We start from the raw sequence: 53,800 nt of genomic DNA on the forward strand, positions 1-53,800 counted from the left end.
CATGGCAAAAGGCAAGTTTGAACGTACCAAGCCGCACGTGAACGTGGGTACGATTGGTCACGTTGACCACGGCAAAACGACGTTGACGGCGGCGATCACGACCGTTCTGTCGACCAAGTTCGGCGGCGAAGCCAAGGGCTACGACCAGATCGATGCAGCTCCTGAAGAAAAGGCACGCGGCATTACCATCAACACGGCTCACGTCGAGTACGAAACGGAAWCGCGTCACTACGCGCACGTTGACTGCCCGGGCCACGCCGACTACGTCAAGAACATGATCACGGGCGCTGCCCAGATGGACGGCGCGATCCTGGTCGTGTCGGCCGCTGACGGYCCSATGCCGCAAACGCGYGARCAYATCCTGCTGAGCCGCCAGGTTGGCGTGCCGTACATCATCGTCTTCCTGAACAAGGCTGACATGGTTGACGACGCCGAGCTGCTCGAGCTGGTGGAAATGGAAGTTCGCGAACTGCTGTCCAAGTACGACTTCCCGGGCGACGACACCCCGATCGTCAAGGGTTCGGCCAAGCTGGCGCTGGAAGGCGACAAGGGCGAACTGGGCGAACAGGCCATCCTGGCCCTGGCTGCCGCGCTGGATTCGTACATCCCGACGCCTGAGCGTGCCATCGACGGCGCGTTCCTGATGCCGGTTGAAGACGTGTTCTCGATCTCGGGTCGCGGTACCGTGGTGACCGGCCGTATCGAACGCGGCATCATCAAGGTCGGCGAAGAAATCGAAATCGTCGGTATCGTTCCGACGGTCAAGACGACCTGCACGGGCGTGGAAATGTTCCGCAAGCTGCTGGACCAAGGTCAAGCTGGCGACAACGTGGGCATCCTGCTGCGCGGCACCAAGCGTGAAGACGTCCAGCGCGGCCAAGTGCTGGCCAAGCCGGGYTCGATCACCCCGCACACGGACTTCACGTCCGAGGTGTACATCCTGTCCAAGGAAGAAGGCGGCCGCCACACCCCGTTCTTCAACGGCTACCGTCCCCAGTTCTACTTCCGCACGACGGACGTGACGGGCACGATCGACCTGCCGGCCGACAAGGAAATGGTTCTGCCGGGCGACAACGTGACGATGACCGTCAAGCTGCTGGCCCCGATCGCCATGGAAGAAGGTCTGCGTTTCGCCATCCGTGAAGGCGGTCGTACCGTCGGCGCCGGCGTCGTCGCCAAGATCCTGAAGTAANCTGCGCCCCGCTGCCATTCAGATTGGTGACCTTGACGGCGGTATCTGCTGGCCCCGATCGCCATGGAAGAAGGTCTGCGTTTCGCCATCCGTGAAGGCGGTCGTACCGTCGGCGCCGGCGTCGTCGCCAAGATCCTGAAGTAATTCGGATCTACTAAGCAGCACCCAACCAGCGAGGGCGTGATCCCGCCCTCGCATCTCGTTCTTTAGGAAACGCCATGAAAAACCAAAAGATCCGCATCCGCTTGAAAGCCTTCGATTACAAGCTGATCGATCAATCGGCCGCCGAAATCGTCGACACCGCCAAGCGCACGGGCGCTGTCGTCCGCGGTCCGGTGCCGCTGCCCACGCGTATCCGTCGCTATGACGTCCTGCGTTCGCCGCACGTCAACAAGACGTCGCGTGACCAGTTCGAAATCCGTACCCATCAGCGCCTGATGGACATCGTTGATCCCACCGACAAGACCGTTGACGCCCTGATGCGTCTGGACCTGCCGGCCGGCGTCGACGTCGAAATCGCGTTGCAGTAAGACGCTCCGAGCCTGCTACCTTCGCCGGCAGGTTCGTCAAGAATGGCCGCACTCCCTCGGGATTGCGGCCATTTTGTTTTGCGGCTGCTGTGACAGAGGTGAGCAGGCGCTCACTCTCGTGCAATGTGCGCCATCAGGCCATGCGCGTATCTGGCCGCAGATCCGGGCACGCAAACCGTGGCGAAAATGCCCACCGCCGCATGCCTTGAATCCGCTAAGTGCTTGTGCCGCTTAGAAAAAACATGCTAATATGCGAAGCTTGCCATTTTGTGGCAAGTCTAACTATGGATAAAGCGAAAACCGCCCTGCAGTTCGAGGTCGGCGCGCCAAGTCCAGGTTGAACATAGTCGTAGGGCAAAGGCCGTTACCTTTTGCCTGATTAGCCCCGACCAATCGCAGTCGGGAATGGAGAAAACGATGTCGAATTCGACACCCACGCCCGCCGCTCACCGGCTGGGGCTGGTGGGTCGCAAGGTCGGCATGACCCGCATTTTTACCGAGGAAGGTGAATCCATCCCGGTGACCGTGCTGGACGTGTCCAACAACCGCGTGACCCAAGTTAAGTCGCTGGAAACCGACGGCTACGCCGCTATCCAGGTGGCTTATGGCACTCGTCGTGCCTCGCGTGTGGCTCAGCCGCAAACGGGCCACTACGCCAAAGCCGGCGCTGAAGCCGGTAGCATCCTCAAAGAATTCCGCCTTGATCCCGCTCGCGCCGCTGAATTTTCGGCCGGTTCCGTGATCGCCGTGGAATCCGTGTTCGAAGCCGGCCAACAGGTCGACGTCACGGGCACGACCATTGGTAAGGGCTTTGCCGGTACCATCAAGCGTCACAACTTCGGTTCGCAGCGCGCGTCGCACGGTAACTCCCGTTCGCACCGCGTTCCCGGCTCGATTGGTCAAGCTCAGGATCCGGGTCGTATTTTCCCGGGTAAGCGCATGGCTGGTCACCTGGGTGACGTCACCCGCACCGTTCAAAACCTCGACGTCGTTCGCGTTGACGTTGAGCGCGGCCTGCTGCTGGTCAAGGGCGCTGTCCCCGGCCACGCTGGCGCCGACATCGTTGTGCGCCCGGCCATCAAGGCCCCGGCCAAGAAGGGAGCGTAAGTAAATGGATCTCAAGCTCCTGAACGACCAAGGTCAGGCCGCTGCTACGTTCAGCGCGCCCGACACGATCTTCGGCCGTGACTTCAACGAAGCGCTGATTCACCAGATCGTCGTGGCTTTCCAAGCCAACGCGCGCTCCGGCAATCGTGCTCAGAAGGACCGTACGGAAGTCAAGCACTCCACCAAGAAGCCCTGGCGTCAAAAGGGTACCGGCCGCGCTCGCGCCGGTATGACTTCGTCGCCGCTGTGGCGTGGCGGTGGTCGGACTTTCCCGAACTCGCCCGAAGAGAACTTCAGCCAGAAGGTCAACAAGAAGATGTACCGCGCCGGGATCCGTTCGATCCTGTCGCAGCTCGCTCGCGAAGACCGCATCGCCGTCGTTGAATCGTTTGATCTGGAATCGCCCAAGACCAAGGCAGCCGCTGCAAAGCTGAAGAGCCTGGGTCTGGACTCGGTCCTGATCATCACCGACAGCGTCGATGAAAATGTTTACCTCGCCACCCGCAACCTGCCGCACGTTGCCGTTGTCGAGCCCCGTTATGCCGATCCGTTGTCGCTGGTCCACTACAAGAAAGTGCTGATCACCAAGCCGGCCATCGCTCAACTCGAGGAGATGCTGGGATGAACGCTGAACGCTTGATGCAAGTCATTCTGGCTCCGATCGTGACCGAAAAGGCCACGTTCGTCGCTGAGAAGAATCAGCAAGTCGCTTTCCGTGTCGTGGCTGACGCTACCAAGCCGGAAATCAAGGCTGCCGTCGAACTGCTCTTCAAGGTGCAGGTCGAGTCCGTGCAGGTCCTCAACCGTAAGGGCAAAGTCAAGCGCTTTGGCCGATTCGTTGGCCGCCGCCGCAATGAGCGCAAGGCCTACGTCTCGCTCAAGGACGGCCAGGAAATCGACTTTGCGGAGGTGAAGTAAATGGCCCTCGTAAAAGTTAAGCCGACTTCGGCTGGCCGCCGTGGCATGGTGAAGGTTGTCAGCCCGAACCTGCACAAGGGTGAGCCCTACGCGCCGCTGCTCGAAAAGAAGACCCGTGGTTCTGGCCGTAACAACAACGGTCACATCACGATCCGTCATCGTGGCGGTGGTCACAAGCAGCACTACCGTATCGTCGACTTCCGTCGCGATAAGGACGGCATCCCGGCAAAGGTCGAGCGTCTGGAATATGACCCCAACCGTACGGCGCACATCGCACTGCTGTGCTACGCCGACGGCGAACGTCGTTACATCATCGCTCCCCGTGGCCTGGAAGTCGGTGCAACCGTGCTGTCGGGCACCGATGCTCCGATCCGCGCTGGCAACACGCTGCCGATCCGCAATATCCCGGTCGGTACGACGATCCACTGCGTCGAAATGCTCCCCGGCAAGGGTGCCCAGATGGTCCGCTCGGCCGGCGCTTCCGCCGTCCTGCTGGCTCGCGAAGGCATCTACGCTCAGGTGCGTCTGCGCTCGGGTGAAGTCCGCCGTGTGCACATCGAATGCCGCGCCACCATCGGTGAAGTCGGTAACGAAGAACACAGCCTGCGCCAAATCGGCAAGGCCGGTGCAATGCGTTGGCGCGGTGTCCGCCCGACCGTTCGTGGCGTTGCCATGAACCCGGTGGATCACCCGCACGGTGGCGGTGAAGGCCGTACCGGTGAAGCACGCGAGCCGGTCAGCCCGTGGGGCACTCCGTCGAAGGGTTACAAGACCCGTCGCAACAAGCGGACGAACAATATGATCGTCCAACGGCGCAAGCGCAAGTAAGAGGCGAACACTATGTCACGTTCGATCAAGAAAGGCCCGTTTGTCGATGCTCACCTGATCAAAAAGGTGGACACGGCCGTCGCGGGCAAAGACAAGAAGCCGATCAAGACCTGGTCGCGTCGTTCCACGATCCTGCCCGAGTTCATCGGTCTGACGATCGCTGTGCACAACGGCAAGCAGCATGTTCCCGTGTACATCAACGAGAACATGGTCGGTCACAAGCTGGGCGAGTTCGCGCTGACCCGTACGTTCAAGGGTCACGCCGCGGACAAGAAGGCGAAGAGGTAAGCGATGGAAACTACTGCCATTATCCGTGGGGTTCACATCTCCGCACAGAAGACCCGTTTGGTTGCGGACCTGATCCGTGGCCAGAAGGTCGGCCGTGCCCTGGAAATCCTCACCTTCTCGCCGAAGAAGGCTGCCGTCATCCTGAAGAAGGCTGTCGAGTCCGCCATCGCCAACGCCGAGCACAACGACGGCGCCGACATCGACGAACTGAAAGTCACCACGATTTTTGTGGACAAGGCTCAGTCGATGAAGCGCTTCTCCGCTCGCGCCAAGGGCCGCGGCAACCGTATCGAGAAGCAGACCTGCCACATCACGGTCAAGGTCGGAGCTTAAGGAGTCACGATGGGTCAGAAAATTCACCCCACTGGGTTCCGTCTCGCGGTCACCCGTAATTGGTCCTCGCGTTGGTTCGCCGACGACAAGGCCTTCGGCTCGATGCTGGCCGAAGACATTCGCGTTCGCGAGTACCTGAAGAAGAAGCTCAAGAGCGCCTCCGTTGGTCGCGTGATCATCGAGCGTCCCGCCAAGAATGCCCGCATCACCGTCTACTCGGCTCGTCCGGGCGTGGTGATCGGCAAGCGCGGCGAAGACATCGAAAGCCTGAAGGCTGATCTGCAGCGTCTGATGGGCGTGCCCGTGCACGTCAACATCGAAGAAATCCGCAAGCCGGAAACCGATGCTCAACTGATCGCCGACTCGATCTCGCAACAGCTCGAGAAGCGCATCATGTTCCGCCGCGCCATGAAGCGCGCGATGCAGAACGCCATGCGTCTGGGTGCCCAAGGCATCAAGATCATGAGCTCGGGCCGTCTGAACGGTATCGAAATTGCTCGCACCGAGTGGTATCGCGAAGGCCGTGTGCCGCTGCACACCCTCAAGGCCAACATTGACTACGGCACCTCCGAAGCCCACACCACGTACGGCGTGATCGGCATCAAGGTCTGGGTCTACAAGGGCGACATGCTGGCTAACGGCGAATTGCCGCCGGAAACCGCAGCCCCGCGTGAAGAAGAACGTCGTCCGCGCCGCGCTCCGCGTGGCGATCGTCCGGACGGTGCTCGCACCGGTCGTCCGGGTGGTCGTGGCCGCGCTCCCCGCAAGGCGGATGCTGCTCCGGCGCCTGAAGGAGAATAACCATGCTGCAACCCTCCCGCAGAAAGTATCGCAAAGAGCAGAAGGGCCGCAACACCGGTCTGGCGACCCGTGGTACCCACGTGTCGTTCGGCGAGTTCGGCCTGAAGGCTACCGGCCGTGGCCGTCTGACCGCTCGTCAGATCGAAGCTGCTCGTCGCGCCATCAATCGTCACATCAAGCGTGGCGGCCGTATCTGGATTCGCATTTTCCCGGATAAGCCCATCTCGCAGAAGCCTGCCGAAGTCCGTATGGGTAACGGTAAGGGCAACCCGGAGTACTGGGTTGCTGAAATCCAGCCCGGCAAGGTGCTCTACGAAATGGAAGGGGTTAGCGAAGAGCTCGCGCGTGAAGCTTTCCGCCTGGCCGCTGCCAAGCTGCCGATTTCGACCACGTTCGTCGCGCGTCATATCGGTGCTTAAGGAGTACTAACATGAAAGCTAGCGAACTCCGTTCGAAAGACGCCGCCGAGCTCGGCAAAGAGCTCGAAAGCCTGCTGAAGGCACAATTCGGTCTGCGCATGCAGAAAGCCACGCAGCAACTGGCCAACACCAGCCAGCTGCGCAACGTGCGCCGCGACATCGCTCGCGTCCGCACCTTGCTGACCGAGAAGGCAGGGAAATAAAGATGAGCGAAACTCAAAACACCCAAGTGGCCAAGCGCCAGCGCACGCTGGTTGGCAAGGTCGTCAGCAACAAGATGGACAAGACTGTCGTCGTTCTGGTTGAGCGCCGCGTCAAGCACCCCATCTTCGGCAAGATCATCATGCGTTCCGCGAAGTACAAGGCGCACGATGAATCGAACCAGTACAACGAAGGCGATACGGTTGAAATCGCTGAAGGCCGTCCCATCTCGCGCTCGAAGTCGTGGCGTGTGGTGCGTCTGGTTGAAGCCGCACGTATCATCTAAGTGAAAGCTGCACTTCGGAACGGTTCGCCGTTCTGATATAAAACGGCAAGGGCCAAAACCCTTGCCGTTTTTTTATGTCTTGCACTTGGGAAACCTGAAAGTAAGCATGCTCAGCGTCAGCAAATCAGCCCGGCTTGCCGGTGTGGCCCTGTGCTGGATGGTCATGACCGCCGGCGCGGCGATGGCCCAGGAGCGCGCTGCGCCCGTGCAGCCGGACCTGCCGCGGCCGGCACCGTCTCCGAAGCCGTCGCCATCGCCGACGGACGCGACGACGCTCGGCCAGCAGCTGCTGAACGCCGGGCCGGATCCGCGGGTGGAGCTGGACGGCAGATCCCGCGACCATGCTGCCATCTTTGGCTCCGATGACCCTGGTGAGCGGGCCTTGCTGGATCAGGAACGCGCGCTGCAGGCGCAGCGCGACCAGCTCAAGGTTCTGGAACGCGTGCTGAACGCGCCGCCGCCAGGCGCCGATTCCCATCCGCCCGCGATGATTCCCCTGACTTCCGGGCGTCCCATGAATGTGCCGCAGTTGCTGCCCGCGCCTTCGGGTTCGCAACTGGATCAGCAGCGCAGCGAAACCCGGCGCAGCGTCGACGACATGCAGCGGCGCGTCGACGGACTGAGACGGGAGGCAGATGCGCTGAGGCAGGGCGGCAAATAGCCTGGGCCTGGATCAAGGACAAGCGCCTAGGTCAGGGACAAGCGCCCGGGTCGCGCAAGTAAGTCGTACCGCAAGCGCGCGATCACCTGCGCGCTACGTGCGTCTTGCAAGCTCCCTGAGCCTTCCGGCGACACCGGTCGGAAAGTAGTACACCGACAGCACGAACAGAATCCCAAGCCACAGCAGCCAGCGATCCGGCTCGAACAAGAGCGCCAGCGGCGGGATGCCGGAGACGACCTCGTGCACGGCGTGCAGGCCGTCCTGCAGGTAGCTCTGGGCGAACACGAACAGGGTGGCGCCGACCACCGCGCCGTACATCGTGCCCATCCCGCCAATCACCACCATCAGCAGGATGTTGAGCATGATCTCGAACGACAGCGTCGTATCAGGGCCGTTGTAGCGCAGCCAGAGCGCGTACAGCGCGCCGGCCAGCGTCGCGAACGCGGCCGCAAGCAGGTTCGAGAGGCTGCGGTAGAGCACGGTGCGATAGCCGATCGCCTCGGCGCGAAAGGGGTTTTCGCGGATGGCTTGCAGCACGCGGCCAAAGGGCGAGTTCACGATGCGCAGCAGCATCACGAACAGCACCACGCAGACCGCTGCAATCAGGTAGTAGGTGATGATCCGCCCGTCCACGGTGACGCCGAACAGGGGCTCGGACAACGGGCGAAACGCGGGCCGCAGCATCAGCGGGACCTTGAAGTTCAAGCCGTCCTCGCCGCCCGTCAGTTCAGATAGCTGCGATACCAGCGTTTGAAACGCCGCGGCAACAGCCAGTGTGATCATCGCGTAAAAGATGGCGCGCACGCGCAGGCTGGCCAGACCGATCACCAACGCGAAGGCGAGCGACACCGCCAGGCCGGCGGCGGTGCCGGCAAGCACCGCGGTCCATCCCGGTTCCATGCGGATGCTGGCAATCGCCACGCCGTAGGCGCCGATGCCGAAGAACATGGTGTGCGCGAAGCTGACGATGCCGGTGTAACCCAATAACAGGTCGTAGCTCGCAACCAGGACGATGAAGACCAGGACCTTTGCCGCGACCGCCAACGCCTTGGGGCCGGGGAACAGGAAGGGCGCTGCGGCCAGCGCGGCCACGATTGCAACAAGCAGCAGCGCCAGGATCGCGCTGCGCGGCGGATCGCCGGAAAGCAGACGAAACGACATGTCGGCGGCTCCTAGCGGTTGGTGACCGGATACACGCCTTGCGGTCGCCACAACAGAATGGCGACCATCAGCGCGATGTTCGAGAACAGGGCGGCCTTGGGCATCAGAAAGCCGGTGTAGTTGGCCATCAACCCGACCAGCAATGCGCCGATCAGGCAACCCACGGTGGAACCCAGGCCGCCGATCATGATGACGATGAAGATCAGCACGTTCACCTGTGCGCCCAGCTGCGGCACGATCGACTGCTGATACATCCCCCACAGCACGCCGCCCAGGCCGGCCAGCATCGACCCGGCGACGAACACGCCGACAAACAGATGCCGGATCCGGTAGCCCAGGCTTTCGACCATTTCGCGGTCCTCGACGCCGGCACGGATCAGCAGGCCAAGCTTGGTGCGGTTAAGCACCCACAGCATGCCGCCCAGCACGATGAGGCCCACCGCCAGCGCGACGACGCGGTATTTCTCGATGGCGGCGTCGCCCAGCAGAAATGCGCCACGCAACGACTCCGGCAAGGGCAGCGTGATCGCCTGCGGTCCCCACATCATCTTGATGATCTCTTCGCCGATGATCATGCCGCCCATGGTGATGAGGATCTGCTTGAGGTGCTGACCGTAAACCGGGCGCACGATTACGCGCTCGAAGGCAAGGCCGACCGCGCCCGCCACCAGCATGCCCATGATCATGGCCGGCAGCACCGCGGCCAGATTGGTCCAGAGGCTGCCCGACTGCGTCCAGTCCGCCATGGAGCCCAGCACGGTGGCCGCCATGTAGGCGCCGATCGCGATGAAAAGGCCATGCCCGAAGTTCAGCACGTCCATCAGCCCGAAGACGAGCGTCATGCCCGATGCCACGATGAAGATGATCATGCCCATCGCCAGGCCGGCGAAGGTGAGCGTGACCCAGGTGGAAAACGACCCGACCAGCGGCAGCGCGATCGCGGCCAGCGCCAGCACCAGCAGCACGGGCATGAGATCCGCGCGCGCGCGGGGCAGGGGAGCTTCGATGTCCAGCGTGCTCATTGATGGCTTCCCAATGACAGGCCCAAGAGGCGCGTCTGCAGCGCCTCGTCCTCGGCCAACTCGGCCATCGTGCCCGCATGCACGACCTGGCCGTTGTCCATGATCGCCGCGAAGTCACCAACGCGGCGGGCGAAGTTGAAGTTCTGTTCGACCAGCAGGATGGTGGTGCTGGACTGCTTGAGTTCGATGAACGCGTCGATCATGTTCTGGATGATGGCCGGCGCCAGGCCCTTGCTGGGTTCGTCGACCAGCAGCAGGCGCCGCGGTTCGATGATCGCGCGTGCCATTGCCAGCATCTGCTTTTGCCCGCCCGACAGCTTGCCGGCGGGATGCAGCCAGAACTTCTTGAGCGCGGGGAAGAACCCGAAGATCCATTCCAGCCGCGCGGTGTCCAGTTGCGCGGCATTCCTGGCCATGCGCGCGGCCAGAAGGATGTTCTCCTTCACGGACAGGTCGCCGAAAATGCCCATGTTCTCGGGCACGTACGCCATGCCCATGCGCGCCATGTCGGGCGGAGAGGTGCGCGTGCCAGCACCGCCGATTGGTGTGCCGTCCAGGCAGACCTGGCCCTGCGTCGCGCGCCACAGTCCCATGATGGTGCGCAGCGTCGTTGTCTTGCCAGCGCCATTGCGCCCGAGCAGCATCGTCACGGCAGACGCCGGCACCGACAGGTTTACGCCGTGCAGGATGTGATACGCGCCGATGTGCGTATGGACGTCCTTCAGTTCCAGAAGCGGCTGCACGGTCATGATGCCTCCGGCGCGCTGATGCCCAGGTAGGCCTGCTGCACGATCGGCGATGCGATCACGGTGGCCGGGTCGCCATCGGCCATCAGCCGGCCGTTGTGCAGCACGACGATCCGGTCGGCCAGTTCGCGCACGACGTCCATCTTGTGTTCGACGAGCAGGATCGTCTTGGACGCGTCAGCCTTCAGTTCGCGGATGAGGTCCAGCACGATGGGCACATCATCCACGCTCATGCCGGCGGTGGGTTCGTCGAACATGAACACCGCCGGTTCCAGTGCGATGAGCATGGCGATTTCAAGCTTGCGCTGATCGCCATGCGGCAGGTCGGCGGCGGGTTGGTCGCGGCGCGCCGCGAGCCGCGTTCGCTCGAGCAGCGCGTCGGCGCGATCCATGAGGCCGCGATCGTCGCGCCACGTGCGCCAGAACCGGATGTGGCGCCACCCCATGCCCTGCTGCCGCGACTGCAGCGCCAGCCGCACGTTCTCGTGAACGCTCAGCCGAGGAAAGAGCTGTGTGAGCTGAAACGCGCGTCCCAGCCCCGCGTGCATGCGCGCCGGAGCCGACAGCGTGGTCAGATCTCGTCCGTTCAATGCCACGGTTCCGGCGCTGGCGCGTAGCTGGCCCGAGATCAGGTTGAAGTACGTCGTCTTGCCAGCGCCGTTCGGGCCGACGATGGCGGTCAAGGTGCCGGGCGCGTAGGCGCAGCTGACATCGTTGACCGCCACGTGGCCGCCGAACCGCACCGTTAGCGATTGGGTCTCAAGCATGAGTGCGAGGCATCAGCGCTTGTTCTGGATGGGAACGGCCATCTGGTCCGGCGTGATTTCCTTGACCAGGTCCTGCACCGCCCACGGCACCGACGGGTCGTTCTTGATCCGGAAGTGGTACATCGATTGCATGGCCTGATGGTCCTCCGGCCGGAAGGTCATCTTGCCCTTGGGCGTGTCAAAGCTCATGCCCTCCATCGCCTTGATCAGCGTGTCGGTGTCCGATTTGCCGCCCGTCTTGTTCAAGGCGGCAACGATGGCGATGCCCGATGCCATGCCGCCGGCCGTGAAGAAGTCGGGCGGCTGGCCGAATCGTTTCTGGTGCTCGGCCACCAGCCAGTCGTTGACCGGGTTCTTGGGGATGCCGTAGTAGTAATAGGTGGCGCCTTCCATGCCCGCCAGCGACTTGAGCGGCGTCATGGCCGTCAGCGTGTTGCCGCCCGTCGCGATCTCGATGCCGTAACGCTTGGGATCCAGATCGGCGATCTTGAACGGGTTGCCGGCGCCGGCCCACAGGATGAAGATGATCTTGCGGCCGGGCTTGTCCTTGAGCGCATCGAACAGCCGCTGCGCGCCGGCGGTGAAGTCCGTCGCGTTGGCGGGCAGGTATTCCTCGTGCACGATCTTGGCATTCTTGAGCGCGCCCTTGAATGCCTTCACACCGTCGCGGCCAAAGGCGTAGTCCTGCGCCAGCATCGCGATCGACGTGCCTTCCTGGTCGAATGCCACGGCGTTCGCGATGGCGTCCTGCGAGGAATTGCGGCCGGTGCGGAAGATGTACTTGTTCCATTTTTCGCCGGTGATCGAGTCCGCCACCGCCGGCTCCACGAGCAGGATCTTTTCGTATTCCTCGGCGATGGGCAGCATGGCCAGCGCCACGCCTGACGACGTGGGACCCACGGCGATGTCGGCGTTGTCGTCGGCATAGGCGGACGCCAGCTGCGCGCGGGCGACGTCGGGCTTGCCCTGGTTGTCCTTCTCGATGACGCGGATCTTGCGCCCGGCCACAGTCATGGTGCCTTGCGTGGCGTACTCAAGTCCCAGCATCAGCCCGTTCTGCGTCTGCTTGGCGTAGGCCTCCAGCGGGCCGGTCTTGTCATAGACATGCGCGACAACGAAGTCCTTTGCCGCCAGCGCGGAACTCATGCACAGGCTGGCCATTGCGGCGAGCAAAATGCGTTTCATGGAAGTCTCCTGGTATCAGTGGGCGCGCGTGGCCGTGTCGTCCGGTGTCGCGAGGAATTGGCGGATGGGGTCTATCTGGGATGCCACATTCAGGGCGGGGGCGTGACCGCAGCCGGGAAAGTCGATGCGGTGCGCGCGGGGACCGCGCTGCGTCATGGCGTGTGCGACCTCCGGCAGCAGCAGGTCCGAATCGGCGCCGCGCAGCAGCAGGGTCGGCATGCGCAGCGTGTCGTATCCCGCCCACCGGTCGTAGTCATGGGGATGATGGCTGAATTGGCCGACGATGGCCGGGTCGTAGTGGGCGGTGACCTTGCCATCAGGCAAACGGCGCACGGAGGTCTCGGTCATGCGGCGCCATTGTTCGTCGCTTTGCCAGCCGTAGGGCTTGTAGGCGGCGCGCAGCCAGGCTTCCAGTTCCGTCACCGTGTCGAAGGCGGGCGGGTTGCCGGCATACGCCAGGATGCGCTCGATGGCTGGCTGTGGCAGTTCCGGTCCGATGTCGTTGACGACCAGGTGCGAAATGCGATCGCGCAACGTGGTTGCCGCAGCGTGCATGCCCGTGGCGCCGCCCATGGAGGTTCCCACCCAGCGCACATGCGTGAGCGACAGACCGTCCACCAATGCGCGTGCCAGCGTGGCGTAGAAGTCGAGCCGATATTCGGCCACCGGATCGGGACTCCATTGCGACAGGCCTCGGCCGATCGCATCGGGACAGATGACGCGGTAGTCGCCGGCAAGGGCCCGCGCCAGTTCGTCGAAGTCGCGGCCCGTGCGGGCCAGACCGTGCCACATGATGATGGGGGGCGCATCGGCATGGCCCCATTCGGTGTAGTGCAGCTCGCGTCCCGCGCAGCGCAGATAGCGCGACGCCGGCGTGGGGGGCGCGCCTGCCGTCCCTGCCTCGTCCATGGGTCTCCTCCCGGGTTGGCCAGGTTGTGTGCTTATCGGGCTGAATATAGACTTGCGACACGCGCGCCCACAATGCGCCGTCCACCCCACAGCAGGGTGAGTCAACAATATGTAGACGCAAGATCAATTTGCGCGCCCGTGCACCAGGAGACGTGCCATGCCAGATACGGAATTCGCCATTTCGGCCAGCGCCGGCGCCGACCGGCGCGATCAGTGGCGCGCCGCGCTGGCCGATGCCTTCGGGCCGTTCGAGGTGCACGGCGGCAAAGCCGGTCAGTTTGCGGGCCACGTCCGCTACGCGCGCCGCGCCAGCCTGCAATTCAACGACCTGCATTACCAGGGCCAGCGGTTGGAACGCACCGCGGGCAATGTGTCGCGGCTGGACCAGGAGTTCTACACGTTTGGCCTGCCGCTGGCCGGTCCGCTGGCGGTGCGTCAGCAGGGCCGGGAATTCCAGGTGGAACCGGGTTGCGTGTACCTGATGAACCAGAGCCTGCCCTACCAGGCCACCGCCAACGGCGCGACGGGCTATCGAAGCCTGAGCGTCTCGTTTCCCCGTAGCGCGTTGTCGCAGCGGGATTCGCGCATCGGCGCCTTCTACAAGCTGCGCACCGACGACGGATCGCCGCGCGGTGCGCTCCTGGCCGGCTACATGGATCACCTGTTCAAGGGCATGGAAGGCTGGTCCGATACCGAAGCGGCCGAACTGGGCGAGCGGTTGATCGATCTCATCGTGCTCTTTCTGGTGCAGCCCGGACACGGGCAGGTGTCGGAGGCGGACAGCAGCGTCACGGTGGCGCATCGCGCGCGCGTGCTGGCTTACATCCGCCAGCACCTCGCCGATCCTGATCTGTCGCCCTCGCGGGTGGCGCAGGGCTGCGGCGTTTCCGTCGCCTATCTGCACCGCATCCTGCGCGCGGGTGGACTGTCCGTGGAGTCATTCATCTTCGAGCAGCGGCTGGACCGGTGCCGCGAACTGCTCCTGGACGCGCGGCATCGTCATCGCGGCATCGCCGAGCTGGCGTATCAGGTGGGATTTTCCCACCCTTCGCATTTCAGCCGGCTGTTCAAGCAGCGCTTTGGCGTGACGCCCCGGGATCTGCGGGCAGGCGGCCGTGCCACCCAGGATTGAGCACGAATCGCCAATGCACAACGGCCCGCTGGATCAGCGGGCCGTTGGCCATTCAGGGCAGGTAAACCCGCTTAGAACGGCGAAGGCTGGTTGGACAGGTTGACGATGCTGTTGGTGGTCAGGTCCAGGCGGATGTGCTCGGACGGCGCGCCGTTTGCGAGCTTCAGCATGATCGCCATCAACGGCTTGAAGCGCGCCTTGAACAGATCGGCCGGCGTGTTGGCGTTGCTGACGTTGTTGCCGTTCATCTGCACGGCGGCGTTGGTCTGATTAAGCGCCTGGGCCAGCAGTTTGTACTGGCTGGCGCGCTGCGCCGGAATATCCGTGAACGCCAGGTCGCCCGCATTGGCAAGGCGCACGAAGTCGCCTGCCATTTCCAGCGCCGTCCACTGCGCGAAGTCCGACAGCTGCATGCCGTTGGCCTGGGCCAGGGCTTGTGCGCGCGTCTGGGCGTTGGCAGCATCCGCGGCATAGGCCGCATTGCTAGCGCCGCTGCCGCCGCCATCAGACAGGCACGCGAAGAACGCGGGCGTCAGATTGTTCTGGTTGCCGGTGTTTGCCAGCTCCTTTAGCGTCACCGTCGTCTGCAGCTGGGACAACGCCAGCAGGTCTGCGCCCGTCAACGGGCTCTTGACCAGTTCGCGCATTTCGCAGCGCCAGTCGTCGTTGAGCAGACGCAGGCGCACCAGCTCGCTCATGTAGCGATACGTGAAGTCGCCGTAGTCCTTGGCGTCCAGGATCGACACGTCCCAGCGCGGCGGCACGGTGTAGGCGTTCTCGGCGCGGTAGAGGTCGAACAGTTCATCAAAGCGCGGCACCTCGTCCAGACGGATGGTCTGCACTTCGATCTCGTCGGCGCTCTGCAGCGTCATGAGTTTGTACGCGGGCACGTAGGCCGCCATGGAGGGCGCCTGGATGTTGAAGAGCGCGTGTTCGCCGCCGTAGTTGCGCAAGGCCATGTCATTGAAGTGCATGTGGCCGCCCACGTGCACCTTCAAGCCGGTCTCGGCCAGCGCGCGGGTGGTGTTCTCCGCGGGTCGGCGGATCATCTGCATCTTGTTGGCGCCCAGCAGCGCCTCGATGTCGTCTGACGCGCCATTGAAGAACTCGGACATCGGGAAGTGGCTGAAGGCGATGACCTGCTTGCCCTGCGCCTTGCCGCGCGCGACCACGTCGGCCAGCCACTTGATGACGTGGGCCTTGTGGGTCAGCATCTTGTTGTAGCCCTGGTCGCCCGAACCGGTGAAGTCGTTTGCGCCCGGGCCCGTGGGCACATAGACGTTGGCGTCCAGGCCCACCAGCCACACGCCCTTGACGGGTTCGACCACGTAGGACGTGTCGGGCACCATCTTGCACAGCGTGTAGTTCTGCGGCTTGTTCGGGCCGCCCGTGCCTTCGGCGCAGATCTCATACTGGCGGTTGATCCAGTTGGCTTGCGCCGCCGCGGTCGCGTAGTCGTAGTCTTCGTACTTGTAGGTGCTGTAAGGCGTCTCGTAGTACACGTTCTGCGGCTGGGGCATGAAGCCGTGCTGCTCGAGCGCGGCCGTGATGCCCGAGTAGCCCATGTGCAGCACTTCCTCGGTGCAGTACGTATTGCCAATCCGCGTCCAGTCGCCGCTGTAGGCCGTGTTGCACACATTGGCGCCGCGGCTGTAGATCGGTTGCGAGAAACCGATCGCGCCCGTCACGGGATCCAGGCCAAGATAGTCGCTCTTGCCGGCCGGCTGGTTGAAGGGGCGGTTGGGATCGTGGTTGCCCGGTGCGGCGAAGAACTGGATGCCGTGCTTCTTCGAATAGTCATCCATGATCTTGACCAGGCCGCGCATGTGCACAGGCTGGCCGTCGTCCGAGAAGTCGCCCGGCAGCGCGATGTACTTCACGCCGCGCTTTGCGGCATCGTCCAGCGCGGCCAGGAACGCAAAGTAGTTCTCGTTGAACAGACGCGTGGACGTCAGTTGCGCGTACATCGTGCGGATGGTCGCGTTGTCGCCGGCCTTCGGGTTCGGAATGCCGGGGAACGAGCCATCCTTGAAGTCCGCGTAGACGTCATGGAAGTGGATGTCGGGCATGAATGCAACCTGCACGGGGGCGGGCGGCTGCGCGGGCGTTTCGGTCGGGGGCGGCGTCTCGGCAACGGGCGGCGTCGTGTTGTCGTCGTCCTTGTCGCCGCCGCATGCGGCGAGTAGGGCAACGAGCAGCAGCGAGGCTGCGGTGCGGACGGGGCGGTAAGGGCGAAGCGTCATCGGGCTTGGATATCCTGGATAGTTCGGTGCGGCGGCGTTCGGGCAGGGGTGTTGGCCATGCCGGGCCGGCAGCCGCTGGTCAGCTGCCTGGGACAGTTTTTTGGGTCAGCTACTTGTAAGCGGGCCCAATGCTCACTGACCCGCATGACAGCGTCATGAATGCCGAACCGGTCCGCGTCACGCGACAGGCAAAAAAAAGCCCCGCACCTGACGTGCGGGGCTTTGCGATGCGACGGTCGCAGGATCAGACGTGCGTGATGAACTTCGTGACCAGGTAGCCTTCGAAGGTTTCCGTGCCGCCTTCGCTGCCGATGCCGCTGTCCTTGATGCCGCCGAAGGGCGTCTCGGCCAGGGCGCTGCCGAAGTGGTTGATGTTGACCATGCCGGCTTCCAGGCCGTTGGAGACCTTGGTCGCGGTCTTCAGCGAGTTCGTGAACACGTACGAAGACAGGCCGAACGGCAGGCTGTTGGCGCGGCGCAGCACCTCATCGGTGTCGCTGAAACGAACCACGGGTGCGACCGGACCGAAGGGCTCCTCGGTCATCAGCATGGCGTTGTCGGGCAGGTCCGTGACCACGGTGGGCGCAAAGAAGAAACCCTTGCGATCCAGCGGACCGCCGCCGACCACCACCTTCGCGCCGTGCTTCTTGGCGTCGTCGATGAAGGCGCTCATGGCGGGCACGCGGCGCTCATGGGCGAGCGGCCCCATTTCGGTGCCGGCTTCCAGGCCGTCGCCCACCTTGATGTTCTTGAGCACTTCCGAGAACCGTGCAAGAAACTGCTCGTACGCGCCGTCCTGCACATAGAAGCGGGTGGGCGACACGCAGACCTGGCCGGCGTTGCGCACCTTGAACTTGGCCAGCATCTCGGCCGCGCGGTCGATGTCCGCGTCGTCGAATACCAGCACGGGCGAATGGCCGCCCAGTTCCATGGTGACGCGCTTCATGTGCGCGCCGGCCAGCGCCGCAAGCTGCTTGCCCACCGGCACGGAGCCAGTGAACGACACCTTGCGCACGATCGGCGAACGGATCAGGTAGTCCGAGATCATGGCGGGCTCGCCCCAGACGATGTTCAGGCAGCCCTTGGGCAGACCGGCGTCGTGGAACATGCGCGCAATGGCCATGACCGCGCTGGGCGAATCCTCGGGTCCCTTGAGCACGACCGTGCAGCCGGCGCCGATGGCGGCGGCGATCTTGCGGATGGCCTGGTTGTACGGGAAGTTCCAGGGCGTGAAGGCGGCGCAGACGCCGATGGGCTCGCGCACCACGATCTGGCGGACGTCGGGATTGCGCGGCTGGATAACGCGGCCGTAGATGCGCCGGCATTCCTCGGCGTGCCAATCGGCGTGTTCGGCGCAGGAGGTGACTTCGCCGACGGCTTCGGCCAGCGGCTTGCCCTGATCCAGCGTCATGTTGCGGCCGATCTCCTGGGCGCGCTCTCGCGACAGCGTGGCGACCTTGCGCAGGATCGCCGAGCGGTCCATGGGCGAGGATTTCTTCCACGATTCGAAAGCGCGCTGGGCGGCGGCAAGGGCGCGATCCAGATCCGCTTGCGTGGCGTGGGGCAGCTGGCCGAGCACCTCGAGCGTGGCCGGGTTGATGACGTCCTGGGTGCGCCTGCCCTCGCCGGCGACGAATTCGCCGTCGATATACAGCGCCAACTGTTCATACATGCCTGTCGTTCCTTGCGAAATAGGAATGGGTAGCGGAAAGGAGCAGCGGCTGCTGCTGCCCACGGCAGTCTAAACCAGCTTGTCCCGGTCAAACGGAGCCAATCCCCGATGTGAGCTTGGGGCCATTGGGCTCATCGCACGCTTGCGCGCGCGCGTCGCCAGGGGCAAAAATAGGGAATCTTCGGCTGTCTTTTCGTCTACCTATGGTGCAACCCGTCGATGCGCGCCCGGCCACCCATCCCAGCCTGTACTCCCGGGTGTTTTTCGGTTTCATCGACTGGCTGCGCCAGCGCATCGCGCAGGCCTCGCTGGTGGGCGACAAACCCATATTCCAGAACAGCCAGTTCCCCTGGATTGCCGCCCTCGAAGCGCGGGCGCCCGCCATCCGCGCCGAACTGACCGGCCTCTTGGCCGACCGCCAGGCCTTGCCTGCCTTCCATCAGATTTCACCGGACGTGGGCATGATCACGTCCGACGACCAATGGAAGACCTTCGTCTTCATGGGCTACGGCCTGCGCTCCGAACGCAATCTTGCGCGCTGCCCGGATACTGCCCGCGCGCTGCAGGACATTCCGGGCATCCGCACCGCCTTCTTCTCCATCCTCGAGGCCGGCAAGCGCATTCCGCTGCACACGGGGCCGTACAACGGCGTGTTGCGCCTGCACCTGGGCCTGATCGTCCCCGAGCCGCCCGAGCAGTGCTGGATCGAGGTGGGCGGCGAACGCTATAGCTGGCGCGAAGGCCAGGCTGTCGTCTTCGACGACCTGTATCCCCATCAGGTGCACAACGACACCGACGGCCTGCGGGCGGTGCTTTTCGTCGACTTCGAGCGTCCTTGCCGCGCTCCTGTAAAATGGTTGAATCGCCTGGTGCTCATGGCTGCGCCGTTCACGGACGAAATCCGTCGCGGCAAGGCAAATCATGACGCCTGGGAGAAGGGCTACTACCGCCAGAAATAGGGGCGGATGGCCCGCCAAACCGACCCCCTTGACAGGGGGCGTGGTCTTTTGTGCGCAATCCCAACAAAGTGCTTGCGCTCAAAAATTAACCACGTTAGAATTATCAGCTTTCCCAGATTGTCGATTCATCGAAGCCGAAGGCTAGATGAGCGCGTCGGGGGGAATACCCGCAGGATTTCAACCCAGGGTCGTTGCGTTGCCAACCGGTTGCTGGTCCAAGTAGTTACGGACTTGCCGACATAAAAGCAGGGCGGCTGACCTGACGGGACCAAAACTGGCAGGAATTGCAGTGTTCCCTTGTTGGGAAAACCGTATTTCCAGTTAAGTTGGAACAGGAAAAATCATGATCCAAATGCAGACCACGCTGGACGTGGCCGATAACACTGGTGCGCGTCATGTCATGTGCATTAAGGTGCTCGGTGGCTCCAAGCGCCGTTATGCCGGTATCGGCGACATCATCAAGGTGAGCGTTAAAGATGCGGCTCCGCGCGGACGCGTCAAGAAAGGCGAAATTTACAATGCCGTGGTGGTTCGTACCGCCAAGGGCGTGCGCCGTAAAGACGGTTCGCTGATTCGTTTCGGTGGCAATGCCGCCGTGTTGCTCAACGCCAAGCTGGAGCCTATCGGCACCCGCATCTTCGGACCCGTTACGCGTGAACTGCGTACCGAGAAGTTCATGAAGATCGTGTCGCTGGCCCCGGAAGTGCTGTAAGGAGCCCTACGATGAACAACATTCGTAAAGGCGACGAAGTCATCGTCCTGACCGGCCGCGACAAGAAGCGTCGCGGTACCGTGCTGGCCCGCGTTGGCGCCGACCACGTCCTGGTCGAAGGCGTCAACGTTGCCAAGAAGCACGTGAAAGCCAACCCGATGGCTAACAACCCGGGCGGGATTGTCGAAAAGACCATGCCGATCCACATCTCGAATGTGGCGCTCTTCAACCCCGCAACCGGTCGTGGCGACCGCGTGGGCGTTCAAGAAGTCGAAGGTCGCAAGGTCCGCGTGTTCCGTTCCAATGGTGCCGTTGTCGGCGCCAAGGCGTAAGGGGCGATAGACATGTCTCGTTTGCAAGATTTCTACAAGAGCAAGGTCGCTGGCGACCTGCAGGCCAAGTTTGGCTACAAGAGCGTCATGGAAGTGCCGCGCATCACCAAGATCACCCTGAACATGGGTGTCTCGGAAGCGGTCTCCGACAAGAAGGTCATTGAACACGCTGTGTCGGATCTGACCAAGATCGCCGGCCAGAAGCCTGTCGTGACGAAGACCAAGAAGGCTATCGCCGGTTTCAAGATCCGCGAAAACTACCCGATTGGTTGCATGGTCACGCTGCGTGGTCAACGCATGTACGAATTCCTGGATCGCCTGGTGGCGGTTGCGCTGCCTCGCGTGCGCGACTTCCGCGGTATCTCGGGTCGTGCGTTCGACGGCCGTGGCAACTACAACATCGGGGTGAAAGAGCAAATCATTTTCCCCGAAATCGAGTACGACAAGATCGACGCGCTGCGTGGGCTGAACATCAGCATCACCACCTCCGCGAAGACCGACGAAGAAGCCAAGGCGCTGTTGACGGCCTTCAGCTTCCCGTTCCGTAACTAAGGGGCTGATGACGTGGCTAAACTTTCCCTCATCAATCGCGACATCAAGCGCGCCAAGCTGGCTGACAAGTTCGCTGCCAAGCGCGCTGAGTTGAAGGCGATCATCGACGACCAGTCGAAGACCGACGAAGAACGTTACCAAGCTCGGCTCAAGCTGCAACAGCTGCCGCGCAATGCCAACCCGACGCGTCAACGCAACCGTTGCGTGGTCACCGGTCGTCCTCGCGGTGTGTTCCGCAAGTTCGGTCTGACGCGCCACAAACTGCGTGAAATGGCGATGAAGGGTGAAATCCCCGGCATCACCAAGGCCAGCTGGTAGGAGAAACAATATGAGCATGAGCGATCCCATCGCCGATATGCTGACCCGCATTCGCAATGCGCAGCAAGTGGACAAAGTTACGGTGAGCATGCCCTCCTCGAAGCTGAAGGCGGCTATTGCCGCTGTGCTGAAAGACGAAGGCTACATCGACAGCTTTGAAATCAAGGGCACCCAGGCCAAGCCTGAGCTCGAGATCACCCTGAAGTACTACGCTGGCCGTCCGGTCATCGAGCGCATCGAACGCGTCTCGCGTCCTGGTCTGCGTATCTACAAGGGCCGTACCAGCATTCCTCAGGTCATGAACGGCCTGGGCGTGGCTATCGTTTCGACCTCGCGCGGCGTCATGACCGACCGTAAGGCTCGCGCCAACGGCGTCGGCGGCGAAGTGCTGTGCTACGTGGCCTAAGGAGAAATTCGAATGTCACGTATCGCTAAGTATCCGGTCGAACTGCCCAAGGGCGTCGAAGCTGACGTCAAGCAGGATCAGATCACCGTCAAGGGCCCGCTGGGCTCCTTGACCCAACCCCTGACTGGCGACGTCACGATTTCGCTGGACGGTGGCAAGCTCACGTTTGTCGCCGCCAACGATTCCCGTCACGCCAATGCCATGTCGGGCACCGTGCGCGCGCTGGTGGCCAACATGGTCAACGGCGTGAGCAAGGGATTCGAGCGCAAGCTGAATCTGGTTGGCGTGGGTTACCGCGCCTCGATTCAAGGCGACGCCGTTAAGCTGCAGCTCGGTTTCTCGCACGACGTTTTGCATCAGTTGCCGGCCGGTATCAAGGCCGAATGCCCCACCCAGACGGAAATCGTCATCAAGGGCTCCAACAAGCAAGTCGTCGGTCAGGTGGCCGCTGAAATCCGCGCGTACCGCGAACCCGAACCCTACAAGGGCAAGGGCGTGCGTTACTCGGACGAACGCGTCGTCATCAAAGAAACCAAGAAGAAATAACGGCGCACGCAAGGACGAATCATGGACAAAAAAGTTTCCCGTTTGCGTCGTGCGGTTCCGACTCGCCGGAAGATCAACGAGCTGCGCGTTCATCGCCTCTCGATTTTCCGCTCGAACCAGCACATCTACGCCAACATCATTTCGCCGGAAGGCGATCGCGTTCTGGTCAGCGCCTCGACGGTGGAAGCCGAAGTGCGTGCGCAACTGGCCGGCCAAACCGGTCAGGGCGGCAACAAAGCCGCTGCGACGCTGGTTGGCAAGCGCGTGGCCGAAAAGGCCAAGGCTGCCGGTATCGAACTGGTCGCTTTCGATCGCTCGGGCTTTCGTTACCATGGCCGCGTCAAGGCGCTGGCCGATGCCGCGCGTGAAGCCGGCCTGAAGTTCTAAGCGAGGATCTGTCAAATGGCTAAAGTACAAGGCAAGAACGCCGCGGAAAAAGAGAACGATGACGGCCTCCGCGAAAAGATGATCGCGGTCAACCGCGTGAGCAAAGTGGTCAAGGGTGGTCGCACCATGAGCTTTGCCGCGCTGACCGTGGTTGGCGATGGCGATGGCCGCATCGGCATGGGTAAGGGCAAGGCGCGTGAAGTGCCGGTGTCCGTTCAGAAGGCCATGGAACAAGCCCGTCGCGGCATGTTCAAGGTTGCTCTGAAGAACGGCACGCTGCACCACACCGTGGTTGGCAAGCATGGCGCCGCTACCGTGCTGATTTCGCCCGCTGCTGAAGGTACTGGCGTTATCGCCGGCGGCCCGATGCGCGCTATTTTCGAAGTGATGGGTGTGCGTAACGTGGTTGCCAAGAGCCTGGGCTCGAGCAACCCCTACAACATGGTTCGCGCCACGTTGAACGGCCTGCGCGCCTCCCTGACCCCGGCCGATGTTGCTGCCAAGCGCGGCAAGACGGTCGAAGAAATCCTGGGGTAAATCATGGCTCAGAAGCAGATCAAAGTGACCCTCGTGCGCTCGGTGATCGGTACCAAGCAATCGCACCGTGATACGGTTCGCGGTTTGGGCTTGGGTCGCATCAACAGCAGCCGCGTGCTGGTCGATACGCCCGAGGTGCGTGGGATGATCCGTAAGGTGGATTATCTCGTTTCCGTCTCGGAAGCCTAAGGAATCACCATGTCGGATATGCAACTTAATACGCTGAAGCCCGCCGAGGGCAGCAAGCACGCCAAGCGCCGCGTCGGCCGTGGCATCGGTTCGGGTCTGGGTAAGACCGCCGGCCGTGGCCACAAGGGTCAGAAGTCGCGCTCGGGCGGTTTCCACAAGGTTGGCTTCGAAGGCGGTCAAATGCCGCTGCAACGTCGCCTGCCCAAGCGTGGTTTCACCCCGCTGGGTCAACACCTGTATGCACAAGTTCTCTTGTCGGACCTCGAAGCCCTGCCCATCGACGAAATCGATGTGCAAGCGCTGAAGGCGGCCGGCGTGATTGGCCAGGCGGTTCGTTACGCCAAGGTCATCAAGTCTGGTGAACTCTCGCGCAAGGTCGTGCTCAAGGGCATTACCGCGACGGCCGGCGCTCGCGCCGCCATCGAAGCCGCGGGCGGCTCGCTTGCTTGATCAGAGGTGACGAGTGGCTAACGCGCAGGCATTGGGCAAATCCGGAGCACGATACGGCGATTTGAAGCGCCGTCTGGTGTTCCTGGTGCTCGCCCTGGTGGTTTACCGTTTGGGTACACACATCCCGGTTCCGGGTATCAACCCGGACGCGCTGGCGGACTTGTTCCGTCAGAACCAGGGCGGGATCCTGGGCCTGTTCAACATGTTCTCGGGCGGGGCGCTCTCGCGTTTCTCGATTTTTGCCCTGGGGATCATGCCGTACATTTCGGCATCCATCATCATGCAGTTGATGTCGGTGGTGGTGCCGTCGCTGGAAGCGCTCAAGAAAGAGGGCGAATCCGGTCGTCGGAAGATTACCCAATACACCCGCTACGGCACGGTTGTGCTGGCGCTGGTGCAAGCAGTGGGCATTTCGGTGGCGTTGGAGTCCCAACAGGGACTGGTGATCGATCCGGGCATGCTGTTCCGCTTCACGACCGTCGTGACCTTGGTCACCGGCACCATGTTCGTCATGTGGCTGGGTGAGCAAATCACGGAGCGCGGTCTGGGCAACGGGATCTCCATCCTGATCTTCGCAGGTATCGTTGCGGGTCTGCCCGCGGCGCTGGCTGCACTGCTGGACCTGGTCCGCACCAACGCGATGTCTGTGCTTTCGGCGCTGTTCATCGTGGCTCTGGTGGTGCTGGTTACCGCTTTTGTGGTGTTCGTGGAACGCGGACAGCGCAAGATCACGGTGAACTACGCCAAGCGTCAGGTCGGCAACAAGGTCTACGGTGGTCAGAGCTCGCATCTGCCGCTGAAGCTGAACATGGCAGGGGTGATTCCGCCGATCTTCGCGTCGTCGATCATTCTGTTCCCGGCCACGATCACGAGCTGGTTCTCCAGCAGCGAGAACATGCGCTGGCTTAGCGACCTGGCTGCGGCCCTGTCGCCTCGTCAACCGCTCTACATCACGCTGTACTCGGTCGCGATTATTTTCTTCTGCTTTTTCTACACGGCTCTGGTTTTCAACAGCCGCGAAACGGCGGACAACCTGAAGAAGAGTGGTGCGTTTGTTCCGGGCATCCGTCCGGGCGAGCAAACGGCGCGCTACATCGACAAGATCCTGATGCGTTTGACGCTCGCAGGTGCCATCTACATCACGTTGGTGTGCCTGTTGCCGGAATTCTTGGTGATGCGCTGGAACGTTCCTTTCTACTTCGGTGGTACGTCTCTGTTGATCATTGTGGTGGTGACGATGGATTTCATGGCGCAGGTTCAGGCCTACATGATGTCTCACCAGTACGACTCGTTGCTCAAGAAGGCCAACTTCAAGGGCGCGGGTTTGCCGATGCGGTAAGCAAAAGAATGTCCAAGGACGACGTCATTCAGATGCAAGGTGAGGTTCTTGAGAACCTCCCGAACGCGACATTTCGCGTCAAGCTCGAAAACGGCCACGTGGTGTTGGGCCATATTTCCGGCAAGATGCGTATGCATTACATCCGGATCCTGCCGGGTGACAAGGTCACAGTGGAGCTCACGCCCTATGATCTGACGCGAGCCAGGATTGTTTTCCGCTCCAAGTGAGCGAAACCGGATTACGGAAAATTAGGAGTCAACCATGAAAGTAATGGCATCGGTTAAGCGGATCTGCCGCAACTGCAAAGTTATCAAACGTCACGGCGTGGTGCGCGTTATCTGCACCGACCCGCGTCACAAGCAGCGTCAAGGCTAACTCGGGTTAGCGACTACGCAACGGATTTATTCAAGGAACAGTCATGGCCCGTATTGCTGGCATTAACATTCCGCCGCAACAGCACGCCGAGATCGGCCTGACCGCCATTTTTGGCATCGGTCGTACGCGCGCTCGCAAGATTTGCGAAGCGGCAAACGTACCCTTTGACAAAAAGGTCAAGGATCTGAGCGACGCTGAATTGGAACGCGTCCGCGAACATGTTGGTTTGTTCACGGTTGAAGGCGACCTGCGTCGTGAAGTACAGCTCTCGATCAAGCGTTTGATCGACCTGGGAACCTACCGCGGTATGCGTCACAAGCGCGGTTTGCCCGTGCGCGGCCAGCGCACTCGCACCAACGCCCGGACCCGCAAGGGCCCGCGTCGTGCTGCTGCGTCCCTGAAGAAATAATCGAGGAACAGGATTATGGCGAAAGCTTCCACCAGCGGCGCTTCGCGCGTGCGCAAAAAGGTCAAGAAGAACGTCTCGGACGGCATCGCGCACGTTCACGCTTCGTTCAACAACACCATCATCACCATCACCGACCGTCAGGGCAACGCGCTGTCGTGGGCCACGTCGGGCGGTGCTGGCTTCAAGGGTTCGCGTAAGTCGACCCCGTTTGCCGCGCAGGTTGCCGCTGAAACGGCCGGCCGCGTTGCGCTCGAGTACGGCATCAAGACGCTGGAAGTCCGCATCAAGGGCCCCGGTCCTGGCCGCGAGTCGTCGGTTCGCGCACTGAACGCGCTGGGCATCAAGATCTCGTCCATCGCCGACATCACGCCCGTTCCGCACAACGGCTGCCGTCCGCCGAAGCGTCGTCGTATCTAAAGGGAATCCACATGGCACGTTATATTGGACCCAAATGCAAGCTCTCGCGCCGCGAGGGTACTGACCTGTTCCTGAAGAGCGCCCGCCGCTCGCTGGATTCCAAGTGCAAGCTGGATTCCAAGCCTGGCCAACACGGCCGCACTTCGGGTGCCCGCACTTCCGACTACGGCCTGCAGCTGCGCGAAAAGCAAAAGCTCAAGCGTATGTACGGCGTGCTGGAAAAGCAATTCCGCAAGTACTTCGCTGAAGCCGAGCGTCGCCGTGGCAACACCGGCGAAACGCTGATCCAGCTGCTGGAATCGCGCCTGGACAACGTCGTCTACCGCATGGGCTTCGGCTCGACGCGCGCCGAAGCTCGCCAGCTGGTGAGCCACCGCGCCATCGAACTGAACGGCCACACGGCTGACATCGCTTCGATGCTGGTCAAGGCTGGCGACGTCATCTCGGTTCGTGAAAAGGCCAAGAAGCAAGGCCGTATCAAGGAATCGCTCGACCTGGCCACCAGCATCGGCATCCCCCAGTGGGTGGAAGTCGACGCGGCCAAGCTGACCGGCACGTTCAAGTCGGCCCCCGATCGCGCTGACGTCGCTCGCGACATCAACGAATCGATGGTCGTCGAACTGTACTCGCGTTAATCACGCCTGCTGGCGCCTCCTTCGCAAGGTGCTGGCAAGCTGGTCCCGCGACCCGGTCGACCCGTTTGCACGTCCCGCAGCAGCCCGCTTTCGCCGTTTTGGTGGAGCGGGCTTTGCGGTAAGTATCGGGCGGCTTTTTCGCAGCCCGTGTTTCAAGCTTTACCGTCTCACCCTGTCCATCAGCCTTATCGGTGTAACGAGCCGAGGGTATTGAAAAGGAATTCAGTACATGTCCACTCAAGGTTTCCTGAAGCCGCGCTCCATTGAAGTCGAACCGGTCGGCACGCACCATGCCAAGATCGTGATGGAGCCGTTCGAGCGTGGCTACGGTCACACGCTGGGCAACGCCCTGCGCCGCATCCTGTTGTCTTCGATGACCGGCTACGCGCCGACCGAAGTCCAGATGACCGGTGTGGTGCACGAATACTCGACCATCCCGGGCGTTCGCGAAGATGTCGTCGACATCCTGCTGAACCTGAAGGGCGTGGTCTTCAAGCTGCACAACCGCGACGAAGTGACGCTGGTTCTGCGCAAGTCTGGCGCCGGCACCGTGCTGGCCAGCGACATCGAGCTGCCGCACGACGTCGAGATCATCAACCCCGGCCATGCCATCTGCAACCTGACGGAAGCGGGCAAGCTGGAAATGCAGATCAAGGTCGAGAAGGGCCGCGGCTATGTGCCGGGCAACGTGCGCGCGCTGTCGGAAGACCGCACGCACACCATCGGCCGCATCGTTCTGGACGCCTCGTTCAGCCCGGTTCGCCGCGTGAGCTACGCCGTTGAAAGCGCCCGCGTGGAACAACGCACCGACCTGGACAAGCTGGTTCTGGACATCGAAACCAACGGCGTGATCTCGCCCGAGGAAGCGGTGCGCCAATCGGCCCGCATTCTGATGGACCAGATCTCGGTGTTCGCCGCTCTGGAAGGCGCCGGCGATTCGTACGAAGCCCCGGTCCGCGGCACGCCGCAGATCGATCCGGTGCTGCTGCGCCCGGTCGACGACCTGGAGCTGACGGTGCGTTCGGCCAACTGCCTGAAGGCCGAAAACATCTACTACATCGGCGACCTGATCCAGCGTACCGAAAACGAGCTGCTCAAGACCCCGAACCTGGGTCGCAAGTCGCTCAACGAGATCAAGGAAGTGCTGGCTGCACGTGGCCTGACCCTCGGCATGAAGCTCGAGAACTGGCCGCCCCTGGGCCTGGAGCGTCCCTAAGTCTTGAAAGGTTGCCGCCCCTGCGAAGGGGCGTCTCCCGTAGCGCCCGGCCTTTGTTGCCGGGCGATTTGCGAAATCGTCGTAAAATGCCCCGTTTTCTACCGGACCGCAGCCTGATTGCAGGCTGATAGAAGAGCCGGCAACCCGATGGCGGAAACGCCGTCTTTAGATTCAAAGGAAACTTATCATGCGTCACGGTAATGGCTTGCGTAAGCTCAACCGCACCAGCAGTCACCGTCTTGCCATGTTCCGCAACATGGCTGTTTCGCTGATCACTCACGAAGCAATCAAGACCACGCTGCCGAAGGCGAAAGAATTGCGCCGCGTCATCGAACCCCTGATCACGCTGGGCAAGGAGCCCACCCTCGCGAACAAGCGTCTGGCGTTTGCCCGTCTGCGCGATCGCGATGCGGTTGTGAAGCTGTTTGCCGAAATCGGCCCGCGCTACGCGGCCCGTAACGGCGGCTACACCCGCGTGCTGAAGATGGGCTTCCGTCAAGGCGACAACGCTCCCATGGCTTTCATGGAACTGGTTGACCGTCCGGAAGTCGATGAAGCCGCTGAGGACAGCGCCGAGTAATTTCGGCAGCTAGATAAGCGACAAGGGCGGGTCTTCGGACCCGCCCTTGTTTTTTTCGCCTTCCTTCGCTTACTGCGCGCGTTCGCCGCGCTCATTCTCCACGTTCGGGGCCGCCGCGCAGTTGCCCGCGTAGTTGCGCCGCCGTGGCCGCCAGCGCTTCCGGCGGCGACTGAGGCGGCATCTTGAACGTCAGATCCTGCTGCTCGATGTACTGCGTCGATGTCACGTCCTGCGGGTGGTGCATCGGGATGACGTGCGCATGCGCGTGCGCAACGTGGATCCCCGTGAAGGCAAAACCCACGCGCTCAACGCCGTACAGGCGCTTCATCTGGCGCCCCAGCCGCTGACCCAGGTTGACGATGCTGGCCGCCAGGTCGGCCGGCATGTCCTCGTAGTAGGGATAGTGCTGCTTGGGGATGATGAGCGTGTGTCCGGCGCGCACGGGGTGGATATCCAGGAAGGCCAGGAGGCGGTCGTCTTCGTGAACGACGTGCGCGGGGATCTCGTGACGGGCGATGCGGCAGAACAGGCAGTTGTCGGACATGCTTGCCTCGGCGTGAAAAGGGATGGCGCGGCGGCCGCGCGACCGGCAGCGCCGGGGAGTTGGCCGCAATATCGATAAAATACCTCGAGTTACATCCCACGCGGGTATCCCAAGGAGGTTCCATGTTGCGCGATGACGACGTCGTGCTGGTCATCAGCAATGCGCCGGATCTGCTTCTGGCCAAGCGTATCGCGCACGTGCTCGTCGAGGACGGGCTGGCAGCCTGCGTGAACCTTGGCGCGCCGGGGTTGTCCATCTACCTGTGGAACGGAGAGGTCGAAGGGACGGAGGAAATTCCCATCCACATCAAGACGACCTACGCGCGGCATGCCGCCGTCGTACAGGCCCTGTCGCAGATGCACCCCTACGACGTTCCCGAGATCATCGTGCTGCCAGTCATCGGCGGCGCGGCGCCATACCTGGACTGGGTGCGCGAGCAGACGGCCATTACGCAGAACAAGAGAAACTGATGTTGCAACTTGCCGGTACGGTTGGCGCGCGCGGGCGCGCCGGCAGCGTGACCCCTTCGATCCTGAGGCACTGCCTGGCATTGCTGGCAGTGATGCTTCTGCTGCTCGGATGGCAGACCGCCGCGCGGGCGGAAACTGAATTCCTCGAGCCGGAAAAGGCCTTTGTGTTCAGCGCGCAAATGGCGTCGCCGGATACGCTCGAATTGCACTATCGCGTGGCGCCCGGCTATTACATGTACCGCGAGCGCTTCGGGATTGCGATCACCCCGGCCGACGCCACCACGCTCGGGCAAGCCGTTTATCCCAAGGGCGAAGTCAAATACGACCCGACCTTCGAAAAAGATATGGAGGTCTTTCACAAGGACGTGACGATCCGCGTCCCCGTCGGCGCGGGAGGACAGCCCTTCACGCTGACGTTGACGGGCCAAGGCTGCGCGGATGCCGGGCTGTGCTATCCGCCGATGGACAGCACCGTCAAACTCACGCCCGTGGCCGGCGGTTATGCGGTGGCGGGCACGGGCATTGGCGGAGCCGCGTCTGCGGCGCCGGCAACTTCCGGCGGATTGTCCGCGTTAGTGAACGCGGGCGACACGGGCTTAGCCGATGCCTTGGGCGGTCTGGGCTGGATCAAGACAGCGGGCGTCTTTTTGGTGCTGGGCCTGCTGCTGGCTTTCACGCCATGTGTGCTGCCCATGATTCCCATCCTGTCGTCGATCGTGCTGGGCGGGGCGCAGCACCACCGGCCGAGCCGCAGCCGCGGTCTGGCGCTGGCCGCGACGTACGTGCTGGGCATGTCGGTTGTGTACACCGCGCTGGGCGTGGCGGCCGGGCTGAGCGGCGCGGGGCTTGCCGCCTGGCTGCAGACGCCGTGGATCCTGTCGCTCTTCGCCATCCTGCTGGCCGTGCTGGCGCTGGCCATGTTCGACGTGTTCACGTTCCAGATGCCTTCCGGCATCCAGGCCATGCTGTCGGACCGGTCCTCGCGCATGCCGGGCGGGCGATATACCGGGGCCCTTGTGATGGGCGCGCTGTCGGCCCTGATCGTGGGTCCCTGCGTTGCGGCTCCGCTTGCTGGCGCCTTGCTGTACATCTCGCAGACGGGCGACGTGGTCTTGGGCGGATCGGCGCTCTTTGCAATGGCGTGGGGCATGGGCGTGCCGCTGCTGATCGTCGGCGCGTCGTCTTCGGCATTGCTGCCCAAGGCCGGTCCCTGGATGGACGGCGTCAAGCGGCTGTTCGGCATGCTGTTGCTGGCGACGGCGTGGTGGATGCTCATCCCCGTCGTGCCGACGTGGGTGCAGATGACGGGCTGGGCATTCCTGGCCGTCGTGTCGGCCGTGATGCTGCGCGCCTTTGATGCCCTGCCGCCTGGCGCAGGCGCCGGTCGCATGTTTGGCAAGGGACTGGGCCTGCTGCTCGCCCTGGCGGCCGCGGCGTGGCTGGTGGGGGCCGCCAGCGGGGGCCGCGACGTCCTGCAGCCGCTCTCGCACCTGGCCGCGCGCGGTGAAGCGCCGGCTGCCGGCGGGGCCGCGGCGGGCGAGGTCCAGTTCACTCGGGTTCGCAGCAACGCCGAACTGGACGCGGTGCTGGCGCAGAGCACCCGGCCGGTGATGCTGGACTTCTATGCGGACTGGTGCGTGTCGTGCCGCGAGATGGAGCGATTCACCTTTACCGATGCGGGGGTCGCGCAGCGCATGGCTGGAATGGTGCTGGTGCAGGCCGACGTGACGGCGAACAATGCCGACGACCGCGCGCTGCTCAAACGATTTCGACTGTTCGGCCCGCCGGGCATCATGTTCTTCGAGCCCGGCGGCAAGGAGATCGCGGAAGCTCGCGTCGTGGGATTCCAGGACGCCAAGCGCTTTACCGAGTCGCTGGACCGCGTCCTGGTCCGCTGAGGGCGCGGCGGACAAGCAGGCAGTGCGCCATCGTCTGATGCGCGCAACGCGGCCCGCCGCGCATTGAATCGAGGGAAGGGGCGATATACCATGATCGCTTCGCTGCCCGCGCGGCGCATCCATCTCCCTCCAGGCTGACGCCGTGACGTCCCCCACCGTTGATGCAAGTCAGGACCGGCATGGTCTGATCTATCTTCAATTGATGTTCGTCATGGCCACCTGGGGCCTGAACATCGTCTCCATCAAGTATCTGACGCAGCACATGGACATCCAGGCGCTGGCCGCCGTTCGGATCGTCATTGCGTTTGTCACCGTCACACTCATCATCAAGGCGCGCCGCGGCCGCATCCCGAAGCTCGGTGGCACGCAGTTGGGCTGGGTGGCGCTGGCAGGGTTCCTGGTGGTGTACGCGCACCAGGTGGCACTGGTGTCGGGACTGCGCTTTTCATCGGCAGCCAACGGCACGCTCATCATGGCCACCAGCCCGTTGCTGTCCGCCTTTCTGGCCGCTATCTTCTACCGCGAAAAGCTAACGACCACCCGCATCGCCGGCGCGCTGCTGGGCCTGTTGGGTGTGGGCATGGTGGTGGTGGGCAGCGGCGCGCAACTCGGACTGACGGGCTGGGGCGACGCGGTGGTGTTCGTGGCCGTGCTCGTCTTTGTGTTTGGCGGCCTGGTGATTCAGCGGATGTCGCGGATGATGGATCCGCTGGGCATGCTTTGGTACATGTATCTGGCCGGCGGATTGATGCTGGTCGGGCATGCCGCGCTGACGCCGTCTTCGTACCAGGCGGGCACGTGGCAGATGGCATGGTGGCCCTGGGCCGTGCTGATGTTTTCGGCGGTGATCGCCTCGGGTGTCAGCAACATCGTCTGGAACGCGGGCATCGCGCGGCTGGGGATCAGCCGCGCCGCGCTGTTCGTGAATTGGTTGCCGATTTTCGGGCTGCTGTTCGCGGCCCTGTTCCTTGACGAGCACGTCACCCTGACCCATGTCGTCGGACTGGGGTGTGTGCTGGGCGGAACGTGGCTGGGCCTGCGCCGCGGCGCGCAACCGGCACGCGCTGCCGCTGCAAAGGCCTGATTCGATGGGGGGGCCGGCGCCTGACGCCGGCAAAGTACGGGAAGGGCGCAAACGGCAGTCCGCTGCGCCCGCGGGCTTTAACGCTGGCTTTTCAGCAGCTTTGCCGCTTCGATGGCGAAGTACGTCAGGATGCCGTCGGCGCCGGCGCGCTTGAATGCCAGCAGCGCCTCCATCATGACCTTGTCGTGGTCGAGCCAGCCATTGGCGGCGGCGGCCTTGATCATGGCGTATTCGCCGCTCACCTGATAGGCGAAGGTCGGCACGCGGAACGTGTCCTTGACCCGGCGCAGCACGTCCAGGTAAGGCATGCCCGGCTTGACCATGACCATGTCGGCGCCTTCCTGCAGGTCCCCGGCCACTTCGCGCAGCGCCTCGTCGAGGTTGCCCGGATCCATCTGGTAGGCCATCTTGTTGGACTTGCCCAGGTTGGTGGCCGAGCCCACGGCGTCGCGGAACGGACCGTAGAACGCGCTGGCGTACTTAGCCGAATAGGCCATGATGCGCGTGTGGATGTGGCCATTGGCTTCGAGCGCGCGGCGCACTGCGCCGATGCGGCCGTCCATCATGTCGCTGGGGGCGACCATGTCCACGCCGGCTTCGGCCTGCGTGAGCGCCTGCTTGACCAGGATTTCGACGGTGGGCTCGTTGACCACGTAGCCGTCCGCGTCGATGACGCCGTCCTGGCCGTGGCTGGTGTACGGGTCCAGCGCCACATCGCACAGGACGCCCAGTTCCGGGAAACGCGACTTCAGTTCGCGGACCACGCGCGGGATGAGGCCGTCGGGATTGGTGGCTTCGATGCCGTCCGGGGTCTTGAGCGCCGGGTCGATGGCGGGAAACAGCGACAGCACCGGAATGCCCAGCGCCACGCATTCCTCGGCCACGGGCAGCAGGGTGTCCAGCGAATAGCGGACCACGCCGGGCAGAGACGCCACCGGCTGGCGCAGGCCGGAGCCTTCGGCCACGAAGACCGGGTAGATCAGGTCATTGACCGTCAGGGCGTTCTCGCGCACCAGACGGCGGGTGAAGTCGTCGCGACGCAGGCGGCGGGGGCGGGAAACCGGAAACTCAGGGGTGATGATCTGCGGGTTCATGGTACGACCTTCGGCGAAATCCAATTTTCGATGTGAGCGCCGGCCTCTTCGAGCCCGATGCGCTCGGGCGCCGAGAAGGGGACCGTATGCAGCGCGCCGATGTCGGCGAGGTCCTTGCGGACCGAGAAGACGGTGCGCATGCGCTGGCCGTACGGCAGCTTGTCGGCCTTGGTCAGCAGGGCCAGCACCGGGCGGCCGGTGGGCGCGATGAAGTTGGCCAGGCGCCGGTCCAGTTCGGTCACGCCGCGGCGGATGTCGATGAGCAGCACGATGCCGACCAGCGATTCACGGTCGCGCAGATAGCCGCCCAGGATGTCTGCCCACTTTTCCTTTTCGTTGCGGGCCACGGACGCATAGCCGTAGCCGGGCAGGTCGACCAGATAGCCGATGTGGGCTTCCGGGTCCAGCGGGTCGGGCAGGCTGAACATGTTGATCAGGCGCGTGCGGCCCGGCGTCTTGCTGGAGAACGCAAGACGGCGCTGGTTGCACAGCACGTTGATGGCCGTGGATTTGCCGGCGTTGGAGCGGCCAACGAAGCAGACCTCGGGAGCGCCGGCGGGCGGCAACTGGTCGAGGCGAGCCGCGGAGGTGAGGAAGGAGGCGCGATGTAGGAGGGACACGGATGGCTTTCGATACGGTTGGTTTCGAGCCCTATTGTATAATCCGGCGTTTGCTACAGTGGTCCGCGGGTGCGGAGCCGTCTTTTTTGCTTACTGTTTAGCTGCCATCCAGACGTTTTGTAGCCCTTCTTGGGCCGATGGATGCAGCACCGCAGCAAGATCGCAAAGCAGGACAAGCAAAACAGGTTCGATACGGTTTACTGCAAGTGCGGGCAGGCGTGGGCGCCTTTTTGCGCCTTGATCGATGTGATCGTCGAGGTCTTCATGAAGCGTGTGCTGTCCCGGATGTTGGTTGCGAGCGGGCTGTTGCTCGGCGCCTCCGCCTTCTCTGCTACGAGTTTCGCCGCCAATGGCGCTGCGGGCCCGGCCAAACCAGACGCCGCCAAGGGCGGTCAGCTGTTTGACCAGGGCGACGCGTCCCGCGGCATCATTGCCTGTGCTTCCTGTCACGGCGCGGCGGGTAACAGCACCATTCCGGTGAACCCGAACCTTGCCGCGCAGCCGCACGAGTACCTGGCCAAGCAGCTTGCCGACTTCAAGGTGAAGGAAGGCGCCAAGACCCCCGTGCGCAATGGCCCCGACGGCAATCCCAGCCCCATGACCGCCATGGTGCAGAACCTGACGCCGGCAGACATGCAGAACATTGCTCTGTATCTGGCGCAGCAGCCCCTGAAGGAACCCGCCACCGCCGGCCATGAGAACTTGGTTGAGCTAGGTCAAAAGATCTGGCGTGGCGGTTTGCCTGACCGCAACGTCCCGGCTTGCGCGGCGTGCCATTCTGCCAATGGCGCAGGCATCCCTGGCCAGTACCCCCGTTTGTCGGGGCAGTTCCCCGTGTATATCGAAGAGCAGCTGAAGCTTTTCCGCAGCGGCGACCGCAAGAACGACGTCATGCACGCCATCGCGGACCGCATGTCGGATGCCGACATCAAGGCGGTGTCGGACTACGCGGCTGGCCTTCGGTAAGCAATTGGCCGCAACGTGCGCGGCCGGTCCGCGTTGATGCAACTTGCGCGCGCCGGAACCTCGTTCCGGCTCGCACTGTCTATGAGGGGGGTAGCCGATAGCGCGGCCCCCCTTTTTTCATGAATTCGACCCGAACCCACTCCCGCCCCTCTCTGCGCAGCCTGCCAGGCGATCTCTTTGAACTTCTGGGTTCGATGCGTTTTGCCGTCAGCCTGCTGATGTTCATCTGCGTGGCCAGCCTGGTGGGTACGGTGCTGCAGCAGAACCGATCGTCCAACAATTACATCGACCAGTTCGGGCCGTTCTGGTTCGAGGTCTTTGACAAGTTCTCTATCTGGCACGTCTACAACAGCTGGTGGTTCCTGCTGATCATGGGCTTTCTGGTCGTATCGACCTCGGTGTGTCTGATCCGAAATGCCCCCAAGATGCTTCGCGACGCGCGATCGTTTCGCGAGCACGTGCGCGAAGGCAGCCTGCGCGCCTTTCCGCATCGCGTAGAGACCACCGAGCCCACCGGCGTGCCGCAGACGGTGACCGGCCTGAAGGCGCTGCTGGGCCGCATGGGTTACGCGGTGCGCGTGCGCGAGGCCCAGGATGGCGTTCTGCTGGCCGCCAAGAAGGGCAGCGCCAACCGGCTGGGCTATGTGTTTGCTCACGCCGCCATGGTCATCATCTGTATCGGCGGCCTGCTCGACAGCGAACTGCCGGTGCGCCTGCAGGTCATGTTCGGCGGCAAGCAGCCCATCGTCGAAAACATGCTGATTTCCGAGGTGCCTGAAAGCGGGCGCCTGTCGGTCAACAACCCCAGCTTTCGCGCAAGCGTCCTGGTGCCCGAGGGCGGGCAGGCCAGCACGGCGGTCGTGATGGTGGGCGATGGCGCGCTGGTGCAGCCCATGCCTTTCACGCTCAAGCTCAAGAAGTTCATTGTCGACTACTACTCCACCGGCATGCCCAGCCGCTTTGCCAGCGAAGTCGAGGTCACGGATCCGGACACGGGCAAGACCTTCGATTCGACCATCGAAGTGAACGAGCCGCTGCGCTTCAAGGGCATGACGGTGTATCAGTCGAGCTTTGACGACGGCGGCAGTACAGTCGTGCTCAAGGGGTACCCGCTGGTGGGCGTCAACGACACGACGTTCTCGGTCGACGGTACGGTGGGCAAGACCAGCGAGCTGACGGCGCAAACGGCCAAGGGCCCGCGCAGCATGGGCATCGAGGTCACGGCCATGCGTCCGATCAACGTCGAAGACCTGACCCGCGGCGCCCCCAAGGGCGCCGACCAGAGCTTTGCCGAACACGTGGCCTCGGTCGCGGGCAGCGCGGCCGGCAAGAAGAACGAAAACCTGCGCAACGTGGGGCCCAGCGTCGAATACAAGCTGATCGACGATGCGGGTCAGGCGCATGAGTTCCAGAACTACATGCTGCCCGTCGAACTGGACGGTGCGGCCGTCTTCCTGGCCGGCGTGCGCAACAACGCCGGCGAGCCCTTCCGCTATCTGCGCATCCCGGCCGACGACGACAGCTCCATCGCCGAATTCATGCGTCTGCGCGCCACGCTGGCCGATCCGGCCGCGCGCAAGGAAGCGGCCCGCCGTTTTGCCGAGCGCAACAGCCCGTCGGGGGCCGATCGCCAGCCGCTGGAAACCGCGGCCGAACGTGCGCTGGACACCTTTGCCGCCGGCGGCCTGCAGGCCGTCGCGGCGTTCTTGCAAGCCAATACTCCCGCCGCCGATCTGGAGCGCGCCGCCGATGTCGTGATTCGCCTGATCGGCGCCAGCATGAACGAATTGCGCGCCATCGCACGCGAACGCGCCGGTCAGCAGCCGGTGGCCGTCGATGGTCCGGAAGGCGAGCGCGCGGCAGTGTGGTCGCGTCTGGCCGTGGCCGCGCTGTCCGACCTGACCGTCTATCCCGCACCCGTGTTCCTGTCGCTGGCCGACTTCAATCACGTGCAGGCCAGCGTCTTCCAGGTCAGCCGCACGCCGGGCAAGAACACCGTCTATCTGGGCAGCCTGTTGCTGGTCCTGGGCGTGTTTTCGATGTTCTATATCCGCGACCGCCGCGTCTGGATCTGGGTCAAACCGCAAGGCGGCGGCAGCAGCGTCCTGGCGGCCATGACGTCACAGAAGCGTACACTTGACTTCAATCAAGAGTTCGAACGCTTCAAGCAGGCGCTGCTGCGCCAGAAAAAAGGGTCTTAAGGTTATTTATGTCCACCACGACCACCACGCCACCCCCGTCGCCTGAATCGCTTTGGCAGGATGCCTTGTCCGAAACCGGCGACAGCCGCGCGCAACGCGGAAAGCCCGACTGGACTGACATCGTCTTCTTCCTGCTGCTGGCAGTGGGGGCTGGTTTCGCGCTGACCCGCTACGGGCACGCGATGGACTATTACGAGAAGATCATCCTGTGCGGCACGGTGCCGGCGGTGGCCTGGCTGGGCTGGCTGTGGCGTCCGCTGCGCCGTTTGATGATCGCCTGTGCGATCTCCGCGGGCTTCGCGCTGATGCTGTACGGCAACGATCTGGCTCGCGCCGAGCAGGTGTTCTTTTTGAAGTATCTGTTTTCCTCGCAGTCCGCGATCCTGTGGATGAGCGCGCTGTTTGCGCTGTCGATGGTGTGCTACTGGATCGGCCTGTTCAGCCCGACCGCCGCCTGGCTGGGCACGGCGCTGAGCTGGGGCGCGGTGTTCGCGGGTGTCACGGGCCTGCTCGTGCGCTGGCGCGAGGGCCATCTGATGGGTCCGGACCTGGGCCATATCCCGGTCAGCAACCTGTACGAAGTCTTCGTCCTGTTTTCGCTCATCACCGCGCTCTTCTACCTGTACTACGAACGTAAGTACGCCACGCGCGCGCTCGGCGGCTTCGTGATGCTGGTGGTGACCTCGGCCGTCGTGTTCCTGCTCTGGTATTCGTTCACGCGCGACGCCGGACAGATCCAGCCGCTGGTGCCTGCGCTCAAGAGCTGGTGGATGAAACTGCACGTGCCGGCCAACTTCATCGGCTACGGAACGTTCTCGCTGGCGGCGATGGTGGGCTTCGCATATCTGGTCAAGCAGCATGGCCACACGACCTCGTGGGCCAAGCTTGCGCCGCTGTTCATCCTGGGCGTGTTGCTGTGCGCGGAGCCCATGGTGTTTCGCACCGATGGCCTTTCCGCGACCTGGATGTTGTACTTCGGCGTGGGGGCCGTGATAGTGGGCGCCATCCTGCTGGGCCGCCGCCGTATTGCGGACGCGCTGCCGTCGCTGGAAGTGCTGGACGACATCATGTATCGCGCCATCGCGATCGGGTTTGCCTTCTTTACCGTCGCAACCATCCTGGGGGCGCTGTGGGCGGCCGATGCGTGGGGCGCGTATTGGCAGTGGGACCCCAAGGAAACCTGGGCGCTGATCGTCTGGCTGAACTACGCGGCGTGGCTGCACATGCGCCTCATCAAGGGCCTGCGTGGCGCCATGGCGGCCTACTGGGCGCTGCTGGGCCTGCTGATCACGGGCTTTGCCTTCCTGGGCGTGAACATGTTCCTGTCGGGCCTGCACTCGTACGGTCAGCTCTAAGCCCGCGCCAGCGCGGTGTATAAAAAAGGCCCCTGCATGCAGGGGCCTTTGTGTTTTGCGGCGCGCCGATTCAGGGAAGCAGCGATTCGCCGCGGAGCTGATCGGCCAGCGTTTCGCGCTGGCGCACGACATAGTATTTGTCGCCGTCGACCATCACTTCGGCCGGGCGGCCGCGCGAGTTGTAGTTGCTGGCCATGGTCATGCCGTAGGCGCCGGCCGATTCCACCGCCAGCACGTCGCCTTGGCGGATGGCCAGCAGGCGCTGCTTTGCCAGCCAGTCAGCGCTTTCGCAGACGGGGCCGACGATGTCGTATTCGGCGGTGTCGCCGGCGCGCGGGTGCAGCGGCTGCACGCCGTGAAAGGCCTCGTAAAGCGCCGGGCGCAGCAGGTCGTTCATGGCCGCGTCGACGATGGCGAAATTGCGGGCTTCGGCGTGCTTGATGTATTGAACGGTGGTGAGCAGCATGCCGGCATTGCCGACGAGCGAGCGTCCCGGTTCCAGAACCAGATGCAGATGCCCCTGGCCGCGCGCGTTCAGCCGCTCGAAGACGCGGTCCAGCAGGGCGCGCGGCGATGGGGGCGTTTCGTCCTGGTAGCGGATGCCCAGTCCGCCGCCCAAGTCCAGGTGTTCGATGCGGATGCCCGCCTGTTCCAGGCTTTCGATCAGGTCCAGCAGCTTTTCCAGCGCGTCGAAGTAGGGACTGATATCGGTCAGCTGCGAGCCGATATGGCAGTCCACGCCGACGATACGCAGGCCGGGCAGCGACTGCGCGGTGCGGTAGGCAGCCAGCGCCTGCCCGATGGCGATGCCGAACTTGTTTTCTTTCAGGCCGGTCGAGATATAAGGGTGTGTGCGGGCGTCCACGTCCGGATTCACGCGTAGCGACACCGGGGCGCGCAGGCCCATGTTTGCCGCGACGTCCGACAGGCGATGCAGTTCGTCCACCGATTCGACGTTGAAGCACTTCACGCCGGCGAGGAGGGCGTCGCGCATTTCCCAGGCCTGCTTGCCCACGCCCGAGAACACGATTCGCGACGCGTCCGCGCCCGCGGCGAGCGCGCGATGCAGTTCACCGCCCGACACGATGTCAAAGCCGGCGCCCAACCGGGCGAATTCGCCCAGCACCGCCAGGTTGGAATTGGCCTTCATGCCGTAGCAGACTAATACCGGACGCTGGCCGATGGCGCTGCAATAGGATTGCCACGCGGCTTTCAGCGCCGCGCGGGAGTAGACGTAAAGGGGCGTTCCCAACCGTTCGGCCAGATGGTCAAGCGGCACATCCTCGGCGTACAACGCATTATTGCGGTACTGGAAGTAGGGATGGCCGGCCAATTCTGGCGGGGTGGGGAACGGGGGCGTCATGGGAGGGACGGGGCCGGAGGGATTTGCGCAGGCGGCGGCGTTTGCTGCGTGCGGGCCGGCGCCTTGCCTTCAGGGGGCGGCGGCATGAAGAGCGGCCCCTTGTACCCGCAGGCCGCTACCATGCCGGTCGCCAGGAGCGTGGCTACAATGCGAAGAGCCATGCGGCTGTATGCCAATTGGAACACTGGGAACTCCGTAATTCTTGCAGGCTCGATTATGACCGAAACCGAATTTCTTGCGTTGATCGACCAGGTGCTGGACAGCATCGAAAGCCAGGCCGATGACTGGGCGGCTTCGCTCGACGTCGATGTGGAAACCAGCCGCAGCGGCAATGTGCTGACCATGGTTTTCGAGGACAACACCCACGTCGTGGTGAACAGCCAGGCTGCCATGCAGGAGCTGTGGGTCGCCGCGCGCAGCGGCGGCTTTCACTACCGCTACGATGGCCAGCACTGGAACGATACCCGGGGCGGACCGCAGTTGCCGGACGCCCTGTCCCAGATCTGCTCGGCTGCCGCCGGCGTCCCCGTGACGATCCGGCTGTAAAAAAAGGCCGGCCCGATGGGCCGGCCTTTCTGCATCAGAAGGGAATCTTCTGCGACCAGGGCGTGGCGGTCTGCGTGCCCACGCCCGGCGCGACCTTGATCCGGGTGTCTTCGCCGGAGCCGCTGGTGAGGCCGTTCAGGAATTCACCCAGCGTGTCGGCTTCCGGCAGTCCCAGACGGGCCACTGCCTGTCCGGGCGGGAACTCGGAGAAGTAGAACTCGCCGTTTTCCACGAGCAGGCCGTCCGGACGCGGGCGCTGCTTTTCTTCCGGCACGCCCTTGAGCACGCTCTGCATGTAATCCACCCAGATCGGCATGGCCACGCCGCCGCCGGTTTCGCGCGAACCCAGCGACTTGGGCTGGTCAAAGCCGAGCCAGGCGGTCGCGGCCAGCGTGGGCGTATAGCCCGAGAACCAGGCGTCCACGGATTCGTTGGTCGTGCCCGTCTTGCCGGCGATGTCGCCGCGCTTGAGCAATGCACGCGCACGCGCCGCGGTGCCGTACGTGGTGACGCCGCGCAGGATGTCGTCCATGACCCAGGCGGTGCGCGGGTCGATGGCGCGGGCTGCGGCGTCGCCAGCGACAACCGGCTTGGACTGCATGATGACCTTGCCGCTGCTGTCGGTGACGCGGTCGATCAGGTAGGGCGTGACGCGGTAGCCGCCATTGGCGAACACCGAGAAGGCGCCTGCCAGCTGCAGCGGCGTGACCGAGCCGGCGCCCAGCGCCAGCGGCAGCACGGCCGGCTGGCGCGCCTTGTCAAAGCCGAAGCGCGTGAGATAGTCCTGCGCGTACTGCGGACCGATGGCCTGCAGGATTCGGATCGACACCATGTTCTTGGACTTGTACAGGCCCTGACGCAGCGTCAGCATGGGCTCGTACTGGTTGCCGTAGTTTTTGGGGTTCCAGGCCTTGGAGCCGGTTTGCGCGGCGGTCAGCTCGAACGGCTGGTCCGAGATCTGCGTGCCCGGCGTCAAGCCGCGTTCCAGCGAGGCGGCGTAGATGAAGGGCTTGATGTTCGAGCCCGGCTGGCGCCATGCCTGCGTCACACGGTTGAAGTTGCCGCGGTAGAAATCAAAGCCGCCGACCATGGCGCGGATGGCGCCGTCCTGCGGCGACAACGCCACGAAGGCTGCCTGCACCGAAGGCATGTTGATGATTTCCCAGTTGTCGCCGAACTTGCGGATGTAGACCACGGAACCGCGCTTGATGCGCTGTTCCGGCTTGGCCTTGTCGTTCAGCGCGCGGGCCACCACGCCCAGCACCTTCTTGTCCGTGACGGTGATGATTTCGCGCGAGCTGCGCGCCAGCTTCACTTCGGTGGGGCTGGCCGACAGCACCACTGCGGTCAGCAGGTCGCCGCTGTCGGAGAACTTGTCGAACACGCCATCCAGGAATTCGTCCAGCGCGGCGGGGTTGTTCTCGGTGCCCGGGGGCAGGTCGAGCTGTTCTTCCGGACCGGGATAGGGCGCGCGGCGCGTGTATTCCAGCACGCCTTCGCGCACGGCGCGGTAGGCGGCTTCCTGGTCCTTGGACTGCACGGTCGTGTAGATGTTGATGCCGCGCGAATAGACGTTGTCCTGGTACACGTTGTAGAGCAGCTGGCGCGCCAGCTCGGCCACGTACTCGCCATGGATGGAATAGCCGCCGGCCGGCGTGCCTTCCGCGGACTTCATGACGATCGGCTGCGCCATCGCCTGCTTGTATTCCGGTTCGGTCAGGTAGCCCAGCGAATGCATGCGGCCCAGCACGTAGCGCTGGCGCAGTTCGGCGCGGGGGCGGTTGGCGATGGGATTGAAGCGCGAGGGCGCCTTCGGAATGCCGGCCAGCATGGCGGCTTCGGCCGGCGTGACTTCCGACAGCGGCTTGCCGAAGTACGTGCGCGAGGCGGCCGCAAAGCCGTAGGCACGGTGGCCCAGGTAGATCTGGTTCATGTAGAGCTCGAGGATCTGGTCCTTGGTGAGCTCGGATTCAATCTTGAATGTCAGCAGCAGTTCGTAGAACTTGCGCGAATAGGTCTTTTCGGACGACAGGTAGAAGTTACGCGCGACCTGCATCGTGATCGTGCTGGCCCCCTGCGTCTTGGACATGCTGATCAGGTTGGTCAGGCCGGCGCGCACCACGCCCATCCAGTCGATGCCGCCGTGCTGGTAGAAGCGGTCGTCCTCGGCCGCCAGCACCGCGGACTTCATGACGTCCGGGATTTCGTTAAAGCGCAGCACGTTGCGGCGTTCTTCGCCGAACTCGCCGATCAGGACGCGGTCTGCGGTGTACACGCGCAGCGGCACCCGCGGCCGGTAGTCCGTCATGGCGTTCAGGTCGGGCAGGTTGGGCCACGCGAGCGCCAGCGCCATGCCCGCGAGCAACACACCGCACAGGAACAGGCCGGCGAAAAGAATGCCGGTTTTTACGAAGAACCGCAGTATCGGGGAGCCGCTGCTGGCGGGCTTGTCTTTCTTGGAGGAATTCTGGGGCTTGCTCATCGCGGCGATTTTACGGGTATCTCCGGTCCCGCCTTATCGCGGGGGATCGGTTTCTGTAACAAAATAGGTCAGTGTGGTGCGCGGGCAACTGCGGCAAATGTGATAATGCCGGCATGAACTTTGCCGCTAACTCATGTCCGGAGGCAGCCCCGGACCCGGCGCGCGCCGACGCAGCGCCTGAAAGCCAGCCCTGCGCCGTCGAGTGCACGGGCAAGACCGTGTCGTTGCCGCACGACCTGCCGGTATTCTTGGTCGGAATGATGGGCGCGGGCAAGACAACCATAGGCCGTAGCCTGGCGCGTGCGCTGGGGCGCGACTTTATGGATCTGGATCATGAGCTCGAGGCGCGTTGCGGCGTACGGGTGCCGGTAATCTTCGAAATCGAGGGCGAAGCCGGTTTTCGTCGCCGAGAGTCCGCCGCCTTGGAAGAGTGTACCCAACGGCGCAACATAATTCTTGCCACCGGCGGCGGCGCCATTCTGGCCCCCGAAAACCGGCAGCTCTTGCGTCAGCGCGGGATTGTCGTCTATCTGAGGGCCAGCGTGGACGAATTGTTCCGCCGGACCTGCCGCGACCGCAACCGGCCCCTGTTGGCCACCGCCGATCCGCGCGGCACGCTGCGCGACCTGATGACCCGGCGCGAGCCGCTATACAAGGAAGTGGCCGACCTGGTGGTGGAAACGGGGTCAATGCCCATCCACACCCTGGTCAAGGCGCTGCTGCCGCAATTACAAGCTTTCGAGAAGCGCATATGAACGTTGTTGACGTCGACACCCCGGGTGGAAGCTATCCGATCCACATCGGACCTGGCCGCCTGGATTCCCTGGATCAATGCATTCCCGCGGACGCGACCGCGATCGCCGTGGTCACCAACCCCACGGTGGCGGCCCTGTACGGCGAGCGCGCCGAAGCGGCGCTGGCGCGCACGGGCAAGCGCGTGCTGCGAATCGAACTGCCTGACGGCGAAGCCTACAAAGACTGGCAGTCTCTTAACCTGATCTTCGACGCGTTGCTCGGCAACCGCCTGGATCGCCGGTGCGTGCTGGTTGCGCTGGGCGGCGGCGTCATCGGCGACATGACCGGCTTTGCCGCGGCCGTGTACATGCGCGGCGTGCGCTTCCTGCAGGTGCCCACGACGCTGCTGGCGCAGGTGGACTCGTCGGTGGGCGGCAAGACCGCCGTGAATCACCCGCTGGGCAAGAACATGATCGGCGCGTTCTATCAGCCGATCGCGGTGGAAATCGACACCGATGTGCTGAACACCTTGCCCGCGCGCGAGGTTTCGGCCGGCCTGGCCGAAGTCATCAAGTACGGCCTCATCCTGGATCCGGCGTTCTGGAGCTGGTGCGAGGACAACGCGCAGCAGCTACGCGCGCTGGACGGCGACGCCGTGGCCTACGCGATCCGCCGCTCGTGCGAACTGAAGGCGCAGGTGGTGGGCAAGGACGAGCGCGAATCCGGGTTGCGCGCCATCCTGAACCTGGGCCACACATTTGGCCACGCCATCGAGTCGGGTCTGGGCTACGGCGCCTGGCTGCACGGCGAGGCAGTGGGTTGCGGCATGGTGCAGGCAGCCGAGCTGTCGGCCGATGTGGCGGGCTTCGATCGCGCCGACGTGGCGCGTGTGCGTGCGCTGGTGCAGGCTATCGGGTGCCCGGTCGTCGCGCCCGACCTGGGTGCGGACCGCTGGCTGGACCTGATGCAGGTGGACAAGAAAACGGAAGGGGGCTCGATCCGCTACGTGCTCATGCCGCGCATCGGCGAGGCCGTGATGCGGCCGGCGCCGGACGATGCGGTGCGCGCCGTGCTGGCCCGAACCACCCAGTAAACGCAGTGATGGACGGTGTTGCAGATGAATGAACTGGCTTCCTATGCTTCTCACCCGTCACGATCGCGCGGCCGGACCCACACCGAGCCGCCGCCGGAAAACCGCACGGAGTTTCAGCGCGACCGCGATCGCATCGTGCATTCCAGCGCCTTCCGGCGGCTGGAATACAAGACGCAGGTCTTCGTCAACCATGAAGGCGACCTCTTTCGCACGCGCCTGACGCACAGCCTGGAAGTGGCCCAGATCGCGCGCACGCTGGCGCGCAGCATGGGGCTGTCCGAAGACCTGACCGAAGCCATCTCGTTGGCGCATGACCTGGGCCACACGCCGTTCGGCCACGCCGGGCAGGACGAGCTCAATGCCTGCATGCGCGAACTGGCGCCGCAGGCGGGCGGCTTTGAGCACAACCTGCAAAGCCTGCGCGTGGTGGACGAGCTTGAAGAGCGCTATGCCGACTTCAATGGCCTGAACCTGTGCTTCGAGACGCGCGAGGGCATCCTCAAGCATTGCTCGGTTGCCCATGCACGGATGCTGGGGGAGGTCGGCGAACGGTTCCTGAACCGCACGCAGCCGTCGCTGGAGGCGCAGCTTGCCAATCTGGCCGACGAGATCGCGTACAACAACCACGATGTCGACGACGGTTTGCGCTCGGGGTTGATCACGCTGGATCAGTTGAAGGACGTGTCGATTTTCGAGCGCCACCATGCGTATGTGCTGGACCGCTATCCCGGGCTGGCGCCGCGGCGCGCGGTGGCCGAAACGATACGCCGAATGATCAACACGCTGATCGTCGATCTGACCCGCACGTCACTGGCGCGCATCCGCGACGCGGCGCCGGCCAGCGCGGACGATGTGCGGCGCTCTCCGCCGCTGGCGGGGTTCTCCGACGATATCCGCCGGGAAGCGGACACGCTGAAGAAATTCCTGTTCGACAACCTGTACCGGCACTACCGCGTGCTGCGCATGACGAGCAAGGCCCGCCGCATCGTGCGCGAGCTGTTTGCGGCCTTTCTGGATGATCCGCGCCTCTTGCCGCCCGATTACCGCCGCGAGCAGTTCAATGAACAAGCCCGCGCCATCGCCGACTACATCGCCGGCATGACCGACCGCTACGCCATCCGCGAACACAAGCGGCTGTTCGACATGGCGTAGCCGCGCCGCGGGCAAGCCGGTCTTCAGCGGTGCTTGCGGTAGGGCTCGTCCGCTTCGACGAAGGTGGCTTCGGCCTGTGCGTCCCGCGTCCACTCCTGCATGGCGGGCAGCGCCAGCACGGCATCCATGTACTCGCGCACGGGGCCTGCGGCCGCGATGCCGTAGGTCGTGAAGCGCGAGACCACCGGCGCGAAGAACGCGTCGGCAATCGAAAACGCGCCAAACAGGAAGGGGCCGCCCTGGCCGAACTGCGCACGCGTTTCCTGCCAGATGGCCTGCACGCGCGCCACGTCCGCGCGCGCCGCTTCCGGAAATTCGATGCCCGGCAAGTGGGCTTCGACGTTCATCGGCATGGCCTGGCGCAGTGCGCCAAAACCGCTGTGCATCTGCGCGGCCAGCGAACGTGCCCGCGCGCGTGCCTTGGCGTCCTGCGGCCACAAGGCGGCCTCGGGGTGGCGCTCGGCGGCGTACTCGCAGATGGCCAGCGAATCCCACACGGCAAAGTCGCCGTCCAGCAACACAGGCACGAGGCCTGCGGGCGACACCTGCGCCACCCGCGCTGAAAACGCCTCGGTGAACAGGCCGACCTTCTGCTCCGTGAATGCGATGCCGGCGGCGCGCAGGGCGATCCACGGACGCATGGACCAGGAAGAGTAGTTCTTGTTGCCGATGATGAGGGTGTACATGCTGGCGTTTCCTATGCAGATAGGGAAGGTTCAGTCGGCCGGCTTGCGGCGCAGCAGCTTGCCCAGGTACTGGCCGGTGTGGCTGGCCTTGGCCGCCGCAACCGTCTCCGGCGTGCCTTGCGCCACGACACGGCCGCCGCCGTCACCGCCCTCGGGGCCCATGTCGACCAGCCAATCCGCGGTCTTGATGACGTCCAGGTTGTGCTCGATGATGAGCACCGTATTGCCGGCGTCCACCAATTGATTGAGCACCTGCAGCAGCAGCTCGATGTCGCGAAAGTGCAGGCCCGTGGTCGGTTCGTCCAGGATGTACAGCGTGCGGCCGGTGCTGCGGCGCGACAGCTCCTGCGACAGCTTCACGCGCTGCGCTTCACCGCCGGACAGCGTGGTCGCGCTTTGCCCCAGGCGGATATACGACAGGCCCACGTCGATGAGCGTGTGCAGCTTGCGCGAGATGGCGGGCACCGATTCGAAGTACTCGAGCGCCTGCTCCACGGTCAGGTCCAGCACTTCGCTGATGTTGCGGCCGCGGTAGCGGATTTCGAGCGTCTCGCGGTTGTAGCGCTTGCCGTGGCAGACGTCGCAAGGCACATACATGTCCGGCAGGAAATGCATCTCGACCTTGACCACACCGTCGCCTTGGCAGGCTTCGCACCGGCCGCCCTTCACATTGAAGCTGAAACGGCCCGGATCGTAGCCGCGCGTGCGCGCTTCCGGCACGCCCGCGAAAAGCTCTCGGATGGGCGTGAACAGGCCCGTATAGGTGGCCGGATTGCTGCGCGGCGTGCGCCCGATGGGGCTTTGATCGACGCTGATGATCTTGTCGAAGTTCTCCAGCCCCTGCATCGACACGTAGGGGGCGGGCTCGCTCTGCGCGTGGTGCAGCTGGCGCGATACGGCCACGGCCAGCGTGTCGTTGATGAGCGTGGATTTGCCCGAGCCGGACACGCCCGTCACGCACACGAGACGGCCAGCCGGCACGCGCAGTTCGACGTTCTTGAGGTTGTTGCCGGTGGCGCCGGTCAGCGTCAACCACGGCAGTTCGTCGTCGACGGGACGGCGCTTCGGGATGGCGATGGCGCGCGCGCCGCTCAGGTACTGCCCCGTCAGCGAGTTGGGATCGCGCTGCACGGTCTCGGGGTCGCCCTGGGCGACGACTTCGCCGCCGTGTTCGCCGGCGCCGGGGCCCATGTCCACCACCCAGTCGGCCATGCGGATCATGTCTTCGTCGTGCTCGACGACGATGACGCTGTTGCCCAGATCGCGCAGATGTTGCAGCGTGCCGATCAGGCGGTCGTTGTCGCGCTGGTGCAGGCCGATTGAGGGCTCGTCCAGCACGTACATCACGCCCGTCAAGCCCGAACCGATCTGGCTGGCCAGACGAATGCGCTGCGCTTCGCCGCCGGAGATCGTGTCCGCGCTGCGATCCAGCGACAGATAGTTCAGGCCCACGTTGTTCAGGAAGCTGAGCCGCGCCTCGATCTCGCGCACGATGCGCTGCGCGATCTCCTGTTTGGCGCCGGTCAAGTTCAGGTTGCGGAACCAGTCCAGGCAGCTGGACAGCGGCATGGACTCGACTTCATAGATGGCCTGGCCGTGGCGCTCGCCGCCGCGCGGGTCGTGCCCGATGAGCACGTTGCGCGCTTCGGGGCGCAGCCGCGAGCCCGCGCAGTCGGGGCAGGTCTTGATGTTGCGGTACTTGCCCAGTTCCTCGCGCACCGTCGCCGAGTCCGTTTCGCGCCACCGGCGCTCCAGGTTCGGGATGACGCCTTCGAACGTATGGCGCTTGACGGTACTGCGGCCTTTTTCGTTCAGGTACAGGAACGAGATCTCTTCTTCGCCGGACCCGTACAGGACCTTGTCGCGTAGCGCCTCGGGCAGCTCCTCGAAGGGCGCCTCGATGTCGAATTCGTAATGGGCGGCCAGGCTGGTCAGCAGCGAGTGCGTGAACGCATTGCGGCGATCCCAGCCGCGGATCGCGCCGGCGGCCAGGCTCAGTTCCGGAAAGGCGACGACCCGCTTCGGATCGAAGAAGCCCACCTGGCCGATGCCGTCGCAGCTGGGGCAGGCGCCCATCGGATTGTTGAAGCTGAACAGGCGTGGCTCCAGCTCGGGCAGGCTGTGGCTGCACACCGGGCAGGCGTAGCGGCTGGAGAAGACCTGCTCGCGCTCGTTGTCCATGTCCAGCGCCAGGGCGCGGCCTTCGGCAAGCTGCAGGGCGGTTTCGAAGCTCTCGGCCAGGCGCTGCTTGCTCTCGGGCCGGATGCGCAGGCGGTCGATGACGACGTCGATGTCGTGCTTCTCAGTCTTTTTCAGCGGCGCCATGCCGTCGATTTCCAACATCTGGCCGTCGACGCGCAGGCGCACATAGCCCTGCGCCTGCAGGCTGGCGCATTCGTCCTCAAAGCTGCCCTTCTTGCCGCGCGCGATGGGGGCCAGCACGGCCAGCCGCGTCTCGGGCGTCCAGCCCAGCACCGCGTCGACCATCTGGCTGACGCTCTGGGCCTGCAGCGGCAGGCCGTGATCGGGGCAGTAGGGCGTGCCCACCCGCGCGTAGAGCAGGCGCAGGTAGTCGTGGATCTCGGTGATGGTGCCGACCGTGGAGCGGGGATTGTGTCCCGCGGCCTTCTGCTCGATCGAGATGGCCGGCGACAGCCCCTCGATGAGATCCACGTCAGGCTTGTCCATCAGTTGCAGGAACTGGCGGGCGTAGGCGGAAAGACTTTCCACATAGCGCCGTTGGCCCTCCGCGTACAGCGTGTCGAACGCCAGCGAGGATTTGCCGGACCCGGACAGACCTGTGACCACCACCAGCTTGTGGCGCGGCAGGTCCAGCGAGACGTTCTTGAGATTGTGGGTGCGGGCACCCCGGATGCGTATGCTCACGTCTGTATGGGTAACGTCCAGTTGCGTCGAAGACGCCTTTGATCCCGCGCACCCTTTGGGCGCATTTAAGCGGTTTCAAAGGCCAACTTGGTACTATAGCGCGCCGAATCCCCTCGCGTTCAAGGTCCTCCATCTGGTGGGACGGAACCGGGGCCGGCGCCGCACCGCCAGAATCAGACCGTGAGCGTATGACGTCAGATGCATGCGCGCCGCCCTAGTCATCGTTGAAATTTCCGCATGCCGGCAGACACCAAACTGAAATTGACCCCTTCCGAGCGCCGCGCCAGCGTGGCCTTGGCCGGCCTGTTTGCCGCGCGGATGCTGGGACTGTTCCTGTTGCTGCCGGTCTTTGCAGTGGCCGCAAGCGGCATGCCGGGCGGCGACGATCCCGCCCGCGTCGGCCTCGCGCTGGGCATGTACGGGCTGACCCAGGCTTTCATGCAGATTCCCTTTGGCCTCGCCTCCGACCGGTGGGGGCGCCGTCCCGTGGTGCTTTTCGGCCTGTTGTTGTTCGTCATCGGCAGTGTCGTCTGTGCGCAGGCGACCGATGTGTTCTGGATCACGATCGGCCGCGCCATCCAGGGGGCGGGGGCCATTTCCGCGGCCGTCACCGCCTGGCTGGCCGACGCCACCCGCGACGAGGTGCGCACGCGCGCCATGGCGATGGTGGGCGGATCGATCGGCCTGTCGTTCGCCGTATCGCTGGTGCTTTCGCCTGTGCTGGTGGGCTGGTGGGGGCTGTCGGGATTGTTCTGGACGATCGCCTGCCTGGGCGTCGTCTGCCTGGCCGTGGCGCGCTGGGTGGTGCCGGTGGTGCCTCGCACGCAGGCCCGCACCATGCAGGCGGCCAGGCCGCGCGAGGTCCTGACCCATCGTGACCTGCTCCGGCTGAATTTCGGCGTCTTCGTGCTGCATCTGATCCAGGTGTCGCTCTTTGTCGTGGTGCCGGCGCTGCTGGCCAAGGTCGGCGGGCTGGACGCGCGCGATCTCTGGAAGGTCTACCTGCCGGTCATCCTGGTGTCTTTCGTTCTGATGGTGCCGGTGGTGTTCGTGGCGGAAAAGCGGCGCGCGCACCGCGGCGCGCTGCGGGCGTCGGTGGCCGGGCTGGTGCTGGTGTGCGCGCTGCTGCCGGCCGCCAGTCACGGCTTCTACACGCTGGCCATCGCCCTGACCGGCTTTTTCGTCGCCTTCAACGTGCTGGAGGCCTTGCAGCCCTCGCTCGTGTCGCGCGTGGCGCCGGCGGCCTACAAGGGGCTGGCGCTGGGCTTTTACAACACGGCGCAGGCGGCGGGGCTGTTTGCGGGCGGAGCCCTGGGCGGATGGCTGGCCGCGCATTCGGGCGCCAGCGCGGTGTTCGTGGCCGCGGCGGTGCTGTCGGCGATCTGGCTGGCGGTCACCTGGGCGCTGCGGCCTCTGGCGTGATCGCTGGGACTTTCCCGCAGCGTGAGGAAAGTCGCCGATCTGGTCGCAAACGGCGTCCAACAGCGCCGAAATGGTTTGCCAGCGGTGATCGATTTGTCACCGAACCCGTTTGGCGCGGCGAGCGCTTTCGTCGATAATACGCATCAACACAGGCTTCACCTGAGCAATCGCCGGTCATCGCTTCGCTGACCGGCGACTTTCATGAAGCCGGTCTTCAACATCGCTTTTTTATGTTGTTGCCGGCGCGCTCGCGGCAACGCGAATCGCAGGCTGTCAACAACAGAGGGACATCGGCATGGCATCGGTTAACAAAGTCATACTCGTGGGCAATCTGGGTCGCGACCCGGAAGTCCGCTACAGCCCCGACGGGGCGGCAATCTGCAACATGTCGATCGCCACGACCTCGTCCTGGAAGGACAAGGCCAGCGGCGAAAAGCGCGAAGAAACCGAATGGCACCGCGTCGTTATGTACAACCGCCTGGCTGAAATCGCCGGCGAATATCTGAAGAAGGGCCGCTCGGTCTACATCGAAGGCCGCCTCAAGACGCGCAAGTGGCAAGACAAGGACACCGGCGCCGACCGCTACAGCACCGAAATCGTCGCTGACCAGATGCAAATGCTGGGCGGCCGCGAAGACGGCGGCGGCGGTGGCGGCAGCTACGGTGGCGGTGGCGGCTACGACGACGCCCCGCGCCAGCAACGCACCGCTCCGGCGCAGCGCCCCGCGCCCCAGCAGCGCCCGGCGGCCCCCGCAGCGGCCCCGGCCAGCAGCGGCGCCAATCTGGCGGACATGGACGACGATATTCCGTTCTAAGCGAATTTCAATTCGGCCAAAAATGGCGGACCTTCGGGTCCGCCATTTTTTTCGTCTCGAAGGGCGGGCGGAGAGGTCTACGAACTTGCTTACCTGCATCTCGGGCATCAACCATGCTGTGTAGCGGTTGAATTTCACGCATTCCGATTAACTTCTGCCTACAAGTCTGGACTTCACCGGTTTTGGTGGAACAAAAATGTGTGCATCTGCCAGCGGAACGGACCCTCCGCACGACGGCTTACCAGACCTAAATTACATCTATAGCCGCAAGGTAATAATTTCACGGGTTGCGCAATGGTTGGTGGATATTGGTAACAATGTGAATTCTATATATGGATTGCGCCGATTGTTTAACTATTCCGGGCTTTGCCTTGTGTCGGGAGCGGCGCTGCCGCTTGCCCCGGACGTGACTCTCTGATAGCCTCTTCGGCGGTCAACCGATTGTTCTGAAAAAATGGTCCGTCACTGGCCTAAAATGCTGCGAAAAAGGAACATCGATAGTGGGCGACAATAACTTGATGAACGCCGCGGCCCGGGAAAACGGTGCTGACGCGCCGGCGACGCCGCGTGGCGATTATCCAAGGGAAATTTTTTGGCGGCGTTTATTCTGCAACTGGAAAACACTGGCAATCGCTGCAGTGTTTGGAGTCGCCTGCGGCGTTGCGGCTTATTTTTTTGTGCCGAAACAATGGCCGGCTATTCTTATCGTCCGGGTCGGCGATGTCAGATCAGGGCATGAGCTGAAACCCGAATTGCTGGAACAGGTATCGCTGACTACGGAGTGGATAAAAAGCCACGAATTCGTTGACGCGGTGGTTTCCTCGGCAAATGCAGCGTCGGCCGGCCAGGCTGGCGGTGATTCACGCGACGCCAAGCTCTTTCGTGAGACGCTGACAGTGAAGGCGATTCCCGGCAGCCAAATGCTTAGAGTGGATTACCTGGGATATTCGCACTACCAACTGCAGGCCTATGTCAACGCAATTGAAAAGCAGATACGCGCGTCTCACGACGAGGTGATGGACGCGCGGCTGGAAGCGCTGATTGACTTACGTAATAAATATGATGGCGAGGTCGCGGCTGAGGGAAGAAAATTTGAGAGCTTGGGCCGCAAGTACAACTACGTTGTGCGGGGCGATCCTGATGTGTCGCTTTGGCTTGCTCCGCAATTAAGAGCCGAAATTTCCCAGAGCGAACTGATGATCGGAATTTTGCGGCGATCCATAGACGAGTTGGATGATCGCATTGCTTTGGCAGGGCACTATTCGGCGGATGTCGCCCAGGCCGAAATTCTTGTGCAGCCGGTATTTCCAAGACTGAGAAATCTGCTGCCTCCCGCGATGTTGCTGGGGATTTTGTGCGGCTTCATCTTTTTGGTTATTCGAGGCAAGACGCGTTTTGTTCTCTTAAAGTAGCAGTTGACGTCTTGACGCGGCGCCCGCGGCATCCTTGACGGCTTGTGGGTCCGTAGCAATGAAGATTGCCTTGAGGGGCTCCGAATGTCAGCCCTAGAGCGTCCTTTATGTTACGGAAACTTCCTTTGGTCTATCCGTGAAATTAATCCGACATTCCGTTTACAACCTGCTCGGCCTGGGGCTTCCGCTACTTACCGCAGTATTCAGCATTCCGGTT

At 63.5% G+C, this 53,800-nt stretch carries 64 protein-coding genes (1 of these 64 cut by a window edge); 48 read left to right on the forward strand and 16 right to left on the reverse strand.

The genetic code is table 11. The features are described 5' to 3' along the window. Position 1: 1 nt before the first annotated feature. The 14 genes from tuf to ASD87_RS23075 all read left to right on the forward strand — a co-directional run bounded on the left by tuf (position 2) and on the right by ASD87_RS23075 (position 7,564). Complete coding sequence (gene tuf, locus ASD87_RS23015; protein WP_056327033.1) at positions 2 to 1,192, forward strand: elongation factor Tu; 1,191 nt, start codon at positions 2 to 4, stop codon at positions 1,190 to 1,192. Positions 1,193 to 1,240: 48 nt separating this feature from the next. Then, complete coding sequence (locus tag ASD87_RS26760) at positions 1,241 to 1,336, forward strand: hypothetical protein (RefSeq protein ID WP_235512803.1); 96 nt, start codon at positions 1,241 to 1,243, stop codon at positions 1,334 to 1,336. Between the two features lie 74 nt (positions 1,337 to 1,410). After that, the gene (rpsJ, locus tag ASD87_RS23020) at positions 1,411 to 1,722 is read left to right on the forward strand and encodes a 30S ribosomal protein S10 (RefSeq protein WP_003806903.1); all 312 of its coding nucleotides are present in this window, start codon (positions 1,411 to 1,413) and stop codon (positions 1,720 to 1,722) included. A 417-nt stretch (positions 1,723 to 2,139) separates the two neighbouring features. Further along, positions 2,140 to 2,829, forward strand: a complete 690-nt coding sequence (gene rplC / locus ASD87_RS23025; protein ID WP_056327035.1) for a 50S ribosomal protein L3 — start codon at positions 2,140 to 2,142, stop codon at positions 2,827 to 2,829. Positions 2,830 to 2,833: 4 nt separating this feature from the next. After that, positions 2,834 to 3,454, forward strand: coding sequence for a 50S ribosomal protein L4 (rplD, locus tag ASD87_RS23030; RefSeq protein ID WP_008168948.1), 621 nt, complete (start codon positions 2,834 to 2,836; stop codon positions 3,452 to 3,454). Continuing rightward, entirely contained in the window at positions 3,451 to 3,747 is a 297-nt protein-coding gene (gene rplW, locus ASD87_RS23035; RefSeq protein ID WP_006216557.1) for a 50S ribosomal protein L23, read from the forward strand. Before rplD ends, rplW begins: the two co-directional genes overlap by 4 nt. Further along, complete coding sequence (gene rplB, locus ASD87_RS23040; RefSeq protein WP_056327037.1) at positions 3,748 to 4,575, forward strand: 50S ribosomal protein L2; 828 nt, start codon at positions 3,748 to 3,750, stop codon at positions 4,573 to 4,575. It abuts the gene before it with no gap. Between the two features lie 12 nt (positions 4,576 to 4,587). Next, positions 4,588 to 4,863: a 30S ribosomal protein S19 gene (gene rpsS / locus ASD87_RS23045; protein ID WP_006216555.1), complete on the forward strand. Its 276-nt coding sequence runs from the start codon at positions 4,588 to 4,590 to the stop codon at positions 4,861 to 4,863. Between the two features lie 3 nt (positions 4,864 to 4,866). Continuing rightward, entirely contained in the window at positions 4,867 to 5,196 is a 330-nt protein-coding gene (gene rplV, locus ASD87_RS23050) for a 50S ribosomal protein L22 (protein ID WP_006227021.1), read from the forward strand. Between the two features lie 9 nt (positions 5,197 to 5,205). After that, positions 5,206 to 5,997 carry a 30S ribosomal protein S3 gene (gene rpsC / locus ASD87_RS23055; RefSeq protein ID WP_008168950.1) on the forward strand — a complete coding sequence of 264 codons (792 nt, stop codon included), beginning with the start codon at positions 5,206 to 5,208 and terminating at the stop codon, positions 5,995 to 5,997. Positions 5,998 to 5,999: 2 nt separating this feature from the next. After that, the gene (gene rplP, locus ASD87_RS23060) at positions 6,000 to 6,416 is read left to right on the forward strand and encodes a 50S ribosomal protein L16 (RefSeq protein WP_006389610.1); all 417 of its coding nucleotides are present in this window, start codon (positions 6,000 to 6,002) and stop codon (positions 6,414 to 6,416) included. An 11-nt stretch (positions 6,417 to 6,427) separates the two neighbouring features. Further along, entirely contained in the window at positions 6,428 to 6,619 is a 192-nt protein-coding gene (gene rpmC / locus ASD87_RS23065) for a 50S ribosomal protein L29 (protein ID WP_003806912.1), read from the forward strand. A 2-nt stretch (positions 6,620 to 6,621) separates the two neighbouring features. Further along, on the forward strand, positions 6,622 to 6,903 hold the full coding sequence (gene rpsQ, locus ASD87_RS23070) for a 30S ribosomal protein S17 (RefSeq protein ID WP_006216549.1): 282 nt from the start codon (positions 6,622 to 6,624) through the stop codon (positions 6,901 to 6,903). 106 nt (positions 6,904 to 7,009) lie between these two features. Continuing rightward, complete coding sequence (locus ASD87_RS23075; RefSeq protein ID WP_235512796.1) at positions 7,010 to 7,564, forward strand: hypothetical protein; 555 nt, start codon at positions 7,010 to 7,012, stop codon at positions 7,562 to 7,564. A gap of 93 nt (positions 7,565 to 7,657) precedes the next feature. Here ASD87_RS23075 and ASD87_RS23080 read toward each other — a convergent pair whose 3' ends face one another. From ASD87_RS23080 to ASD87_RS23105, 6 genes are read right to left on the reverse strand one after another with little or no spacing between them, the layout of a single operon-like run. Next, on the reverse strand, positions 7,658 to 8,725 hold the full coding sequence (locus ASD87_RS23080) for a branched-chain amino acid ABC transporter permease (RefSeq protein ID WP_056327038.1): 1,068 nt from the start codon (positions 8,723 to 8,725) through the stop codon (positions 7,658 to 7,660). A gap of 11 nt (positions 8,726 to 8,736) precedes the next feature. Beyond that, a complete protein-coding gene (locus ASD87_RS23085; RefSeq protein WP_056327041.1) occupies positions 8,737 to 9,747 on the reverse strand; it encodes a branched-chain amino acid ABC transporter permease in 1,011 nt (336 codons plus the stop codon). Continuing rightward, positions 9,744 to 10,496: an ABC transporter ATP-binding protein gene (locus ASD87_RS23090; protein WP_056327043.1), complete on the reverse strand. Its 753-nt coding sequence runs from the start codon at positions 10,494 to 10,496 to the stop codon at positions 9,744 to 9,746. The genes ASD87_RS23085 and ASD87_RS23090 overlap by 4 nt, the downstream gene beginning before the upstream one ends. Further along, positions 10,493 to 11,260 (reverse strand): ABC transporter ATP-binding protein, encoded by a 768-nt coding sequence (locus tag ASD87_RS23095; protein ID WP_056327045.1) that lies wholly within the window; start codon positions 11,258 to 11,260, stop codon positions 10,493 to 10,495. Before ASD87_RS23095 ends, ASD87_RS23090 begins: the two co-directional genes overlap by 4 nt. Positions 11,261 to 11,272: 12 nt before the next feature. Next, positions 11,273 to 12,445, reverse strand: a complete 1,173-nt coding sequence (locus ASD87_RS23100) for a substrate-binding domain-containing protein (protein WP_056327047.1) — start codon at positions 12,443 to 12,445, stop codon at positions 11,273 to 11,275. Positions 12,446 to 12,460: 15 nt separating this feature from the next. After that, positions 12,461 to 13,354 (reverse strand): alpha/beta fold hydrolase, encoded by an 894-nt coding sequence (locus tag ASD87_RS23105; protein WP_056327049.1) that lies wholly within the window; start codon positions 13,352 to 13,354, stop codon positions 12,461 to 12,463. Between the two features lie 157 nt (positions 13,355 to 13,511). Here ASD87_RS23105 and ASD87_RS23110 point away from each other — a divergent pair, with 157 nt between their 5' ends. Then, positions 13,512 to 14,486 carry a helix-turn-helix domain-containing protein gene (locus tag ASD87_RS23110; protein WP_056327052.1) on the forward strand — a complete coding sequence of 325 codons (975 nt, stop codon included), beginning with the start codon at positions 13,512 to 13,514 and terminating at the stop codon, positions 14,484 to 14,486. Positions 14,487 to 14,557: 71 nt separating this feature from the next. On the opposite strand, the gene ASD87_RS23115 is transcribed toward ASD87_RS23110, so the two are convergent. Together ASD87_RS23115 and ASD87_RS23120 are read right to left on the reverse strand one after the other, a co-directional pair. Beyond that, complete coding sequence (locus ASD87_RS23115; RefSeq protein ID WP_056327054.1) at positions 14,558 to 16,729, reverse strand: metallophosphoesterase; 2,172 nt, start codon at positions 16,727 to 16,729, stop codon at positions 14,558 to 14,560. Positions 16,730 to 16,973: 244 nt separating this feature from the next. Next, entirely contained in the window at positions 16,974 to 18,401 is a 1,428-nt protein-coding gene (locus ASD87_RS23120) for an NAD-dependent succinate-semialdehyde dehydrogenase (RefSeq protein WP_056327056.1), read from the reverse strand. Positions 18,402 to 18,604: 203 nt separating this feature from the next. Here ASD87_RS23120 and ASD87_RS23125 point away from each other — a divergent pair, with 203 nt between their 5' ends. The 19 genes from ASD87_RS23125 (at position 18,605) to rplQ (ending at position 28,760) form a co-directional block, all read left to right on the forward strand. Further along, positions 18,605 to 19,360 carry an aspartyl/asparaginyl beta-hydroxylase domain-containing protein gene (locus ASD87_RS23125; protein WP_235512797.1) on the forward strand — a complete coding sequence of 252 codons (756 nt, stop codon included), beginning with the start codon at positions 18,605 to 18,607 and terminating at the stop codon, positions 19,358 to 19,360. Between the two features lie 343 nt (positions 19,361 to 19,703). Then, complete coding sequence (gene rplN / locus ASD87_RS23130; RefSeq protein WP_006216531.1) at positions 19,704 to 20,072, forward strand: 50S ribosomal protein L14; 369 nt, start codon at positions 19,704 to 19,706, stop codon at positions 20,070 to 20,072. Between the two features lie 11 nt (positions 20,073 to 20,083). Next, complete coding sequence (gene rplX / locus ASD87_RS23135) at positions 20,084 to 20,404, forward strand: 50S ribosomal protein L24 (protein WP_008168975.1); 321 nt, start codon at positions 20,084 to 20,086, stop codon at positions 20,402 to 20,404. A gap of 12 nt (positions 20,405 to 20,416) precedes the next feature. Continuing rightward, positions 20,417 to 20,956: a 50S ribosomal protein L5 gene (rplE, locus tag ASD87_RS23140; protein WP_006216529.1), complete on the forward strand. Its 540-nt coding sequence runs from the start codon at positions 20,417 to 20,419 to the stop codon at positions 20,954 to 20,956. Positions 20,957 to 20,968: 12 nt separating this feature from the next. Beyond that, positions 20,969 to 21,274: a 30S ribosomal protein S14 gene (gene rpsN, locus ASD87_RS23145; protein WP_006216527.1), complete on the forward strand. Its 306-nt coding sequence runs from the start codon at positions 20,969 to 20,971 to the stop codon at positions 21,272 to 21,274. A 10-nt stretch (positions 21,275 to 21,284) separates the two neighbouring features. Beyond that, positions 21,285 to 21,680, forward strand: a complete 396-nt coding sequence (gene rpsH, locus ASD87_RS23150; RefSeq protein WP_006216525.1) for a 30S ribosomal protein S8 — start codon at positions 21,285 to 21,287, stop codon at positions 21,678 to 21,680. Between the two features lie 12 nt (positions 21,681 to 21,692). Beyond that, positions 21,693 to 22,226, forward strand: coding sequence for a 50S ribosomal protein L6 (gene rplF / locus ASD87_RS23155; protein WP_056327059.1), 534 nt, complete (start codon positions 21,693 to 21,695; stop codon positions 22,224 to 22,226). Positions 22,227 to 22,247: 21 nt separating this feature from the next. Continuing rightward, positions 22,248 to 22,613 carry a 50S ribosomal protein L18 gene (gene rplR, locus ASD87_RS23160; protein ID WP_008168985.1) on the forward strand — a complete coding sequence of 122 codons (366 nt, stop codon included), beginning with the start codon at positions 22,248 to 22,250 and terminating at the stop codon, positions 22,611 to 22,613. A gap of 15 nt (positions 22,614 to 22,628) precedes the next feature. Continuing rightward, positions 22,629 to 23,150 (forward strand): 30S ribosomal protein S5, encoded by a 522-nt coding sequence (rpsE, locus tag ASD87_RS23165; protein WP_008168987.1) that lies wholly within the window; start codon positions 22,629 to 22,631, stop codon positions 23,148 to 23,150. Between the two features lie 3 nt (positions 23,151 to 23,153). Then, entirely contained in the window at positions 23,154 to 23,339 is a 186-nt protein-coding gene (gene rpmD, locus ASD87_RS23170) for a 50S ribosomal protein L30 (protein ID WP_006216520.1), read from the forward strand. A 9-nt stretch (positions 23,340 to 23,348) separates the two neighbouring features. Beyond that, the gene (rplO, locus tag ASD87_RS23175; RefSeq protein ID WP_056327061.1) at positions 23,349 to 23,789 is read left to right on the forward strand and encodes a 50S ribosomal protein L15; all 441 of its coding nucleotides are present in this window, start codon (positions 23,349 to 23,351) and stop codon (positions 23,787 to 23,789) included. 13 nt (positions 23,790 to 23,802) lie between these two features. After that, positions 23,803 to 25,128 (forward strand): preprotein translocase subunit SecY, encoded by a 1,326-nt coding sequence (gene secY, locus ASD87_RS23180; protein ID WP_056327063.1) that lies wholly within the window; start codon positions 23,803 to 23,805, stop codon positions 25,126 to 25,128. An 8-nt stretch (positions 25,129 to 25,136) separates the two neighbouring features. Then, positions 25,137 to 25,355, forward strand: coding sequence for a translation initiation factor IF-1 (gene infA / locus ASD87_RS23185; RefSeq protein WP_003806927.1), 219 nt, complete (start codon positions 25,137 to 25,139; stop codon positions 25,353 to 25,355). Positions 25,356 to 25,389: 34 nt separating this feature from the next. Then, positions 25,390 to 25,503 (forward strand): 50S ribosomal protein L36, encoded by a 114-nt coding sequence (gene rpmJ / locus ASD87_RS26765; RefSeq protein WP_003806928.1) that lies wholly within the window; start codon positions 25,390 to 25,392, stop codon positions 25,501 to 25,503. Positions 25,504 to 25,546: 43 nt separating this feature from the next. After that, positions 25,547 to 25,912, forward strand: coding sequence for a 30S ribosomal protein S13 (gene rpsM, locus ASD87_RS23190; RefSeq protein WP_008168996.1), 366 nt, complete (start codon positions 25,547 to 25,549; stop codon positions 25,910 to 25,912). Between the two features lie 15 nt (positions 25,913 to 25,927). Further along, positions 25,928 to 26,329 (forward strand): 30S ribosomal protein S11, encoded by a 402-nt coding sequence (gene rpsK, locus ASD87_RS23195; RefSeq protein WP_006216516.1) that lies wholly within the window; start codon positions 25,928 to 25,930, stop codon positions 26,327 to 26,329. An 11-nt stretch (positions 26,330 to 26,340) separates the two neighbouring features. Next, positions 26,341 to 26,964, forward strand: coding sequence for a 30S ribosomal protein S4 (rpsD, locus tag ASD87_RS23200; RefSeq protein WP_056327065.1), 624 nt, complete (start codon positions 26,341 to 26,343; stop codon positions 26,962 to 26,964). A gap of 229 nt (positions 26,965 to 27,193) precedes the next feature. Further along, on the forward strand, positions 27,194 to 28,180 hold the full coding sequence (gene rpoA, locus ASD87_RS23205; protein WP_008169002.1) for a DNA-directed RNA polymerase subunit alpha: 987 nt from the start codon (positions 27,194 to 27,196) through the stop codon (positions 28,178 to 28,180). A gap of 187 nt (positions 28,181 to 28,367) precedes the next feature. Then, positions 28,368 to 28,760 carry a 50S ribosomal protein L17 gene (gene rplQ / locus ASD87_RS23210; protein WP_006389635.1) on the forward strand — a complete coding sequence of 131 codons (393 nt, stop codon included), beginning with the start codon at positions 28,368 to 28,370 and terminating at the stop codon, positions 28,758 to 28,760. Between the two features lie 91 nt (positions 28,761 to 28,851). Here the strand turns inward: rplQ and ASD87_RS23215 are convergent, their stop codons facing one another. Next, positions 28,852 to 29,304 (reverse strand): HIT family protein, encoded by a 453-nt coding sequence (locus ASD87_RS23215; RefSeq protein ID WP_056327068.1) that lies wholly within the window; start codon positions 29,302 to 29,304, stop codon positions 28,852 to 28,854. Between the two features lie 122 nt (positions 29,305 to 29,426). Here ASD87_RS23215 and cutA point away from each other — a divergent pair, with 122 nt between their 5' ends. The 3 genes from cutA (at position 29,427) to ASD87_RS23230 (ending at position 32,756) form a co-directional block, all read left to right on the forward strand. Beyond that, the gene (gene cutA / locus ASD87_RS23220) at positions 29,427 to 29,774 is read left to right on the forward strand and encodes a divalent-cation tolerance protein CutA (protein ID WP_056327070.1); all 348 of its coding nucleotides are present in this window, start codon (positions 29,427 to 29,429) and stop codon (positions 29,772 to 29,774) included. Then, entirely contained in the window at positions 29,774 to 31,672 is a 1,899-nt protein-coding gene (gene dsbD, locus ASD87_RS23225) for a protein-disulfide reductase DsbD (RefSeq protein WP_156403496.1), read from the forward strand. Before cutA ends, dsbD begins: the two co-directional genes overlap by 1 nt. A gap of 202 nt (positions 31,673 to 31,874) precedes the next feature. Then, the gene (locus ASD87_RS23230) at positions 31,875 to 32,756 is read left to right on the forward strand and encodes a DMT family transporter (RefSeq protein WP_056327390.1); all 882 of its coding nucleotides are present in this window, start codon (positions 31,875 to 31,877) and stop codon (positions 32,754 to 32,756) included. 77 nt (positions 32,757 to 32,833) lie between these two features. On the opposite strand, the gene hemB is transcribed toward ASD87_RS23230, so the two are convergent. Further along, positions 32,834 to 33,850, reverse strand: a complete 1,017-nt coding sequence (gene hemB / locus ASD87_RS23235) for a porphobilinogen synthase (RefSeq protein WP_056327072.1) — start codon at positions 33,848 to 33,850, stop codon at positions 32,834 to 32,836. Beyond that, complete coding sequence (yihA, locus tag ASD87_RS23240) at positions 33,847 to 34,470, reverse strand: ribosome biogenesis GTP-binding protein YihA/YsxC (RefSeq protein WP_056327074.1); 624 nt, start codon at positions 34,468 to 34,470, stop codon at positions 33,847 to 33,849. The genes hemB and yihA overlap by 4 nt, the downstream gene beginning before the upstream one ends. Before the next feature lie 264 nt (positions 34,471 to 34,734). Here yihA and ASD87_RS23245 point away from each other — a divergent pair, with 264 nt between their 5' ends. The 3 genes from ASD87_RS23245 (at position 34,735) to ccsB (ending at position 38,992) form a co-directional block, all read left to right on the forward strand. Continuing rightward, positions 34,735 to 35,436 carry a cytochrome c gene (locus tag ASD87_RS23245; protein WP_108006863.1) on the forward strand — a complete coding sequence of 234 codons (702 nt, stop codon included), beginning with the start codon at positions 34,735 to 34,737 and terminating at the stop codon, positions 35,434 to 35,436. 119 nt (positions 35,437 to 35,555) lie between these two features. Further along, positions 35,556 to 37,637: a cytochrome c biogenesis protein ResB gene (locus tag ASD87_RS23250; RefSeq protein ID WP_056327076.1), complete on the forward strand. Its 2,082-nt coding sequence runs from the start codon at positions 35,556 to 35,558 to the stop codon at positions 37,635 to 37,637. An 8-nt stretch (positions 37,638 to 37,645) separates the two neighbouring features. After that, a complete protein-coding gene (gene ccsB / locus ASD87_RS23255; protein ID WP_056327078.1) occupies positions 37,646 to 38,992 on the forward strand; it encodes a c-type cytochrome biogenesis protein CcsB in 1,347 nt (448 codons plus the stop codon). A gap of 70 nt (positions 38,993 to 39,062) precedes the next feature. On the opposite strand, the gene lysA is transcribed toward ccsB, so the two are convergent. Together lysA and ASD87_RS27680 are read right to left on the reverse strand one after the other, a co-directional pair. Continuing rightward, positions 39,063 to 40,355 (reverse strand): diaminopimelate decarboxylase, encoded by a 1,293-nt coding sequence (lysA, locus tag ASD87_RS23260; RefSeq protein ID WP_056327080.1) that lies wholly within the window; start codon positions 40,353 to 40,355, stop codon positions 39,063 to 39,065. Beyond that, positions 40,352 to 40,621, reverse strand: coding sequence for a lipoprotein (locus tag ASD87_RS27680; RefSeq protein ID WP_313690415.1), 270 nt, complete (start codon positions 40,619 to 40,621; stop codon positions 40,352 to 40,354). The genes lysA and ASD87_RS27680 overlap by 4 nt, the downstream gene beginning before the upstream one ends. On the opposite strand from ASD87_RS27680, the gene cyaY reads away from it, so the two are divergent. Next, a complete protein-coding gene (cyaY, locus tag ASD87_RS23265) occupies positions 40,572 to 40,901 on the forward strand; it encodes an iron donor protein CyaY (protein ID WP_056327082.1) in 330 nt (109 codons plus the stop codon). The genes ASD87_RS27680 and cyaY overlap by 50 nt on opposite strands. A gap of 34 nt (positions 40,902 to 40,935) precedes the next feature. Here cyaY and ASD87_RS23270 read toward each other — a convergent pair whose 3' ends face one another. Further along, positions 40,936 to 43,383 (reverse strand): penicillin-binding protein 1A, encoded by a 2,448-nt coding sequence (locus ASD87_RS23270; protein WP_056327085.1) that lies wholly within the window; start codon positions 43,381 to 43,383, stop codon positions 40,936 to 40,938. Positions 43,384 to 43,496: 113 nt separating this feature from the next. On the opposite strand from ASD87_RS23270, the gene ASD87_RS23275 reads away from it, so the two are divergent. Genes ASD87_RS23275 through ASD87_RS23285 form a run of 3 tightly spaced genes read left to right on the forward strand, consistent with a single transcriptional unit; the run spans position 43,497 to position 46,363 of the window. Next, positions 43,497 to 44,138 (forward strand): shikimate kinase, encoded by a 642-nt coding sequence (locus ASD87_RS23275; protein WP_056327087.1) that lies wholly within the window; start codon positions 43,497 to 43,499, stop codon positions 44,136 to 44,138. Next, complete coding sequence (gene aroB / locus ASD87_RS23280) at positions 44,135 to 45,211, forward strand: 3-dehydroquinate synthase (RefSeq protein ID WP_056327089.1); 1,077 nt, start codon at positions 44,135 to 44,137, stop codon at positions 45,209 to 45,211. Before ASD87_RS23275 ends, aroB begins: the two co-directional genes overlap by 4 nt. Positions 45,212 to 45,235: 24 nt before the next feature. Further along, a complete protein-coding gene (locus ASD87_RS23285) occupies positions 45,236 to 46,363 on the forward strand; it encodes a deoxyguanosinetriphosphate triphosphohydrolase (RefSeq protein ID WP_056327091.1) in 1,128 nt (375 codons plus the stop codon). A 23-nt stretch (positions 46,364 to 46,386) separates the two neighbouring features. Here ASD87_RS23285 and ASD87_RS23290 read toward each other — a convergent pair whose 3' ends face one another. Together ASD87_RS23290 and uvrA are read right to left on the reverse strand one after the other, a co-directional pair. Continuing rightward, a complete protein-coding gene (locus ASD87_RS23290; protein ID WP_056327093.1) occupies positions 46,387 to 47,049 on the reverse strand; it encodes a glutathione S-transferase family protein in 663 nt (220 codons plus the stop codon). A gap of 30 nt (positions 47,050 to 47,079) precedes the next feature. Further along, positions 47,080 to 49,935: an excinuclease ABC subunit UvrA gene (uvrA, locus tag ASD87_RS23295; protein WP_056327095.1), complete on the reverse strand. Its 2,856-nt coding sequence runs from the start codon at positions 49,933 to 49,935 to the stop codon at positions 47,080 to 47,082. A 237-nt stretch (positions 49,936 to 50,172) separates the two neighbouring features. Here uvrA and ASD87_RS23300 point away from each other — a divergent pair, with 237 nt between their 5' ends. The 4 genes from ASD87_RS23300 to ASD87_RS23315 form a co-directional block, all read left to right on the forward strand. Next, a complete protein-coding gene (locus ASD87_RS23300; protein ID WP_056327097.1) occupies positions 50,173 to 51,357 on the forward strand; it encodes an MFS transporter in 1,185 nt (394 codons plus the stop codon). Between the two features lie 295 nt (positions 51,358 to 51,652). Further along, on the forward strand, positions 51,653 to 52,171 hold the full coding sequence (gene ssb / locus ASD87_RS23305) for a single-stranded DNA-binding protein (protein ID WP_056327100.1): 519 nt from the start codon (positions 51,653 to 51,655) through the stop codon (positions 52,169 to 52,171). A 500-nt stretch (positions 52,172 to 52,671) separates the two neighbouring features. Further along, positions 52,672 to 53,583 carry a hypothetical protein gene (locus tag ASD87_RS23310; RefSeq protein ID WP_082586412.1) on the forward strand — a complete coding sequence of 304 codons (912 nt, stop codon included), beginning with the start codon at positions 52,672 to 52,674 and terminating at the stop codon, positions 53,581 to 53,583. A gap of 136 nt (positions 53,584 to 53,719) precedes the next feature. After that, positions 53,720 to 53,800, forward strand: partial view of a flippase gene (locus ASD87_RS23315; protein WP_056327104.1) — the 5' portion only. Its footprint extends 1,365 nt past the window's final position; 81 of the gene's 1,446 nt are visible here — the first part of the coding sequence; it begins with the start codon at positions 53,720 to 53,722; the stop codon falls past the right edge of the window.

Origin of the sequence: Achromobacter sp. Root170, from assembly GCF_001428165.1 — a bacterium.
Taxonomy (GTDB): Bacteria; Pseudomonadota; Gammaproteobacteria; order Burkholderiales; family Burkholderiaceae_B; genus Achromobacter; species Achromobacter mucicolens.

Coding starts and splice junctions, on each gene's coding strand:
- rplB (WP_056327037.1), top strand. CDS start 3,748: ATGGCCCTCGTAAAAGTTAAGCCGACTTCGGCTGGCCGCCGTGGCATG.
- rpmC (WP_003806912.1), top strand. CDS start 6,428: ATGAAAGCTAGCGAACTCCGTTCGAAAGACGCCGCCGAGCTCGGCAAA.
- infA (WP_003806927.1), top strand. CDS start 25,137: ATGTCCAAGGACGACGTCATTCAGATGCAAGGTGAGGTTCTTGAGAAC.
- rplV (WP_006227021.1), top strand. CDS start 4,867: ATGGAAACTACTGCCATTATCCGTGGGGTTCACATCTCCGCACAGAAG.
- rplR (WP_008168985.1), top strand. CDS start 22,248: ATGGACAAAAAAGTTTCCCGTTTGCGTCGTGCGGTTCCGACTCGCCGG.
- rpsJ (WP_003806903.1), top strand. CDS start 1,411: ATGAAAAACCAAAAGATCCGCATCCGCTTGAAAGCCTTCGATTACAAG.
- ASD87_RS23230 (WP_056327390.1), top strand. CDS start 31,875: ATGTTCGTCATGGCCACCTGGGGCCTGAACATCGTCTCCATCAAGTAT.
- rpsC (WP_008168950.1), top strand. CDS start 5,206: ATGGGTCAGAAAATTCACCCCACTGGGTTCCGTCTCGCGGTCACCCGT.
- ASD87_RS23075 (WP_235512796.1), top strand. CDS start 7,010: ATGCTCAGCGTCAGCAAATCAGCCCGGCTTGCCGGTGTGGCCCTGTGC.
- rpsE (WP_008168987.1), top strand. CDS start 22,629: ATGGCTAAAGTACAAGGCAAGAACGCCGCGGAAAAAGAGAACGATGAC.
- lysA (WP_056327080.1), bottom strand. CDS start 40,355: ATGACGCCCCCGTTCCCCACCCCGCCAGAATTGGCCGGCCATCCCTAC.
- ASD87_RS23300 (WP_056327097.1), top strand. CDS start 50,173: ATGCCGGCAGACACCAAACTGAAATTGACCCCTTCCGAGCGCCGCGCC.
- cutA (WP_056327070.1), top strand. CDS start 29,427: ATGTTGCGCGATGACGACGTCGTGCTGGTCATCAGCAATGCGCCGGAT.
- rpoA (WP_008169002.1), top strand. CDS start 27,194: ATGTCCACTCAAGGTTTCCTGAAGCCGCGCTCCATTGAAGTCGAACCG.
- ASD87_RS23120 (WP_056327056.1), bottom strand. CDS start 18,401: ATGTATGAACAGTTGGCGCTGTATATCGACGGCGAATTCGTCGCCGGC.
- rplE (WP_006216529.1), top strand. CDS start 20,417: ATGTCTCGTTTGCAAGATTTCTACAAGAGCAAGGTCGCTGGCGACCTG.
- hemB (WP_056327072.1), bottom strand. CDS start 33,850: ATGAACCCGCAGATCATCACCCCTGAGTTTCCGGTTTCCCGCCCCCGC.
- rpsS (WP_006216555.1), top strand. CDS start 4,588: ATGTCACGTTCGATCAAGAAAGGCCCGTTTGTCGATGCTCACCTGATC.
- ASD87_RS23085 (WP_056327041.1), bottom strand. CDS start 9,747: ATGAGCACGCTGGACATCGAAGCTCCCCTGCCCCGCGCGCGCGCGGAT.
- rpmJ (WP_003806928.1), top strand. CDS start 25,390: ATGAAAGTAATGGCATCGGTTAAGCGGATCTGCCGCAACTGCAAAGTT.
- ASD87_RS23250 (WP_056327076.1), top strand. CDS start 35,556: ATGAATTCGACCCGAACCCACTCCCGCCCCTCTCTGCGCAGCCTGCCA.
- rplF (WP_056327059.1), top strand. CDS start 21,693: ATGTCACGTATCGCTAAGTATCCGGTCGAACTGCCCAAGGGCGTCGAA.
- ASD87_RS23275 (WP_056327087.1), top strand. CDS start 43,497: ATGAACTTTGCCGCTAACTCATGTCCGGAGGCAGCCCCGGACCCGGCG.
- aroB (WP_056327089.1), top strand. CDS start 44,135: ATGAACGTTGTTGACGTCGACACCCCGGGTGGAAGCTATCCGATCCAC.
- rplC (WP_056327035.1), top strand. CDS start 2,140: ATGTCGAATTCGACACCCACGCCCGCCGCTCACCGGCTGGGGCTGGTG.
- ASD87_RS23215 (WP_056327068.1), bottom strand. CDS start 29,304: ATGTCCGACAACTGCCTGTTCTGCCGCATCGCCCGTCACGAGATCCCC.
- ASD87_RS23080 (WP_056327038.1), bottom strand. CDS start 8,725: ATGTCGTTTCGTCTGCTTTCCGGCGATCCGCCGCGCAGCGCGATCCTG.
- cyaY (WP_056327082.1), top strand. CDS start 40,572: ATGACCGAAACCGAATTTCTTGCGTTGATCGACCAGGTGCTGGACAGC.
- rplX (WP_008168975.1), top strand. CDS start 20,084: ATGAACAACATTCGTAAAGGCGACGAAGTCATCGTCCTGACCGGCCGC.
- rpsH (WP_006216525.1), top strand. CDS start 21,285: ATGAGCATGAGCGATCCCATCGCCGATATGCTGACCCGCATTCGCAAT.
- ASD87_RS27680 (WP_313690415.1), bottom strand. CDS start 40,621: ATGCTGTCCAGCACCTGGTCGATCAACGCAAGAAATTCGGTTTCGGTC.
- ssb (WP_056327100.1), top strand. CDS start 51,653: ATGGCATCGGTTAACAAAGTCATACTCGTGGGCAATCTGGGTCGCGAC.
- rplD (WP_008168948.1), top strand. CDS start 2,834: ATGGATCTCAAGCTCCTGAACGACCAAGGTCAGGCCGCTGCTACGTTC.
- ASD87_RS23100 (WP_056327047.1), bottom strand. CDS start 12,445: ATGAAACGCATTTTGCTCGCCGCAATGGCCAGCCTGTGCATGAGTTCC.
- ASD87_RS23285 (WP_056327091.1), top strand. CDS start 45,236: ATGAATGAACTGGCTTCCTATGCTTCTCACCCGTCACGATCGCGCGGC.
- rpsQ (WP_006216549.1), top strand. CDS start 6,622: ATGAGCGAAACTCAAAACACCCAAGTGGCCAAGCGCCAGCGCACGCTG.
- ASD87_RS23090 (WP_056327043.1), bottom strand. CDS start 10,496: ATGACCGTGCAGCCGCTTCTGGAACTGAAGGACGTCCATACGCACATC.
- ASD87_RS23270 (WP_056327085.1), bottom strand. CDS start 43,383: ATGAGCAAGCCCCAGAATTCCTCCAAGAAAGACAAGCCCGCCAGCAGC.
- dsbD (WP_156403496.1), top strand. CDS start 29,774: ATGTTGCAACTTGCCGGTACGGTTGGCGCGCGCGGGCGCGCCGGCAGC.
- ASD87_RS23290 (WP_056327093.1), bottom strand. CDS start 47,049: ATGTACACCCTCATCATCGGCAACAAGAACTACTCTTCCTGGTCCATG.
- ASD87_RS23110 (WP_056327052.1), top strand. CDS start 13,512: ATGCCAGATACGGAATTCGCCATTTCGGCCAGCGCCGGCGCCGACCGG.
- rpsM (WP_008168996.1), top strand. CDS start 25,547: ATGGCCCGTATTGCTGGCATTAACATTCCGCCGCAACAGCACGCCGAG.
- rplN (WP_006216531.1), top strand. CDS start 19,704: ATGATCCAAATGCAGACCACGCTGGACGTGGCCGATAACACTGGTGCG.
- ASD87_RS23115 (WP_056327054.1), bottom strand. CDS start 16,729: ATGACGCTTCGCCCTTACCGCCCCGTCCGCACCGCAGCCTCGCTGCTG.
- rpsK (WP_006216516.1), top strand. CDS start 25,928: ATGGCGAAAGCTTCCACCAGCGGCGCTTCGCGCGTGCGCAAAAAGGTC.
- ASD87_RS23125 (WP_235512797.1), top strand. CDS start 18,605: ATGGTGCAACCCGTCGATGCGCGCCCGGCCACCCATCCCAGCCTGTAC.
- rplQ (WP_006389635.1), top strand. CDS start 28,368: ATGCGTCACGGTAATGGCTTGCGTAAGCTCAACCGCACCAGCAGTCAC.
- ASD87_RS23095 (WP_056327045.1), bottom strand. CDS start 11,260: ATGCTTGAGACCCAATCGCTAACGGTGCGGTTCGGCGGCCACGTGGCG.
- ASD87_RS23245 (WP_108006863.1), top strand. CDS start 34,735: ATGAAGCGTGTGCTGTCCCGGATGTTGGTTGCGAGCGGGCTGTTGCTC.
- rpsD (WP_056327065.1), top strand. CDS start 26,341: ATGGCACGTTATATTGGACCCAAATGCAAGCTCTCGCGCCGCGAGGGT.
- ASD87_RS23105 (WP_056327049.1), bottom strand. CDS start 13,354: ATGGACGAGGCAGGGACGGCAGGCGCGCCCCCCACGCCGGCGTCGCGC.
- rpmD (WP_006216520.1), top strand. CDS start 23,154: ATGGCTCAGAAGCAGATCAAAGTGACCCTCGTGCGCTCGGTGATCGGT.
- rplW (WP_006216557.1), top strand. CDS start 3,451: ATGAACGCTGAACGCTTGATGCAAGTCATTCTGGCTCCGATCGTGACC.
- rplP (WP_006389610.1), top strand. CDS start 6,000: ATGCTGCAACCCTCCCGCAGAAAGTATCGCAAAGAGCAGAAGGGCCGC.
- ccsB (WP_056327078.1), top strand. CDS start 37,646: ATGTCCACCACGACCACCACGCCACCCCCGTCGCCTGAATCGCTTTGG.
- rplO (WP_056327061.1), top strand. CDS start 23,349: ATGTCGGATATGCAACTTAATACGCTGAAGCCCGCCGAGGGCAGCAAG.